Genomic DNA, 57603 nt, shown 5'->3' with positions numbered 1-57603 from the left:
TGATTCACTTTGTTGTCCTTTGAGTAGCCAAATTTCTTCAAATCATCTGCTTTGACCGACTCAAAATAATAAGTCGTGACGTCATAGAAGGCAACCGAAAGGTTGCGGTCGAAAAACTGACTGATCTGCTTGTTCAAATGTTCCTCTAACTGGTTTTTCTGTGATGCCAAAAAAGGCAAGGCGCGATACATCTGTTCCAATTCACAAGGGAATTCGCTTGCGAAGCGATCTTTCCCCTCAAATGTGGAACGTTTTGAACCAGGGAACAATAATCGGGAGTAAACCATCAATGCGATTGGCGTTTTAGTAGGGAAATGAATGTTTGTTTCCTTTTTCTGGCGGTACTGCAGAAAAGAATCAAGCTTCAGTTGATCCCACAGCCATTGATAGACTTCATAGCCATAATTTTGTACCGGAGCGCCTGCGTCACTCGGTTGAGCACTGGCGTGCTCGATAAACGCGCTCACGCGTTGGGTGGCCATCGAAACTTCCGTATGTTCTTTTTCCAAGTTCATCTGGTCCACTTTTTTCTGAAGTTCTTCGATAGCGTTGGGGTTCTCCGCTAGTAACTTTTCTTTGTTTCCAAAATTTTGTATCACGCGAATCTTTGGTTTCTTTGTTTCGGGATCCCTGTAAGATTCCGCGATGCGCACGTATTCCTGATCCCGATTTTTGAAAATTTGAAGATACATTTCCGACACCACCTTTACAGCTATTATAACATATATACATCCATATATACAATATAAAAACAAGTGAAAAGTGCTAGAAACATTATAAAATTAACGTTTCTAGTACTTTTTGATTGATTAAACTGTAAAAGTCGGGAAAAAAACTAAAAATAACCATAAAGCATTGATTTAATTGGTTTTCAAGCATTTCCAGGTTAAGGTAAACCTAGTTATGTGTTGCGATACACCTAACTAGGTATCGGGCCGAAAAATACCGTTGAACCCTTGATTTGACGGCATTCTTATTCAATACTAGTTAGGTGTTCCCGGGAATCCAGGATACAAAGTATTCGTCTTCGGTTTTTCAAGATCGCTGGGAAACTGATCCACAGCGGAAGACGCATGATGCTAAAACTCAGCACCCATCATGTCTACCAAGATGAATTTTTTCATATCCTACGGCAAATTCAATCCTTGTCTTGGTGAGGAGACCCCGCAAATTTAAAAAAACGTTCGAACAAAGGGATTAGTATGCCCAAAAACACAATAACAATCGCATTTCGTGCTTCTTTTCGTCTCTAAGAGACGTTTTGAAAGGGAAAAAAATAACAGCTCTGCCAAAAATCCAATATTGCAGATGAAATAGAGTTGTTCATATCAAGATTTGGGGTGGTATGAATAATTCAGGTTTTTCTATCTTTTCTAAATTTGGGATACATATTTTTCGACTCTATGTAAGACCTAACCTATTTGTAGTGAAGTTAAACTTTATTTTTTATTCTTAATGGTCATTTTTCTTGTAAGTACAAGCGTTGGTAATTCCCAATAAAATCCCACCTAAAGCTACTAAATATAAATCAAAGTTACTTGTCAATAAAATGGAAGAATTTGTTGAATAAAACAGATAGGAACTAATCAATAGGTAGAAGGACACAAAAAAAATTGAGCTTATTTTCAATATACGTTTAGTATTTTCCTTTACTTTCAGCGATAAAAATAAAGGAATTAAATAAGCTATGAAAAAGAACAATGCACCCTGATATAGTAGTGTGAAATAAATATGTTCAACGATCCGATTAGGGTTTCTATAAGGATAATTATCTTCATAGAATTTTGCTAAAAATAGGCAGGTAACTGAAATGATAGGAAAAAGCTGATAGAAAGAAAACTTTTTTAACGTAGCCATTGCAACATCCTCCTTTACTCTGTGCAACAAAAAATCCACTCCTTTCTACATGAACAGACAGTGATAACAGAAGCAAATCTTATTTACAGTATATCGTCAGAATGAGGAAGTCTAACCAAATAGGCATAAATAAACCCCCTCCTGATAGTGACATAATGAATCAAGCCAACAAAATAGAACTTTTTCTAAGACCCTCTTAGTATATCGCTACCATCTCCATATTAAAAATAATATGGGGAGAACATGGTAGTGTGACGTCCTCCATTCTTTTTTATGAATGCAGCATCTCAAACGCCACACCGCTCAAAATGTAAAAAGTTTTTGACATTATCCCTTGTACTATGTACACTTGAAATGTAAAAAACATTTGACACAAGGGAGCTTATCGTATGCGAAAAAAGGATGAAATGGAGCAGCGGATGGCGAATAAATCTGCTAAGATTACATTGTTTGTTACTGTCACGGCCTTATTTATTATAGGGGGCATTGAGGCTTTTAGGAATGATATGAAAACGAATATCCTTCTGGTGATTGCTCAGTTTTCGGTTTCCCTTGTTATTTTACTTGAACGGTATTATTTATCTAAAGCGAATGGAGATGACTCATTCAAAAAAACACTGATACTGACTCTGGTTTTTGTAATCATTCTGTTGGCTATTCTACTAGGAACAGCGTCTTTAGCCTGATGAAAAATAATATCAAAGAACTCCGTACAGCAAAAAAAATCTCGCAACAAGAACTGGCTGACCGCTGCCACGTTACCCGTCAAACCATCAATGCGATTGAGAATGAAAAATATGACCCGTCTCTGCAGTTAGCTTTTGCTTTAGCGAAAAACTTAAACACCACGGTAGATAAGTTATTTATTTCGGAGCAGTAAAAAATTGAGAACGGACCAAACTTATACACATCATAGGGATACTCTCTTCTTCGGTGTCGCTGTTTTTACTCAATGGGGAAGGTATACTTTGATTATTGCCTTTTTAAACCATGTGTATATCCTATCTGTTAGTAAATCTGCATAAAAATCGTTCTCACTTATTCCTTCAGATGTTCTCTTTTATACTTGCCCTCTCTTTTAATAATCTGAGTAACTGCAAACCATCTGACTGAAAGGAACCTATTTTTTTAGGAAGTTTAAAAGGAATAAGGTTAATCACAAGCATGACTAGATTCAGATCGGCAACACCCGCTAGAAGAGTGCGAGTCCAACCCTCAGATTCTAAACGAAGCAGCAATACAGTTATCCCCATGAGGAATAGGTTCATCAATGGACCACTTAATAGACACAAAAATCGTTGCAATTTGTCCATTCCGCCATCCCATTTGCAACACCCGAAGTACGCCCATTGAAGATGAAAATGGAATCTTCCGACCTGAAAATCCTCCCGGTTATCTTCCCCGCTGCTTCCTAAGTAGATATGGGGGTTCGACTTGGATGTCAGCACCACTCCAATACCATGTCCAACTTCGTGTAGCAGCAGGGTAACTGGTATTACCAGAGTAAAGAAAACGAGTTGTATCATACTAAACTACCTTCTTCCATTCTAATTCTATATAACATGTTTGCCTCCCTGATCAATAGGTACTTTGGAATAAATGGAACTGGCCATATTGTCATTGTTTTTATCATCATACTTTTTCTGATTGTCTCGAGTACTCATTCTCACACCTTCTTTCTTTTCGAATTAGGTGGATCTATTCGATCGCAATATTCCATTGCTCTTTTGATAACTTAACTGGATTTCCCACTATTTTTATTTTTCCCGCTTTTCCACATCAAAAGAACAATCAGTGTGATATATCCGATTGAAATCCAATAAAATAGTGGCTCATTCAGTCTATCTCTTATACCAATCAGTACTAGCATGCTACCAGCCAACAAGGGAATGTATCTACAAAAGTCTCTTTTCATTTTTTTCTCCTATTCATAATAATCCTGAGAGGTGGTTGTTTAATGGGTAACGAGAGCCGTAAAATGATTGCTTCTCTCTGTTTACAATTGTAGGATCACTTGGATATTCGGCAACTCCTATCCGTGAAGTACAAGCTAATACGTATGTATTAAATTTATGCTTTTTCACAATCAGGGAAAGCCTCATTTGCTCACTCGTATAAATATGTTTTTTTCTAAACATTTTTTATGTTACTATTGTATCAAATAATTTATTTTTTCTATAGTTAGAACTTCAGAAAAGAGGAAATGTCATGGAGTTTTTCAGAAAAATGTGGCGATTTCTAGATCGTTGGAATACCATAACCGGTTATTTAATAGGAGGAATCTGGCTTTTATTTAATGGAAATTTCTACAACAATGGCATTACAGACATTAGATATGTTTACTTCTTTAATATCAGCGGCATACTAATGCTTGTTATCGTGGCCCTAAAGATTTTAGAAAAGGTTATGAAAAAAAAAAAAGAAAATACGTAATAATGTGGGACTACTAAGCTACCCCATTGGAAATTACCATCCTAGCCAACCCAAACAATTCGACAAAAAGTACACGTCAGCATCATAAAATTTTCAGTTACTTGCATAATAACTATAGAGATAAGGGGCCAAAGCAATATGGACGATAATATACCACCCTACTACGTTGATTTTCCTGAGTATAACGAATTCTCCCAAAGTTACTTGTGGCCTGTTACCGTAAAATACAAAGGACAGTCGGAGATTCATTTTTCTGTTTCAAAGTCGGACACGATCAATGCTTTTCACTCAATCGAAAACGGTTCAGAAGAACCTATCCTGATCGGATCCCGTTCTTTTGAAAGAAAAAATTTAGACTTTATGGCGTTTGAAGGCCGCACATATGCCTTTTCCAACTGATGGACCTTTATCCAAAGTCTTGTGAATTTAATAACAAAAAAAACGAACAGAAAGAAGAGAGGGAATGACTCATAGTCAGCGTTTCTCAATATTCAGTGTGCAAAGCTCATTTGCAATATTGCTTCTTCCTCTAATCAGCGGGGTCTTTTCTTATTCGTACTTGCCTGACCGAGTCGCCATCCACATTAACGAACTGGGACAAGCGGACAACTATCTCCCGAAGTTGGCATTTTTAATCGGGCTACCTGTTGCAGGCTTGCTTTTTCAACTTTACAGAGTGATGCGCTGCAAGAAAAAAGATCCAACAATGAATGTTTTCGGCTGGAATAAAACCAGCTCTAGTATCCTGTTATTCCCGATTTTCTTTAACATCGCCTATTTTTCTGCAGTTTTTTATAATTTGAGTGTTTGATTGGTTAGGTGACGATTTTGGGTACACTCTAAACAAACAAAAAAAGTCATATCCCAATTGAAACAGAAATATGACTAACAGAATAGTATATTTTATTTTCTTGTAGTCTTTGCTTTTGATTTATAACAGCATGACTGCTGTCTAACTTAGGCACCCAGACAAAATAAAAAACTGATTATGAGTCCCGTAGTCAGTTTTTTATTTGTATTGAATGTAATACCACCCTCATTTTTTAAGACTTATGCGATAAAATTCCACACTCACTTTAGCATACTATAAATACACTCCAGCAATGAAGCTGCCAGAATAATATTGATGAGCCTAAAATGTTTTTGATACATCCTTTGTATCATCATACCCATTCCAATCCAAGTGATTGTGGCAATGGTTCCGATTGTGGCAACAATCAGTTCAAACAATATTAGATCAAAAAAAGAAGTGTAGTAATCCGTTATATATCCGGTCAGAGCGGTTATACCAAACAAATAGATTTTCACATTCACAAATTGGAGCAAGAATCCTTTAAAAAAGGAGGCCGATTTTTCAGTACTTTCTGACTCAGGTTTGCTTACCGCGATATGAATGGCGAGCCATAGAATATACGCAGCACCAATATATTTCATTATGCCAAGGATATTCGGCATAAAAGCACTCACACCATAGACAAACAGTGCACAGATAATTTGAACTACATAATACCCTGCGAAGATGCCAAAAAATAAAGAGCGACCTTTTTTGTATCCATAATTTGTGACTGTATTCAATGCTAAAATATTCCCCGGCCCCGGAGTAAACGCGTTAATTATCGCATAAATAAAGAAATTCCCTAATACATATCCAGGCATTATTTTCTTCCTTTCTGTTTTTTTAGACTATAACATAAACCCTGTTTGTATAGGTTATTCTGATATTTTATGTTTTTCCATAGTTTAAAACTATGATAAAAATATAAAAATTATACTCTGTATTGTCGCAAAGCCTCAGTATATGTTACCCCCAATTCTGATAGTGCTTGCCCTTTGTTTAAAATGTACCCAATACGCATTTGTTCATTCTCTGCAAGTGGAAGTGCCACGATAGAATCGCCATGCAGATATTTCGGGAAAATTCCGCTGGAAATCGTATAACCATCCAAACCAATCATGAGGTTCACGATTGCCGCACGATCACTGACTTTGATACTCTTTTCTGCAGGTTCCATACTGAAAAGTTCTTCTGCAAAATAAGTGGAATTGTAATTGCCTTGAAGAAAACTTAAGCGAGGGTAAGGCTCTAAATCTTTAAGGGTGACAACACCCCTTTTTGCCAAGGGATGATCCGTTCTCAAAAATACATGGGGGCTGACGCTAAGTAACTCATAAAAGTCCAAATTATTTTTCTCTAACACTTTTCGCATGATGGTTTCATTGCTGTTGCTTATGAAGAGTATGCCTACATCGCTAAAACGATTCTTCACATCATCAATGATTTGAAATGTCTGTGTTTCATTTAAGATAAATTCAAAACGTTCCTGTCCGAACTGTTGCACCATTTCCACAAACGCATTAGCCGTGAACGTGTAGTGCTGTGTTGAAACACAAAACCGCTGTTTTACGGGTACATTAAAAACATATTTTGATTCCAGCAAATCCATCTGTTGCACTACTTGTCTTGCATAGCCTAAAAATTCCATGCCTTCTTTTGTCAAGGCAATTCCCGTCCGACTTCGCGTAAAAATACTGAACCCGATTTCTTTCTCCACCTCTTTAATCGCATTTGAAAGGCTCGGTTGTGAAATGAATAATCCCTTTGCCGCTTCTGTAATTGACCCTTTCTCTGCAACTGTGAGTAAATATTTCAAATGTTGAAATGTCATACTGTTCCCAACTTCTTTCATTAGCTTTTCTGACCTTATAATATTCTATTCTAGCACATACGACTGCGCTTACTGATCAAACGATGAGAACTGACATAGAGTCGTTATTTTTCGGCTGTAGCCGATGAAATTCAACATTGGCTATCATAAGAAAAGCTGAACGGGTTCGTTCAGCCCTGAAAGAAATTTAGGAAATCCGGCCCTGAATGAGCATCGTAGAGCGCAATGGGTCAGATTTATCTAATTTCCGAAGGACTTACCCGTGAAGCTGGACATCATTTTAGATGCATGAAACATTTTGCAAACTTGTGAAACTCCTACGGTGATGCACTTTTGAGTTGAAAAAATTTTACAAATTCCTATCACTAAAAACGAAATTTTTGAACCGGTGCTGACAATTGACTGCGGCATTCTTTTTTAAAGAGTAAAAATGATATAACCGAGTCTCTAATAGTCTTCTTTTATAACGAAGGGTAAGCGAATATGAACTACCACTGGCGTTGCATGAAAATTTTGACCATTCCATAGCATAAAAAAATCCTTTATAATGAGGGTGAATGACCTATCTAAGACCCTTACAAAATGGCTAACGACATGACTGTGTATTAAACAAAAAATAATCCTATGATTTATGGGAAAGAACGTGTCCATTCTGAACAATTCTAGATACCAATGCTTACCATCACGATTACGGTTCCCTTGATGTTGTTTTTGAATAAGCCCTTAGTCACTTCATTGAGCTATTTATTCTCTCTGTTTTAACTTCACATTATAAAGGACTGATACGATTGATAATGGATAAACTAAATGATGTGACAAATTCCTATAAAAAAAATTCAACTTTCTATATATTGAGTTTATTTTTTCAAGAACATATTCATGAGATTCCTTATATCACAATGGATGAGGTTGCTATTAGAACCTTTGTATCAAAAAGTCAAATTTCTAAATATGTCAGATATTTAGACTATAAAACGTACATTGACTTTAAAGATGCTTGCTTAGAATACCTTGAATCCTTAGAGAGACGCCGTCACGATTTTGATGTATATGATAATATGAAAGATAATATTTTAAATTTTACAAATACTATGATTTATTTTCTTAACTCTCTAACAAATTCTTTAGATTATAATCGCCTGGAGTTATTAATTAAACAGCTTACCTCAGCAAATACTATATATGTGTTTGCTCAAGGCGATGCTCGTTACCTCTGCCATCAGATCCAAACAGAACTACAAGTGATCAACAAGAATGTTATTATTTGCGATGTTGATTTTAATCATTCCTACGATATTAACGACAATGATTTATTATTAGTACTCAGTATAGACGGCAATACTTTCAAGTACAACAAACGCGTAGTGAAGAGACTTGAGGAAACAAATGGAACAAAATGGCTCATAAGTTGTCAGAGTAATATAAGATTCAAAGGGAAACAGTTACATGTTCCCATACAATATGAAAAATTCAATGCCTACTTTTTTAAGTATGTTATTGACTTATTAATCCTCAATTTAAAGCAAACCTATTAAGCTTGTTCGTCAAGGAAGTTTCTTTTAAAGAAACTTCCTTTTTGATTGCCGACATACCCCTTATACTTTGTGATAAGAACAAGGAGGAATATATATGTCATTTCCAAACAATTTTTTATGGGGCGGAGCAACTGCTGCGAATCAAACAGAAGGAGCTTACACTATTGATGGACGGGGCCTTTCAAATTTAGATTATATGCCTTACGGGGAATCACGTTTCCAAGTAGGTACAGGAAATTTGGATCCTAAATCTTTACCCGAGGATACTTTCTTTCCATCAAGAGTCGCCATTGACCATTATCACCATTACAAAGAGGATATTGCACTGATGGCCCAAATGGGATTCAAAGTCTACCGATTATCCCTCTCTTGGTCAAGAATTTATCCTAAGGGAAATGAATCCAAACCTAACCAGTTAGGCCTGGATTACTATCTGAATGTCTTTAAAGAGTGTCGAAAATATAATATTGAACCCTTAGTAACCATCAATCATTTTGATATCCCTATGTATTTAGTTGACGAATATGATGGATGGAAGAATCGTCAAACTATTGATTTTTATTTAAAATTCACTGAAACAGTGTTTACCCATTATAAAGATTATGTCAAATATTGGCTTACTTTTAATGAAATCAATATGGTCTTACATTTCCCTTTTGTAGCAACAGGCTTAACTTTTAAACCAGAGGATAATAGAAAGCAGATTACAACTGATGTGATCCATCATCAATTAGTCGCCAGCTCTAAAGCAACTCAGCTTGCTAAAAAAATAAACCCTGATTTTCAAATTGGATGTATGTTGGCTGCTGGAAGTTATTATGCTCAGACGCCGCGTCCAGAAGATGTATGGAAATCCATCCAAGATTCACGTGAAAGCTATATGTTTTCAGATGTCCAAGTAAGAGGAAGCTACCCTAATTATTATTTAAAACAAATCGAACAACAAAATCTCACTCTTCCTATTAAAGATGGTGATATCGAAGTTTTAAGAGACCACACTGTAGATTTTATTAGCTTTTCTTATTATTCTTCAAGAGTAAGCAGCGCCCAACCTGATGCTGCGAATCAAACCGAAAGCAATATTTTTGCTTCAGAAATCAATCCTTATTTAGAAACTAGCGAATGGGGTTGGCAAATTGATCCATTAGGATTTCGAATTACAATCAATGAAATTTATGATCGTTACAACAAACCTATGTTTGTTGTAGAGAATGGTTTAGGGGCTGTCGATAATTTAACAGAAACTGATGAGATTCATGATGATTATAGAATTGAATACCATAAAGAACATATCAAAGCCATGTCTGACGCAATCACTCTGGATGGTGTCGAATTAATCGGCTATACCTCATGGGCATGTATTGATTCTATTTCTAATGGAACTGGTGAAATGGCTAAGCGCTATGGTTTTATTTATGTTGACCGAGATAATTTCGGTAAGGGAACATTCAGACGTATTCCGAAAAAATCTTTTTATTGGTATCAAGAAGTAATTAAAAATAACGGTGAAAATTTAAATGAAAAATAAATGAAAAATAAATTTAATCTAACCTCATTATTTCATTTCTTTCTTCTTTTATTCGGATCTTTAGTCATGGGTTTCGGAGTTTCATTATCCATATCAACAGGTTATGGGAGCGATTCTCTTTCTTGGGTCTGGCAAGGGATTTCACTTCATACTAATTTAACTTTAAATCAATCCAATATGATCATCACTTTACTAATGCTGATTCCACCTTTACTTTATGACCGCGCTCAATTAGGTATTGGGAGTATTCTCCAACCTTATATTGTTGGAGCAACTGCCGAATATACATTAAACCAAGGACTCAGTAATCCGGGCAACTTTCTTTTCTTGATTATGGGTATTTTATTACTTGGGATTGGAGCCGGTATATATACTAGTGCAAATCTAGGTAAAGTACCTTATGATGCATGTGTTTTTTGGATTAGTAAGGTCACTAAGAACTCAATTGGGTTGATTAGAAGTTTAGGAGATCTGTGTCTCTTTATTATTGCTTGGTTGCTTAACCAGCATCTTATTATTGGTCCTTTAATCTCCGTATTTCTGATTGGTTACATTCTAAACACTACGTATAATTTAATTAATAAGTTTTTACAAAAGAGTAAATAAACGGCATTTGAACCCTAGTGTTGCATTAAATCGATAGATTGATTGACATTCCGTTAGGTCTGAAAACAGCAAGAAAATAGTGACTCTTTTATAATTTTATCAACAAAAGATACCCTTTTTATTCACCATACCCCTGCGTAGGAAGATAAAAAATAGACGTAACCTTACCTAACTTAGGTAAGCTCGCGTCTATTTTTCTATTTAGTTGGGATTTTATCGCAGCCTCATTGGTCGTGATTGTATGTGATAAAAAGTAGTTCAGTTAGAAGTTCATCCTTACTGTTCACTTTTTTTAATTTGGGATAGTTTCTTGTTGAGGGTGTACAGCATTTTTTCGCTAAATTGATCGGATGCAATTTGAGACATGGCATCGATTGTAAAACCTTGCATCATATCGAACATCGGATGTTCTTCCACATTACCTAAGTATGTCGTTACGATCGCTTTTGTTTCTTCATTTTTAAAAAGTTCTCCCACTGTGCAACGGGTAGAGTAGACATCATCCGTTATAACAAGTTCTTCCATTTCCACATCGCCTAATTCCGGCATATCGAACCAGTTTGCAACGAATCCCCCTTCTTCTTCAGGGGTAAAATAACTTTCGTTCGGGTTGTCCACTTTATTGAACATCGCTACATCTTGCAGGCTAGTGTTCCCATCCTTGGCGAATACCTTGACTTCATTTATGCCCTCTTTCAGGGAAATGTTTTCAAAGACAAAGATTTTATCCTCACTTGTAAGGGTAGTCGTTTCCCCTCCATTTACAGATAGGTTCACTTCATTACAGTTAGAATAGACTTTGATATCGATCGTATCATCCGTCCGATCGACAAAACGTTTGCCTGTAATATGCACAAATTTTTCATCACTCCAATGTGCCTTATACAGATAAAAAGCATCCTTCTTAATCTTTCTATCATAGGTGATGAGCCCTTTGTTGTTTCTTCCCTGTACACCGCCCTCATCTCTGATGTTCGCACCGAAGTCAAACATGTTCCATGCATACGTTGCCCAAAGGAAGGGACGTTTTTCAAAAATCTTCCACACGGTTTCATGATAAAGCGCATGGTATTCCTCAGAATAGTCTTTTATTTTTGGTTCACTGCTATGGTATTGTAAAATTCCTTCTGCACCATATTCTGAAATCGCCAGTTTTACAGTCGGATTTTTCTTATGGAAACCATCTAACCAGCCCGCAAAGTCCCCTGCTTCACCGTTATACCAACCAAAATATTTATTGTATCCAATCGTATCCGTCACATAATTATAGTCATCTTCATCTTCAACGAACATGACGTTTGCCATTGTAGTCAATCGGGTAGGGTCTTCCTTTTTCGTTAACTCATTCAATTCATTCACGAGTTTCCTTAGCTCAGGTCTTTCCCCACTAATTTGAATTTCATTCTGGATTCCCCAGAACAGGATAGACGGATGATTAAAGTTTTGTCTAATCAGTTCAACCATCTGTTGTTTGGCATTAATGCCTTCTAACTCTGTTTTAGACATCAAAGAGATATTGGATTAATCAGCGATATTGTTGCGAAAAACAACGCACCCATAAGCGAACGAAAATCACTCGAAGAATTTTATCACTCTTTATCCATTGTCAGCAGAAAAAACGCCCAAAGCATCGGTGAATTACTCGTAAATTTATTTGCACATGCTTATATTGAAACGCAATCGCTAGGGGCAGAACGGGTTGTCTCCACTCTCAATAGAGAAGAATTAAAACTAGCAATAGCTGAGAGTAACGATCAGATAGAGGAGCGTTTTCGATTAGAAAAAGAGATTGTCGATGCTATCGCCCAAGGAAATAAAGATAAAATTACCCGTATTTTAAACGACTCCAACAAAGATATATTATTGATTTTTTTAAATCGAATACCTGAAAGCCCTATTCGATCTGCAAAAAATATCGTATTGGTTATGAACACAATTTCCAGAACCGCAGCTGAAAGAGGCGGTGTTCATCCTCTTTACATTCATCATATTTCCGAAAAATTTGCGATTTTGATTGAAAGAGCCTCCAGCCTTTCCGTCTTAAAACAGTTGGGGGAAGCGATGGTTTATGAATACTGTGCAGCTGTAAGAGATTTTTCTACCCGTCATTATAGTCTTCTTGTTAAAAAGGCCGTGAATTACATCCATATGCATCTAGAAGAGGATTTATCATTATCTATCATTGCTGATGAACTTTACGTGAATGCCTCACATCTTTCACGTAAATTCAAAGCAGAAACGAGCAAGAGCATCGTTGACTATATTAATCAAAAGAGAATAGAAGAGGCGAAACGCTACTTGGAACGGGGAAATGTATCGATTACAGAGGTTGCGCTCATGGTAGGATTCAATGATCTAAATTATTTTAGTAGGGTATTTAAAAAAACGACTTCGCTTTCTCCTTCGCAATATAGTAAGCACTGTTTTACGGAGACTTAACAAGGCATAAGCGATTTAACCTGGAGACTTTATTTTATATTTGAGTTAATATTTGAACATTTATTGTCGTGTGGGTTATACTTGGATTATCTGAACAACAAGGAGGAATTTGTTTGAAAAAGTTAATCTTATGCTTTCTCACTACGGCTCTGCTGAGTGGCTGTGGTGCTGCGAGTTCACAGGCGAGCATAAATAGTGAGGTTGCGGAAAATGAAGAAGCAACTGTCCTGTATACAGGAACGGTTATCGACAGCAGCGAAACGCATGAAGGCGGTTTGTTCGTGTCTGACTTAGTTCCGGTAGAATCTTCGGAAGCTGCTTCTTTCGATGAAGTCATCCTGTTGATGGAAGATGTTTCCTTGACCGACTTATCCTCCGGTGAAACTATACCTCTGTCAGCATTGGAAAACGGAGACAGCGTGACAGTCACCTTAGTCGAGCATGCCCCCACCACGATGTCCATCCCTCCGCAGATTCCCGGCATGGGGATCGTAAAAGTAGAAAAATGAAATAATCAATCCAAACACCCGATACGAGCCCAACCAAAATTCGGTTAGGCTCATATCGGGTGTTTTTCCAAGAAGTTTATAAAGAGTCAATAAACGATGCGCTACAATTTATTCAGCAATATTTTCAACAGCATGGAGAGGAATTTATTAAACAGCAGCTGTCTCAATTTTTTATTTGGGACGGCTCTTTATAATTAAGATACGCATCTACGCAGTGGATAAGTACCTTTGATAGTTCATGCATTTGCAAATAAATACCCGTTACGCTACTGGTGGTGTTCCTTCGGCGTTTGATACAACTGCATCGATCTGGACTAAAGCATCCATAGGCAGCGCTGTCTTTAAGGAATATGGTGACTGCAACAACATCATCCATATCATGGGCAACACTTTCGACGATTGCTTTCATATTTTTCAGGCATTGTTCCGCCTGCTCTTTCACGCCACCGGCTACCATTTTGCCTGTTGCTGGATCCAGCGGTAACTGAGCGGATAGATGATTGTAATGGGAAAAAGCTACCGATTGTGTAGATAGAGAACTTTTTGGTGCGTTTTCTGTATTTCTTGCTAATACTGTGTTGTAGCCACTCATTATATTTGTATTCCCTTTTAGATAATTTTTTAGCTTACGGCAGCAACCCATTAAAGCGGTTACTATCGCATTTACTATAGCAAGCGGACTGTTTTTTGAGTATGTGTACCTTGCACGTTTTTACACCGACTCTGTGCAATGGGCACAAAAACAGATAATGCTAGCCAACCACAAGTTCGGCTGACCAGCATTATCTGTTTTTGAATTCATTCTGACATCGCACGTCTGGTTGATGTGCAGAACAAACTTACTTTTTCATCGTTTTAAGGATAAGGGAAAGAACGAATATCAAGATGATGGCTCCTATTAGTGCAGGTGCGATATAAAATCCTCCGATTGCAGGTCCCCAAGCTCCGAACAATGTTACACCTAACCAGGAACCAACAAAACCTGCAATGATATTTCCGATAATGCCACCGGGAACATCTTTACCCAGAAAAGCTCCAGCGAGTGCGCCTAAAATACCACCGACAATTAATGACCAAAGAAAGTCCATTTTTTACTCCTCCTTCTTATATAGAAGCCTACAGTAACCATGTGTCCAAACCTTGCTCGTTACACTGCCATTATATAAGGAATAACCTATATTATAAAGTATTTACACTCGAAGCGAGTCGGCTCCCGAAAAGAGAAACTTGGATGTATCAAATAACTTTCTCACAATGATATAAATTTAGTTGGACACAACTGAACCCATAAGAGGAAAATCACTTTCTACAGCAGGCATTATTTACCTGTTCGGCTGTTTTGTTCTTGATTATAACGATCTCCTACAATTTCTAATTGATCCACTGCATGATTGATGTCGTTCAGTTCTTGTTTGCTGAAATGAATAGCCGTTGCACCCGTATTTTCGTCTATTCTACTCAATTTTGTTGTTCCTGGGATGGGTACAATCCAATCTTTTTGTGCCAATAACCAAGCCAGCGATACTTGCGCAATCGTCGCTTCTTTTTCATTGGCAATCTTTTGCAACAGGTCCAGAACTACTTGATTAGCTTTGAAAGCTTCTTCAGTAAAACGTGGAAGTTCTGCACGATTATCGTTTTCGCTAGCTATAGCATCTCTTGTCAATTTTCCGGTAAGAAATCCTCTACCCAAAGGACTGTAGGCAACTAAACCAATTTTCAACTCTTCCAAAGTCGGGATCACTTCTTTTTCCAATTCTCTCCACCAAATAGAATATTCGCTTTGGACAGCTGCTAAAGGTTCGACGTGATGTGCACGACGAATTGTTTCTGCACTCGCCTCAGATAATCCCCACTGCAGTATTTTCCCTTCCTTCTTAAATTCCTGCATAGTCTGGGCCACTTCTTCAATCGGAATATTAGGATCCACCCGATGAATATAGTACAAATCAATATAATCCGTTCCCAGACGTTTTAAAGAGCCTTCTAGAGAATTTCTCAACGTTTCTTTCTTGCTCTCTGGGTAGTAGGAATTTCCATTAATGTTAAAGCCGCCTTTTGTCGCTAATTGAATCTCTTTACGAAATGTTTGAATAGCTTCACCGACTAATTCTTCATTGGTATAGGGACCGTATACTTCTGCGGTGTCAAACATTGTCACTCCGGCATCAAATGCATGCTGCACAACTTTCATCATTTCATTTCGATCTTTCACTGGCCCTCTGTGATGATTCAAACCCATACAACCAAAACCTAATTCCGATGTCACTAATCCTTGACTGCCTAAAGTACGTTTATTCATATCGTTACTCCCCTTCTATTTTATGTAAGAAAAGCTGAACGGGTTCGTTCAGCCCTGAAAGAAATTTAGGAAATCTGGCCCTGAATGAGCATCGTAGAGCGCAATGGGTCAGATTTATCTAATTTCCGAAGGGCTTACCCGTGAAGCTGGACATCATTTTAGGTGCATGAAACATTTTGCAAACTTGTGAAACACCCACGGTGATGCACTTTCACTCTGGAAAATTGTATAAATTCCTATATTTGAACAAAAGAATGAAGCTGAATACCATTGTCCTGTTGTTCATTATTAGTTTACTTGTTAAAGTCCACTTCAAGGCAAGCGTTTTCTTTATTTCTTCACCTTTTACTTGTCTTTCTTTCTGCAGCTGTATCTCTTATCATCCCTCCCCTCTGTACTAAGTCTGTATAAATGTTAAAATAATGAAGTGATTGAAATCAATTGAAGAGGTGGGAAATGTGGAAACATTGATTTATAATCTTTTAGCTTACATAAACAATTCTCTTGATAAAGATATTAACTACCACATAGCGAAAACATTGCTCGAAAATTCTCATAAAATCGAGGGATTTTCATTAGAAACAGTCGCAGAGGTATGTAATGTAGCGCCTTCTACAATTAATCGTTTCTGCAAAAGAATTGGTTTCAGAAATTTTTCAAGCTTAAGAAATTCTGTAATGAAGTATGGGGCATCTCTTGAAAAAAACGATACTGCCCTAAGTGGCGATAGCTTTATAGCGCAATTAAAAGAAAACGTGGAAATAATTGAAAATATCCCAAAAGAACAGATCGAGCGGATTGTAAAACAGATCAGCAAATCCCGCAGAGTTGTCATACTAGGTTTTGAAAAGAATCAAATCCAAGCTTTGGAGTTGCAAAAAAAAATACTTCTGGCAGGGAAATTTTGTGAATGCAATACAAACATTTTTAAACAAATGGATGCTCTGGATATATTGACAGAGGAAGATATGATCATCACTATTTCTATCCAGGGATACTTACTCTCAGAGGAATTCCTCTTATTTGAAAAACTTAAAAAGACAAAGGGAAAGAAATTACTCATTACCTTCTCGGAGCCACGTCAACATCTGGAATTGTTTGATGAAATTTTACAATGCGGAAAAATTGAAAATAGTGCTGTCAGTAGCCAAACCTTATTAAGATTGTTTGATGTATTGTTCCATTGATTCTAATAGCACCATCCTTCTCAGCCATAAACTGGTCTCCTTTTGACCAGTTTTTTTTGCATCACTAAATTATAATGAAATCAGAAACAAAAAAAGTCGAGAGAAGGAATAGCATATGACATTTCCAAAAGGTTTTTTATGGGGCGGAGCCCTAGCTGCAAACCAAGCAGAAGGTGCTTACAATATAGATGGGCGTGGACTTGTGCAAACAGACGTCACAACTGGTGGCTCGGTTGATTCACCCCGTTTTGTCACTTATATCGATAAAGATGGGAATCCAGGGAAAGCAAAATCAATGGGACATAATGGCCAGATTCCGGAAGGTGCAAAATTCGCTGTCCTAGAGACTGAATATTATCCCAACCACCAAGCAGTGGACTTTTATCATCGTTACAAAGAAGATATCAAGTTGTTTGCTGAAATGGGCTACTCAATTTTGCGTTTATCCATCTCATGGGCTCGGATTTTTCCCAATGGTGATGACAAAGAGCCAAACCAAGCGGGTCTTGATTTCTATCGTTCAGTTTTTGAAGAATGCCGCAAATACAATATCGAACCCTTGGTTTCCATTTGGCATTTTGACACACCCCTTGCTTTAGAAGAAAACTACGGTGGTTGGACCAACCGGAAACTCATTGATTTCTATGTAAAGTATGCGGAGACAATCTTTCATGAGTACACAGATTTGGTCAAATATTGGCTAACCTTCAACGAAATCAATAATACCACTATGTTCCTTGATATGTTTGGTAGCACAGCGTCTGATGAGGCGTATCAAGAAGGCTACCAAATCCTGCATAATCAATTCGTGGCCTCGGCTAAAACTGTGCAATTAGGGCATAAAATCAACCCAGACTTTTTAATTGGCAACATGATTTGTGGGATTACATTCTATCCTGGAACCTGTGATCCGGCTGATATTTTGGCCAACCAACACAAGTGGGAATCCGGTATCTATTACTGTGGTGATGTCCAAGCCAAAGGTAAATACGGTACTTATGCCAAACGTCTCTGGAAAGAGCACAATGTTGTGCTCGATATCACGGAGGAAGATCTTCAAGACCTTAAAAATGGGACTGTTGACATCTATACTTTCTCATACTACATGTCTAACAATATTACCACACACACCGATCAAGAAATGGTTTCCGGTAACTTCTCAACCGGGGCCAAAAATCCTTATTTGACCTATTCAGATTGGGGATGGGCGCATGATCCCATTGGTCTTCAATACTATCTTGAAAAAATCTATGATCGTTATGAATTACCACTGATGGTGGTAGAGAATGGTCTAGGTGCCTTTGACAAGGTGGAAGAAGATGGCTCAATCCATGATAATTACCGTATTGACTACCATCGTGCTCACATTCGTGCAATGGCAGATGCTATTGATAACGGGGTTAACTTAATTGCTTATACCACTTGGGGCTGTATTGATATTGTCTCAGCGGGAACTGGTGAAATGCGTAAACGATATGGTTTCATCTATGTGGATATGGACGATGAAGGTCATGGGAGTCTTGACCGGACACCAAAAGATAGCTTTTACTGGTATCAGAAAGTAATTGAAACTAATGGAGCAGTTTTGTAAAACTAATTTATACTAAAATCAGAAATAAAAAAATCGAAAGAAGGAATAGCATATGACATTTCCAAAAGGTTTTTTATGGGGTGGAGCTACGGCTGCAAACCAATTAGAAGGAGCTTACAACGAGGGTGGTAAAGGACTTTCCATTTTTGATATGGTTCAATTTGTACCAAAAGAAGAGCGTGGAAATGAAATTGAAATGGATGTCAGAAGCAAAAAAGAATTAGAAGATCTTTTAGCAGGAAAAGGTGGCGACAATTTCCCGAAACGCCGTGGTATCGACTTCTATCACCGTTATGAAGAAGATATTGCACTGTTTGCAGAAATGGGTTTTAAAACATTCCGTATGTCCATCTCTTGGCCGCGTATTTTTCCAAATGGTGACGAGACAGAGCCAAATGAAGAAGGACTAGCTTTCTATGACAAAGTCTTCGATGAATTATTGAAATATGGTATTGAGCCACTTGTGACGTTATCACACTATGAAATTCCACTTACATTAGTTCAAAAATACAATGGCTGGGCAGATCGACGCGTAGTTGAATTCTTTGTTCATTATGCAGAAACGGTATTTGATCGTTATAAAGGAAAAGTGAAATACTGGTTAACGTTCAATGAAATCAATGTTTCAACGATGTCTCCATATATTGGTAGTGGTATTCTGATAGATGAGGTAGAACACAAGGAGCAAGCGGTTTATCAAGCCTTACATCATCAGTTTGTAGCCAGCGCCAGAGCGGTCAAGGCCTGTCATGAAATGATCCCTGATGCCATGATTGGTTGTATGCTAGCTCGTATGGAAGTCTATCCGGAAACTTGCAGTCCGGATGATGTATTAGAAGCACTGAAAGAGGATCAAATGAATCTGTTCTTCACTGACGTTCAGGTTCGTGGGTATTATCCAAGCTTCATGTTGAGTTATTTTGAAGAAAATGAAATTAAGATTGACATGCTTCCTGGCGATGAAGAAATATTACTGCAACATACAGTGGATTACTTATCCTTTAGTTACTACATGTCAATGGTTGCCAGCGGAGCACCTGATAAGAAGAAGGAAAAAGGGAACTTCTTCAGTGGTGTGAAAAACCCTTATTTAGAGTCATCTGATTGGGGATGGCAAATCGATCCTAAAGGATTGCGTATTACCTTAAAGAAAATGTATGATCGCTACCAAGTACCGTTGTTTATCGTAGAAAATGGACTTGGAGCCTATGATAAAGTAGAGGCAGACGGCTCAATCAACGACGATTATCGTATCGATTACATGCGTGCACATATTGAGCAAATGAATGAAGCGATCAAAGAGGGTGTAGATCTTATGGGGTACACAAGCTGGGGTTGTATCGATTTAATCAGCGCAAGTACCTCTGAAATGTCCAAACGTTACGGCTTCATCTACGTTGACCAAGACGATTATGGCAATGGCACTTTAGAGAGAAGCAAGAAAAAATCATTTGATTGGTATAAGCAGGTAATTACTACAAATGGAGAAAAACTATAGATAGAACTTAAGAAAATACCTCCACTATAATGTTTTGTGCACAATCGTGTGCCTCTTCATTATAGTGGAGGTATTGTTGATTTAACGATTTCGCGAAGAAGAAACCATAGAACAGATCCTTGGTCGGCATTTATTGATTATTTTTTACAGGACCTCATTGTGTAGGATCAAGAAAACGATACCAATCATACCCTGTCGTTACAGTTGGCTTTAAAGCTATATGCAAAATAGACATAGTCCGCTGCACCAACTATGCAATCTATTCATATAAAAAATGTTATAATGAAGCAGATACTGTCAATATAACTAAACCCAAAGGAGACTATTGAGGAGGTGGCAGAATGGTACCTGACCCCGCTAGGTGGATGAGGCGATTCAACTTAACAAAACGGGAAGGCTCGCTGCCTTCTCAAGAGGAGGATTATAATGAAAAAAAATGTATTCAAACACGAGTCCTATTACAATAACATTTTCGCGGTTCTAAAAGAGAATGACCGCGAGCAATTCCGCACCCTTTTGCTGACGCTTCACGAGCGAGACCAGGCGGAGGTGCTGCGCCGCTTATATCCTGAAAATAAGAAGAAAATCGAAATTTTTTTAACAGCAAAAGAATTCGCTGATGTACTGGGCTGGATGGATGTGGATGAGCAAGCAAACTTGCTGAAGGATTTTAAACCCGAATATGTGCGGGAAATTCTCCAGAGGATGTCACGCGACGATGCAGCGAGTATGTTGGCTAAAACAGGATCTGAAGGCAAAGCCATTCTGAATCAACTGAGCGACCAGGATCGAGCCGACTTAGAAGAGTTGCTGGCTTACCCGTCACAAAGCGCTGGCTCGATTATGACAAAAGAATTTGTGAGCGTTTCTCCCAATTCCACTGTCCATCAAGCCTTTAATCAAGTGCGTGCACAAGCTCCAACTGCAGAAATCATCCAATATCTGTATGTCTTGGATGCGCACGGTATCTTACTCGGGATTTTGTCCATACGTGATTTATTCCTTCTCCCTGCAGAAGTGATGATCGGAGATAGGATGTCCTCACACTTCATCCACGCGCGACTCGAGGATGATCAAGAAAAAGTAGCCCGGCTGATCCAAGATTACGACTTAGTGGCGCTGCCTATCCTGGACGACAAAAATATCCTCAGAGGGATTGTAACGGTGGATGATATCATGGACATCATGGAAGACGAAGTAACTGAAGACTTTAACGAGTTCTCAGCCATTACGACCACTTTTGACCGGCCAGAAACCGTCTGGGAAATTGCTCGTACACGCTCACCATGGATCATCATCTTACTCTTTATGGGAATGCTTAGCGCAAGTCTAATCAGCTCATTTGAAGAAACGCTCAATCAAGTAGTCGTTTTAGCCGCCTTTATTCCTATCATCATGGACTCCGCGGGTAACGTAGGAACCCAGTCGCTAGCAGTGGCCGTTCGAGGCTTGATTTTGAAAGAACAGGATGAGCGCATCGGACGTACCATTTGGAAAGAATTTATGGTGGGGATGTGTATCGGTCTTTTGGCAGGAATTGTTTTATCGCTTGTCATTCTCATCTTTTACAGAAATGCTGTCCTCGCGCTCATACTGGGGATAACCATTTTCATCACACTGAGTCTTTCTACCATCAGCGGGACAGTTGTTCCTATTCTTATCAATACGTTAAAATTCGATCCAGCCATCGCATCCGGACCATTCATTACCACCATCAATGATATTTTAGGACTCTATATTTACTTTTCTATCGCTTCATTCCTGCTCCATCTTATTTAACGTTAGAAATAGTATTGTTCTTCATGGAGTAATTGATAAAAAAGCAAAAAACACCTCGACTATAATGAACAAGCCCGCTCGTGGGCTTATTCACTATAGTCGAGGTGTTGTTGATGGAATCGTCTGTTTTACCGAGTGAGAATTTTGGTTAGTGCATCAATTGGTTTTCAAACTTAATTTTTCCAACGCTTCTTTGCTGACAATGAAATATTGTCGGCCTCTTTTTTCCAATAATCCTTCTTCACGGAATTTGTTGAGCGTGTATAACAAATGTCGGTAGCTTACTCCCACATACTCCGCTGTCTCTGTCAGTTTTTCTTGAAAATAGCCATTATTCTCAATTTGAAGAATATACTTTGCTAATCTATTTTTGAGTTCATAATCTTGCATAGCTGTGTAATGCTCTGTTCTTTTAAGCAATTTATCACCTAAATATTTTGATAAATGAAGAAGAAAAGCATTATCCTCCAGCAGCTGTTTTTTCGCTGATGCTAACGGAATCGCCAGACACGTACAGTCATTTATAGCTACAACATCTTTTGAATGTTCTTCTGCCTAGATTAAAGATAATTCACCAATAAAATCATTTTTCTCTAGAAACTGAATGAGTGCGCGCTTTCCGTTTTCATGCACTAAATAGATCTTTGCCCTCCCATCCAACAATAAGAATAAGCAGCGAATATCTTCGTCAAAACGCACAATATATTCATTGCAGGAAAATTTGCCCTACAATAAACAGACTATTGCGTGTTATAAAGGCATTAACGATGGCTTGTGGTCTCAATTGGAAGAGGGCTTGATTTCTCGCGAGAAAGTTTTAAAAACACGCTTCTCCTTATTTTTGAAAGAATTTCAGATAGATGAGAGTGGATCAAAAGTAGAGGCGATGTACCGTGAGCATTTAAACCAAGGCCATTCGACCATTACCCACGCAACTGAATTATTGGACACATTAAGTGGGCAAGGATACAAATTATATATTGGCACAAACGGCGTAGGCAATACGCAAAGAAAAAGATTAGCAGATTCCAAGCTGCAAGGCTATTTTGAAGATATTTTCATATCCGAAGAAATCGGGCATGAGAAACCGAATGCCCTCTTCTTTCAACATATTTTGGATACTTTGAACGCAAGCCATAAAGAAGAATTTTTAATGATCGGGGATCGCTTATCCTCAGATATCAAAGGCGCTCTCAACATAGGAATGGACTGCGTCTGGTTTGACCGTAAGAAAAGTCAACCTGATCCATTCGCCCCGCAAAGCACATACACTGTATCAAACTTAATGGAAATAGCCGCATTATTGGAAGGTTAGTTGACAGAAATGAGCAGGCAAACACCCGATACCAATCCGACCAGATGTTGGTCAGGCTAGTATCGGGTGCATTTTGTTATAGGATCCAACTTTGTGCGGTTGCTTGTTACGGAAATTGCCTGGTGGTCAAACAATGCCTTTTATGTCAGATCTTGTCTTCATCTCCCGGAACATATGTTGTTTCTTGTTCCAAAACATCTTCCATTGCCTCGACATCGGGATGAGAATCCTTTTCCGGCGCATCTTCAAGGATATCTTTGGCTACGCCTGGATCTGGGTTCATCGGTTCCAAGTTCAACGCACTTTCCTTATTCAACAAGTCATCCACAATCACAATGATTTCGCCATCATCCAATTGTTTTTGGTACCCATCCAACAAAGTGTCCTCTTCCGCTTCAGAGTCGGGGTTTTCGGTGTTGGTCACGTAATCATCACTCGTGAAAATGGGGAACATATTCAGGATTTTTTCCCAAAGCGAAAAATGTTCGGCATGATGCTCCTCCAATTTGATCTGTGCATCTGTGGAATCATCCAATTCCTTGTATGTGTTATCTTTATTTGTGACAAGCGTAATGTCTGATTCCGCGTACCCTTCCTTACGCAAATCCTCTAGAACAGCATGAACTTCTGAAATGGTGCGGTAGGAGCCTTTTACAAACTTAGCCATAATCATTACCTCCACATTCTTATTCGATACTCTGTTACAACTCTATTTTATAGAAACTTGGCTGCACTATCAAAGATTAACCCTTCAACAACAAAGATGAAGGTAAAAACACCGCCAAAGTCAGCTGATACCTGGCTGACTTTGGCGGTGTTTAGTGTTTATTCCCAAACGGGTATGGACGATTTGTTGGTGACCTCATCTATGATTTTTTCAACTTCAGGAGTTTGATAGTAATCGACGATGATTTGGAAATCAGGGTCTTCGCTTTCATCTTCTCGAGCAGCAATCACGTTGTAATAAGGTTTGGATGAGTCGGCCACGGGTTCAAGGAAAATGGCGTCCTCAGTAGGCACCAAGCCTGCATCAGCAGCCATGTCATTATTGACTACGGAGGCATCGACGTCCGTCATGGCGCGAGCCGTCTGATTGGCAGCCAAGACCGTGAATTTGAGGTTTTTCGGATTTGATGTGATGTCATTTACAGTAGGCAACAAGCTCTTTTCTGCATCCAATTCAATCAATCCGGCAGCCTGCAACAACAGCAAGGCTCTGGATTCGTTCGAAACATCATCCGGTATTGCGATTTCCCCACCATCCGGTATTTCATCTACAGATGTGTGTTTTTCAGAAAAAAGCCCCATCGGATTCAGTGTCGTATACGCGATTGTTGTGTTGCTGTATCCAGCATCTTCATTCACTTGTTCCATGTAAATTTCAGTCAAAGCCGCGTGCAGATCAATTTCGCCCTCTTCCAAAGCTTGGATCGGTTTCACATATTCCGTGAATTTTACCAGCTCGATTCTTACGGGCTCGTTGTTTTCTTCAAGTTGTTCTTGAACATGTTCCCACACCTCATTCCGTTCACCGACAACGCCAATTTTCACAGTCCGGATATCTTCTTGAGCCGCTTCCTGGCCACACGCAGCGAGAAACAATGCCGCTGCCCCAACCGTTACTAAACTTTTAAATATTTTTTTCATGTTTGTCCGCCTCTCCCCATACTTCGTTTAATCGATTTTCCCTGTCTTCTTCCAAAGGGATCATTCGCTCATGGTTTCCCTCTTTTTTATAAAAATCCTGATGGTACTCTTCCGCAGGATAAAAGATGCTTGCAGGTGAAATTTGCGTGACGATCGTTGCAGCGATTGCCAGCTTATCTTTCAGCTCCTCTTTTGAGCGTTCCGCAATTTCTTTCTGTGTTTCCGAGTGATAAAAGATTTCCGGACGGTACGACGAGCCGCGGTCCATGAACTGTCCCATGGCATCTGTCGGATCCGTTTGTTGCCAATAAATATCCAGCAACTCCCCATAGGAAATCACACTATTATCAAAAGTGATCTGGATCGCCTCTGTGTGCCCGGTTCCTCCTGCCTTCACTTCCTCATACGTCGGATTTTCTTTGAAACCGCCGGTATAGCCTGAAACAACGGACTCGATTCCAGGTCTTTCATCAAACGGTTCAAGCATGCACCAGAAACATCCTCCGGCAAGCGTTGCAATTTCTTTGGACATAGTCTTATTCTCCCCCCAAAAATGGCGTTCCGCCAATTCATAACATTTTTTCATTATATAGCAGGAAGTTACTTTTAGATAGTGAAACAAAATCGATCACTGATGATCGTTTTTTCCGAACACCACAGAATGTCCCTTCTGAAAATCATTGACTTTTCCTGTAATTAAATTATCCTATAAACATACCAGAAATGAGTGTTATGAAAATCGATGCGTTTTCATCGGAAGCGTATTGATGATTCAGGATAGCGAGGGAAACATGCAAAAGACAAAAAATCAGACACAAATCTATGCCTTTGTTACAGTGCTGCTGTGGGCATCGGCATTTGTTTTCACAAAAATCGCGCTGACTTACTACACGGCAGAAGCGATAGGCGTTCTCCGTTATGTGATCGCTTCGCTATTATTCATTGTAATCGGGGTTTTCCAAAAAATTGGATTGCCGGAGAAAAAAGATATCCCTAAATTCCTGCTGGCCGGTGCTTTAGGGTTTTCGCTCTATATGATCACCTTCAACCAGGCTTCAAAATCGCTGACGGCCGCAACAGGCAGTGTTGTCATCGCCTCCGCACCTATCTTGACGGCCCTGTTTGCTTGGATGATATTCAAGGAACGAATCCGCTCGCTGGGATGGGTCGCAATCATCATTGAATTCATCGGAATACTGATTTTGACATTATGGAATGGCATCCTTTCGGTGAACGCAGGTATTTTCTGGATGTTTGGCGCAGCCGTCTGCATCAGTGGCTATAATCTGCTGCAACGTTCCTTGTTGAAAAAATACTCTGCCTTACAATCAACAGCTTACAGCGTTTTGGCTGGAACCCTGTTTCTGCTGTGGTATTTACCGGATGCGGCGGTCCAATTCGGCAATGCCCCACTTCAGCAGTTGCTGGTGATGATTTTTCTGGGCGTATTCCCCAGTGCACTTGCGTATATGTTGTGGGCAAAAGCGCTGATGCTCGCACAAAAAACAAGCGAGGTAACGAATTACATGTTTGTTACGCCATTGCTGGCCGCTTTGATGGGCTTCCTCATAATGGGAGAGACCCCTGCATTGTCGACATGGTTGGGCGGCCTGATGATCTTTGCCGGCTTGTTGCTGTTCAAAAAAGCCAATGCATAATTACTTGCATCTGTACGCAAACGACAGTGTATCAAGCACTGGAAACTCCAAAAGAAAGCAGTCCGCCTTGAAGATGCGGACTGCTTTCTTTTGGAGTTTTTAGTTCAATTTCCGTGAAGCGGGTTCAAATTGTCCGTGATGTTGATATTTCCCTACCGAAATACCAACTATTCTTTAACATAGCCAGTAGCTAAATTACCTTCTTATTTCGTTTTCCAAAGAAATCTTAGCAATAAAATAGAAACGTATGAAATCTTTTCAAAATATTAATCAAGATAAGGTTGAATATGAATGAGGCGTCAAATTATCTTTGCTTTAATAAAATAGAGAAAGGGCTATCCAAAACCAGAATAGTATATTCTAGTTTGAGACAGCCTTTTCTTAACTGTAGTTCGTTATAATTTTAAAAGTAGTGCTACTTTTAAACAGTTCAGTTGGTTTTAATATGGTTGAACCAAAACCATCTTGATTCACCGCGTCGGGTAGAATTTGTGTTTCTAATGTCACCCCACCATGTTTGACTTGAAAGCTATCACGCATTTCTATTGGATACGTCACCATGTTACTCGTGTAAATCACTACTGCCGGTGCGTCTGTACTCATTTCTATTTTTATATTCCGTTGACTATTTTCCAGAACAACTTGGGGACTGTTCTGGATATTCTCGCTCAAAATAAAAGGATGATCATAGCCGTTTACCAAAGCGTTTTGTTCATAATTTGAGTTCAACCCTTGATTGATTGGTATACCTGCAGGATTTCGAAAATCAAAAGGTGTACCTGTTACATCTCGTAACTCCCCAGTTGGTATTAAAGTATCAGTTAAAACGCCAAATTTATCAGCTGCGATTGATAGGAAGTGGTTACCAATTTCGTCAGTCGTTTGCTGATTCAAATTAAAATAAACATGATTGGTAGGATTAAATAAAGTTGTTTTATCTGTTGTAGCTTGATACTCGATAATCCACTGATCATCATTGGTCAATGTATGACTTACTGTCATTTCTAAATTCCCAGGAAAACCATTATCCCAAGCCGGCGAGATAATACTAAAACGAAGTGTTACCCTCTTTTCTTGCTCCTCAATCACGGTTTGCCAAATCTGACTGTCAATACTATTTTCGCCACCATGCAAGCAATTTGTGTCATCGTTTTTACTGAGAGAATATATTTTTCCATCCATATGAAATGAGGCGTCAGAAACTCGACCTGCGACACGACCGATTGTGGCGCCTATATAACTGTCTTTTAAAGCGTATTCTTCCGCTGAATCGAAACCTAGTACGATATTTCGATGTTTTCCGTTCATATTTACAAATACATTGACAATTCGGGCCCCATAATCCGAAAATTCGAGTACTGTTCCTTGATCATTTTCAATTGAATACAAATAAGCACCATGTTGACCAAAGGGGGATTTTTTGACTCTCATTTTCAACCTCCAATCGCTAAACGTTCAGGAAAATACTGCAAATTAATCTTTTTAATTTTTTCTAACTCACATTTTGGTGTTCGATCATAGGATAAAAGACCATTTATTTCTTGTTCCACATCTGTCAACTGTGTATAACAAAATCCATAAAGGGCTTTTGATCCATAAATCGCCGACATAATTCTGCCGTATTCACTGACGAATTCATCAGCATTTCCCACCGTTGTATATCCCCAACCATTCTGTCCATCTACTTGATACCCAATTCCGCCAAATTCAGTCAATAAAATGGGCTCGCCTTGATACTGGAAACCATTGGCGTAAATATCCCATTTACCTGGTGGTTGATTAATCAAGTTGCTAACAGATTCCAGCGTCTCTGTAAATTGAGCGTACTTTTTTGTTTCCTCAACAGATCCATGATTATAGTTATGAATTGCGCAAATATCTGTCACTGTCATCTCCCAACCGTCATTGGAGATCACTAAACGAGATTTATCTAAAGAATGAATAAGATGATAGATTCCTTCTGAAAAGTGTTGTTGTTCTTTATTATTGTGAATAGCAGGGACCCCCCAGCTCTCATTTATTGGTACCCATGTCACTATTGAAGGATGATTGCGATCTCGTTCTATAATTTCAAACCATTCCATTGTTACCCGCTCAACAGTTTTCTCCGTGTAGAGTGGTGCAGAGGCACATTCACCCCATACTAAGAAACCTAATCGATCCGCCCAATATAAGAAACGAGGATCTTCGACTTTTTGATGTTTACGGCAACCATTAAAGCCCATTTCCTTCGCTAATTCAATATCCTTTTTAAAATCCTCATCACTTGGTGCTGTCAACAACCCTTCAGGCCAGTACCCTTGATCTAACACTAATCGTTGATAATAAGGATAATTATTGAGGAATGTCATACCCTTTTCTGTATGTATTTTTCTAAAACCAAAATAGCTCTCGACCTCATCCAAAACCGTACTATCAGAATTGGTTAATTTAAAGGTAACGTCAAATAAATTCGGGCATTCTGGGCTCCAAGTCCATCCCTCATCATGAAAGTTACTTCTGAAAATTTTGTTTTGGTACAGTTCTACGGAACGATTGACCTGAGTGCTCGTCACTTGCATCCAATCGGAAACAATGCACTGCCCCTGATAACTGATTTGATAACTAACCTGCTTTCCTACTGATTCTAGTGGGAGAGTTATACCAATATCCACTTGACCTCGGTCAACATCGGTATGAAAGTTCACACTAGTAATATGGCTCTCAGCAATTTCTTCTAGCCAGACCGTTTGCCAAATCCCTGTGGAATTCGTGTACCAAATCCCGCGAGATTCTTTCTCCCAAAACTGTTTCCCCCGAGGGATTGTTTCATCGGAATGAGGATCATAGGCTTTCACTACCAAAACTTGCTGTCCATCTGTTTTAAGATAGCGACTTATGTCGAAGGAAAATGAAGTATGCCCACCAACGTGTCCACCGACATAATGCCCGTTGAGATAGATATCGGATTGATAGTCCACCGCACCAAAATGAATAAGCACTTTTTTTTCACCTTGATAATGAAACTCTTTGCGATACCAGACAGTATCATGAACTTCTCGTTGATTTATTCGGCTAAGCTCTGATTGATAAACAAACGGAACAGTTATCTTTAGAGGTAGCTTAACATCTCCCTTGTCCCAACCTTCATTTAATCCATTATTTGAATCATCGAAGGCAAATTCCCATTCTCCATTTAAATTCACCCATTGCTTTCGCCGAAACTGAGGCCGTGGGTATTCATTTCGTTTTCCCATAATACTCTCCTACCTCGCTGCACTCTATAGAGCGCGACTATACTCATTTACTTTAATTTTTTTTATTGCGCTTCTTTTAGCAAGCAATGAAACAACACTACTGCTGGCCAAGACTAAACTAACGATATCCATCACGAATAATGAAAATACCGCAACAGTTAATAACCACATAATCCATTTTAAGGAGACTGTTTGATTTTTCAGATATCTCTTCGCAACAACAAGATTAAACAAACCCAAGCCGATTAGTATGGTTCCAAAAATACTAATAATGATGAAGGTACTGCTGAATAATGAATCCAGTTCTTTCGCATTCTGATAAGTTAAGTCTGATATTTGGCTAAACTGATGACGTTTAAACAATCCATAAAAAATAATTGTTATAATACCATCTAAGATTTGCCAAATCCCTAGTGCCATAACTAGTTTTCGTTCTATCGTCGGCCTCATTCGTTTACCCCTTTACTCCACTAGATAGTGACATAGACTCAAGGAAATATTTTTGTGCAAACAGATATAATAAAAATGTTGGTACGATTGCAACCAATGCCCCTGCCATCAGCAAGGTTGGTTGTGCTTGATACATTCCTTGCAGTAATTGTAAGCCTGGCGTAATTGGCATTTTGTCCATGTCGTTAAATACGATTGAAGGCCACAAGAAATCGTTCCATGAACCGGTGAAAGAAAATAGGGAAACCACCAGTAAGATCGGTTTGATGATAGGTAATATTACCTTAAAAAAAATTGTTAATTCACTTGCTCCATCTATTCGAGCTGCTTCGTCAAATTCTTTGGGGATCTTATCCATAAACTGCTTCACTAAAAATATGTTCATGACACCCGATGCACCAGGTACAATCATAGCTAACGGGGAATTTACCCAACCAAAAGTATCGACTATTTTGTACAATGGAATCAAATTTACAACACCTGGAAACATCATTGTCGCCATCAAGAATGCAAACAATTGATTTTTCCCTTTGAATTGTAAACGACTATACGCAAAAGCTGAAAATGAGACAACTACTAAAACCAATAAAGTATGACTAACCGAAATCACCATGGAATTTGTAAACCATTTGATCAGAGGTGTGCTGGCATTGTTAAATAGTAAGGTGGTGTAGTTTGTCATCACCCATTCAATCGGCAAAAAACGAAAACCGCCTGTCATAAATTCTATTTCTGACTTGAATGAAGTCACTGCGCCCCATAACAACGGTACAATCCATATAATTGCCATCAATAATAGAAATAGAAATGCAACCATTTGTGAATGGCTTATTCTTCGCTTACTTTTCATTATATTATGCCTCCTAATCTTTATTTCTTAGTAGCTTAAACTGCAAACCAGCGACAATCATTATACAAAATCCCAATAAGACAGCCATTGCTGAAGCGATTCCTGCAATTGATTGCCCTGATCCAAAAGCATTTTGTTGAATGTTCATTAGCAAAACTCGCGTCGAACTAGCTGGACCACCACCAGTTAACATCAAAGGTTGTCCATAAACGTTAAACTGCGCAATAGTTGTAATCACAATAGTGTACAAAAGCTGCCCTTTAATGCTCGGTAATGTAATTTTAAAAAACTTTTGAAAAGCTGAAGCCCCATCTATATCTGCCGCTTCATAGAAATCTTTTGAAATTCCGTTTAAAGCTGCTTGGTAAATAATCATATTCCCACCAATCGTCCACCAAACTGTGACTACAACGAGCGAAATCCAAGCATATGGTTGGGTTCCTGTCCAAACAACAGCAAGGTTAAGCAAGTTGTTAATCGGTCCGTATGTGACATTAAACATCAATGTCCAAATAATCACTACCGCGGAAATTGAAAATAACGACGGTAAATAAAACAACGATTGGAAAAGCTTCCCTAATTTTGGTTTCGCATTAAGCGCTGCAGCTAAAAGTAATGGTACGACAATGCAAAATGGCACTGAAAAAATAACGAATAAGAAAGTATTTTTTAAACCGTTATGAAATTGTTTATAAAAAGTAGAATCTTTTTGAAAGAGAATTTCTTGAAAGTTTTGTAGTCCGACAAAGGTTGGTGAGTTTACCAAATCCCAATCTGTCATCGAAATATAAATCCCAAAGATTACAGGGATTAAGAAAAAGATAACAAATATTAATAAATGTGGGGCCACAAATAACCAAGGTAATAATCGTTTGTTCAGTTTACTATGATTGGTAGAATCTGTTGTTTCCATACTTGCTTCCCCTTTTCTATTCCTTAACAAACAATTTCTTGGCACAAGTTAACTTGTGCCAAGAAATAACTTGCTTATTTTTCAGAAGAATCTTTCGCCACTTTATCCGCCACTTCTTTTTGCATATTTGTAACGGTATCTTTGACGGATACTTTATCAAAAACAACATCGAGAGCATTAGCATCAAGGAATTCTGAAACATAGCCGTTATACTTGTAATCAAATATTTTTAAAGTTGCCTGTTGTTCGGGTGTCGAAAGGTAGAATGACTGTGGCATTTTTAAATATTCTTCATCATCTAACAAACTTAGGGTTGCTGGATTTTGTCCTGCTTTTGCCCACTCAAGCGAATTATCACGTAACCAATCTATAAAAGCTAACACCCCTTTTGTTTTTTCCTCTGAGCGTTCTTCATTTTTAAACATAACAAATTGATGCGACGACGACCAGTTGACCACTTTTGTCAGATCATCAGATAATTGAGGTGAATTCGTAAATCCCCAATTGATTTTAGCGTCTTTAATGTTGTTTTGAATCCAGATTCCTTCTGGGAAGAACAACAATTTATTGCTAACAAATAGTTGTGTTGGATCTTCTCCATCTTTAGTCGTTAAGCCTTCTTTAGATAGTGAGCGCCATTTTTCAAACGTATCAATTGTAGCTTGATTATCAAGTGTTGGTTGGGTACCATCTGCACTGAGTTCCCCACCATTTTGTGCATAAAGTGAAAGGAAATTCGGTTTCATCCAGGTAATTGCAATTCCTCTAATATCATCTTTCTTGGCCGCTTTACTAGCTTCCTCAATTTCATCAAAGGTTAAAATGTTATCATCTAACGCGCTAGGTAAGTATTTTTCTAGTAAATCTTTATTGTAATATGTTCCCCAGCTGTGAATATCCAATGGCAAACTGTAGCGACTACCATCTTTTTCACCCAAATTCCAAGCTTCTGGCACATAATTTTCTGCTTTGATTTCCGGGAAATCTTTTAATAAGTCATCATAAGTGATTAACATATCATTGTCCTTATATTGGGTAATACGCTCAGCATGAACAATATTTAAATCTGGAATATTCTTACCAGAATTCACAACAGTTGGAATTTTTGTGTACATATCTCCTTCTTTTAAGGAAATATTTTTCACCTTAAATTCGGGATTTGTTTTATTATATTCATCAATCATTTTCTGCATATTAGAGCCATCTGCCCCAGTGAATGGATTCCAAAAAGTAATTACATTGGCATCGCTTGTACTTCCAGTATCAGCATTGCTATCCCCACAACCAGCTAATAACAATGACGTAAATGCAACTGACATTGCACCAATAAATAGTTTATTAATTTTCATAATACTTTCCTCCAAATTCTTTTTTAACGTAATAGTTACACAAAATTCTTTGAATTGGTTGTATTTCCTGGTAATATTTTCAATATATTTATTAACCAACCACTTACCTTAACCTCTTAGTTAATGTTATAATAACTACATCAATTGTTTCAATTTATGAAACTACTCTTAGGAGGCCATTATGGAATTAGATATCAGCAAAAACTCTTTAGCCGTTTACGAAGCATTATCAAGTGAAACCCGCCTCAATATTATTCAGTTTCTCGGTAAAGAAAAAAGAAATATCTCAGAAATTGCGACTGCGCTTGGCCTCAGTAATGCTATCATCACTCGTCACGTTCAAAAAATGGAAGCAGCAAACATTATAAAGTCTGAAAAAATTCCTGGAAAATCCGGCATTCAAAAATTAGTCTTTTTAGGTATTGACGACATTCATATTACCTTCCCAGAAAAAATCTATTATGCTTTCAACCTCCATGCTACCAACCTAAAATTGGGTCACTTCACCAATTTCGATGTTAGTCCTACATGCGGGCTAGCAACGACAACCTCGATTGTAGGTAAACCAGACGATCCTAAATATTTTATGGAAAGCGATCGTGTAAACGCCTCCCTTTTGTGGTTTTCTAAAGGTTTTGTTGAGTATAAAATTCCAAATCTATTACAGGAGAAACAACATGCAGAGATGCTAGAAATTAGCTTCGAAGTTTCTTCAGAGTTTCCGCTCTCCAACAATGTTTGGCCTAGCGATATCAGCATCTATGTTAACGATATTAAAATTGGGGTTTACACTGTTCCAGGAAATTTTTCAGATACTAGAGGGCGTTATACACCGACCTGGTGGAACAGCCACTTTAGCCAGTACGGCTTGTTGAAACACCTCCGAATCAATTCTTTAGATTCTGGAATGGATGGTGAACCTTTCTCAAAAATTACTATTAATGATCTAAAGTTAGATCGCAGTCCGTTTATTACCTTGAAGTTTGCTGTTGAACAACAATCTCAAAATGTGGGTGGATTGACCCTCTTTGGTAAAGGATTTGGAAATCATGACCAAGATATTAAAGTCAACCTTTATTATGTGGACAATTAAGCAAATTAATCCAACGCTTAATTGCAATATCAAATGCATAAAAAATTTTAAAAACCTTTATAGACAGCGAATTACTCAATAATCCAGTATTACCAATGGTTTGAAGCCTTTGTCGGCAGTGTGTATTTCGTCCCTCACCATTTTTCAGGTGAGTTGTTGGTGGTTCTGACCCAAGAGAATAGGTTGGCTGAGTCAAGAGAAGGAGCGAAGCGGCTCTTGACTCAGCTAAGCTGTTCTCTTATCCTATAAAACCAACAAAATACCTTAAGCTGCTTGTAACTTAGCTAACTCTTCCTGCAGGCGTTCTGCAGGTGTTGCATAGCCCATTATTTTTCTCGGTCTGTCGTTGATCGCATTAGTTACTGCGAGTAAATGTACATAAGACAATGGACGCAGAGTGACTCCCTTTGGGATAAATTCTCGGAGCATGCGGTTGTGCCTCTCGTTCGTTCCTTTCTCCCAAGAAGCATACGCATGAGTAAAGAAAACCTGAACATCTTCAGTAATGCCTTCGATAAGCGACAGACTTGAAAACTCAGATCCGTTATCAGTTGTTAGGGTCTTAAACTGTTCCAGTCCCTGTTTTCTCATCAAATCAAGAACACCTTTTTGAACCACTGTGGCACCTTTTCCCCAAACTTTCTTCGTTAGACAGTAGCGGGTTTTCCGTTCAACCATAGTGATGATGACAGGCTCATTTTTTATTTTCTTGCCTAATACTAAATCGACTTCCCAATGCCCAAAATCTTCTCTAGAGAGTATTTCTGGATCGCGTTCTTCGATACTGCGACCTAAGTGCTTAGCGTTATGACCTTTCGGTTCCGAAACGTTTTTCTTGCGTGGCCGCATCCGGGTCTTCATAGGTAAATCGATATTACGGATTGGGAGTACGGCAGCATTGATCAAGGCGTAAACTGTTTTCGTGCATGGTACGCGTTCGTCAGGGTGCGATTTTCTGTAAGAGTGTACAAAAGTATCCACACTATGAATCCGTAACCCCTTCATGGGTGCTAGATTTTCAGGTAAGGCAGCAAGGAAAGCTTCAGAATATTTATGATGATTCCGCGCATGCGAGTTCTCACGATTTTCTTTGTAAACCCGAGCGCCTGAGGCGGCAATATACTGCTCGTAATAATTGTGTTGATAGTCAAGTTGGCGCGTTCTGCCGCGTTTCAATTCACGAGAAACAGTCGATTGGCTGACTCCTAATTCACGCGCCATCTCCGCTTGTTTATAGGTGCCGATTTTAGCCATCTGTTCCAGCTTTCCCCGTTGAATATCAGTAAGGTGTGTGAAGGTGCGGTTTTCTATGATACAATTATTATTAGTCATGTAGATACCCCTTATACTTTTGGTTTGGTCGCTAACAAGTATATCGTATCTACATGATTTTTTCGTTTATTTCCTTATGCATTTCATTTTACAATTTACCAAATTAATCCAACAAGCACCGCTCATCCTTGCTCAATGCAAGGATGAGTTTTTTTAATACAATCTTCTTAGATTAATTCTTGCAACTTCTGCTAATTCAACTTTGGCACTTCGGTCGGGTGTCAACAAACCATTCACTTCCTGTTCAACATCAGTCAGTTGGGTATAACAATAACCTGAAACATAATCAAGATTCTGAATTTCTTGATGAATCGCATCAAAACGTCGCATAAATTCCTCTTTGCTAGTTACTTTATTACCATATCCCCAACCTTCTTTACTATTAAAAGCAATACCTCCGAATTCTGATATGATGATAGGTTGCCCTTTATAATGATAATTTTTGGCAAAAGTATAAAATTCTTTGTTAAACATCAGTTGATTAGCCATAATCTTTTCTTTATCTTGATAACGCTGTTTAAACAATTCCAAAACTTCTTCGTAATCATGGAGCGTAATAATATCTGAAATCGTATGAACCCACCCATCGTTCGTAATAACTGGTCGTGTTGAATCAATGGCTTTTGTTAAATAATAAATGCTTTCAGTAAATTTTTGTTGTTTCTCATCATTGTAGATGTCCGTGATTCCCCAAGACTCATTAAAGGGTACCCACGTAATAATTGAAGGATGATTATAGTTTTGTTTAACAATCTTTAACCATTCTTCCGTAAACATCTCAATGGCCATATCATTGAATTCATATGTCGCAGCCATTTCGGACCATACTAACAATCCATGTTTATCACACAAATACAAAAAGCGTTCATCTTCTGTCTTTTGATGTTTTCTGACACCGTTATAGCCCATTTCTTTAATTCGTTTAACATCAATTTCTAAAGCTTCAAATGATGGTGGAGTTAATCCTGATTCTGCCCAGTACCCTTGATCTAAGATTAATCGTTGGTATAAACCATGACCGTTTAACAATACGTTTGATCCTTCAATTGTGATTGAACGCATTCCAAAATAACTATCCACACGATCAACAAGTTCTTCGTTAATCGACAGTTCTAAAGAGAGATCATAAAGATTTGGGGTTGTTGGTGACCATAATTGTAAGCCCCATCCTGAGTTTTCTGGATCCATCACCGAGAGGTTTAACAAACTCAGCTCTTGTCCTAGATAGTGCGTTGATTGACTGATTTTTTTACCTTCAAATGAAATCATTGCTGTTAATTGGTAGCTTTTATGTCGATCATATTTATTCAATTGAACCTCACAAGCTAATCGTTGTTGACCAACTTCTGGAGTTAATTTAATATGGGTGATGTGATTATTTGAAACTTCTTCTAGCCAAACAGATTTCCAAATACCAGTTGTTTGAACATACCAACACCCAAAATTATCCTTCAACCACCTTTGTTTCCCTCGCGGTTGTGAACATAACATTGAGTCTTCTATTCGAACAACCAATGTGTTCTTTTGTTGATGCCCCTGTAAATGAAAACTAAAGCGTGTGTAGCCACCGCTGTGTTCACCAACTTTTTCACCATTAAGCCATACTTGAGTGTAATAGTCAGCTCCTTCAAAATGAAGTAAATAGTTAGTTCCTTCGCTTAAATCAATTTCTTTTTGATACCAAACAACCGATTCAAAAACTTCTTGGTTAACACCACTTAACTTAGTTTCATAGGTAAAAGGTACTCTAATTGTTGCCGTATCTTTCAAATCCTTATACCACTTTTCACTCAGACCTACATCTTCACTATCAAACCTAAACTTCCAGTTACCATCTAAAAGCATCCAATCTTTCCGAGTCATTTGCGGACGCGGATGTAAACTGCCTTCCATTTCCATCTAGCCCCTCCTTGTTTAACTTATTGGTAAACCAAATCGCGATTCAACTTTCAAAGAAATGTTATTACATCTCTTTACAAGAAAGATACACCAACAAAAACGATATGTCAAGCGCTTTCAAGGTATTAACCGTGTGGTTAACCCCCTGGTAAAACAAGATGTTTCACACCTTGTTTGTTTAACCGATAAGTAAAGCAAACAAGCTGTGTTTTAAATAAAAGTCGCTTTTACCAGTCTTCAATATTCTCTATCACCCTTTTTTGCATTATGCATGTCGTGCCAAAAAGCACAGAAATTAATCTGTGCTTTTTCTGATGCAAGTATTTGTCATTGTCCCGCGAACGCGCCTATTGGAGTTTCAAAGCTCTTAAAGCGTCGTAACGATCGGCCCTTCTTTTGTGACAATAATCGTATGTTCGTATTGGGCGACCATGCTTTCTTCTGTAAAGAAGGTCCAGTCGTCATCTTCAACTTGGAAAACTTCCTCTTCGAATGTTGAAATGAAGGGCTCGAAGGCGATGACCATGCCCTCTTTCAGAATTTCGTCATCCCAGCGCGAGTAGTAATTGAAGATATGATCCGGTGCTTCGTGGATTGCGCGTCCGACACCGTGTCCGGTCAGGTTTTTGATGACCGTCAAGCCATGGCGTTTCGCCACGTTATGCACCGTTTTTCCGAGATTGCTTGTTTTTGCGCCCGGCTTTACTTTCACAAGTCCCGCGTCGAATGCTTCTTTGGCAACATCACATATTTTCTGCAGAACGACATCGCCCTGCCCAACTACAAAGGAAATGCCGGTGTCCGCAAAATACCCGTTTTTGGAGCCCGAAACATCGATATTCACAAGGTCCCCTTCCTCAATGATCCGATCGCTCGGAATCCCGTGCGCCACTTCTTCATTCACGCTGATGCACGTATATCCAGGGAAATCGTATTCCCCTTTTGGTGCCGATTGCGCTCCTGCTTTTTCAAAAAGCTCCTTCGCGATATCATCAAGCTCTTTAGTGGTGATGCCGGGTTTTGTGGCTTTCACCATTTCATCCCGGATTGCTCCGCAAATGCCGCCAATTTCTTTTAATCCGTTAAAATCCTCTTCCGTCTTTGCAATCATTTTGTATCCTCACTTCTTACAGCATTTTTGATTATCATTCCAGTTAGATTCTATCACAAACGGAAGGGATATTTCTTCAGCGATACCAAATAAAGCTATCTCTTTTTGGATGGCAAAAATTTTTTAACAATCCATTTTGCACTGAAAAATCCGATCGCCAACGAGCCGAGTAATAGCAGCAGCGAAGGGAGTAACTTATTGAGTCCCTCGCCATAGAAGTAATCGTGAAAAATCTGCATGCCTGCGAATATTATCGCGGCGGAAATGACACTGCCAACCACGTAATAGATAACCGTAGTCAAGGAGCTGTTCCTAGGGTGCACCTGCTCATCGGGATTGTTCATGCTCCCTCCCGAATGCGTGAGGTTCGGGCCATCAAACTTATTGTTTGCACCCTGACCGATATTGACTCTGGAATAGATGGAACTGTCCACGTTGCTTTTGTCGTCGTACTTTTTCTGATTATCTCGCGTACTCATTCCTGCACCTGCTTTCTCTTAAATACAACGGTCCCGTTTTAGAGATCCGTTTGCTTCAAATTCATAAGGCTATTGCGTACTCTGGCAATAAGGGCAGTGGTTACAAAAAGAATAACACCAACCTTGTTGAACAGCAGAAACACATGGAAAATAGCTCCAAAAGAGCCGGTCTTATGATAGCCACTCAGTAACAGCAATGGAAAAACCGTAACCAGCATCGTCAAGTAATGAACCATAATCTGCTTGCGGAAGCTCCACTGTTTTAACTCGTATATGATGCTTGCCAGTCCCAAGAACAAGGCCATGAATCCATAAAAAAGAAAAACCTTTGCATCGGCTGCTCTTCCCTGAAAATTATTCCATGCATACATTGACAGCATAACAGCAAAGGGAAGAGTTCCCCTGACCAATCCTTTCAAGAAAAGCTTCATTTTTATCCCCTTTCGCAAGTACCCCTTGAATCAATTCACTACTATGAAAAATATCGGGATCCAGAATAGTGTCGTTATGATGATGGCTCCGATCAAAGCTACCAAAACCAGCCGTGCTTGCTGCACATTTTGTGTTGCTTTGACTTTTTTATAAAGAAAAAAGAGCAGACCGACTATGACCAGCAAAAAAATACCATAAATCAAAAAGCCTGCGGGTTGATTAGTGGCTGACATAATAGTTCATCTCCTCTTGTATCATCCTTGATTTTGAGTATTCCGTGTTTCTATGCTGCTCTCAATCTTACTTTTGGCAAAAAGCAGCAAAAACAGGACCAGCAGAACTATTGCATTCAGGAGCAAGCCTATATGAGAAGGCAGGATATTAACGAGTATGGCCAGCACGACCAAGTTGAAAACATCTATAATCAGAGAAACCAATTTTTTCTCAGTCGCTTTTCTGCTGTAGACAAACAATAAAGCACTGCCAAGCCCGATCACGAACCACCAGAACAAAGGGACGTTTGGGTATTGGACTGCTCCAATTAGCGCTGTGCACGCGAATACGTAAGCGAAAAGATTGGATTTATTAGTAATCATGATATACCTTCTTTCTCGCTATGTATAAATACGTTTTTTTATTAACATTTTTTATGATACTATTGTAACAAATATTTTATTTTTTATATAGAAGGAAAATATTTCTCCAATGTAAAGCAGAAGTTGCTAGCAATTTAAGTGGTTTCTTTATTACTATGGACATAGGCAAAGAACCAATAAAAAGAAACGAGAGAGGATTACAATGAGTACAGGGAGTATTTTAAAAATCCAGCGGCAAGAACGCGGTATTTCGCAATTGCAACTTGCCGAGCAATTGCATGTTAGCCGACAATCCATATCAAGCTGGGAAAATGATCGGGCTTATCCCTCTTTAGACAATTTAATTGCTTTATCTGAACTTTATCGTATTTCGATTGATGACTTGCTCAAGGATAATGAGGAACTGCGACAAAAAATCGAGAGAAATCAAAATCGAATTCAGCAATATGATGAGCATCTTATGGAAATAGATACCTCCATTTCAGATATCCAGAAGGGGGCTTTTGACTATGAAAAGAAAGACGAATTCCTTTTTTGTTTAACTCTCATCTGCTTGGGAATTTTGCTGCTACCTTTGGGTCCGGTAATCCCGATAAGCTACTTTATAGTTAAGAGAAATAGCAAAAAAGGAGGGAATGAAGAACTCGATGAAAAATAGAATTGATAGCGGATGGGTCTACGCGGTTATTGCTCTGAATATTTTACTATTCTATTATCTTTTTGCTAAGACCGGAAACGCCATTTTCCTGATTTTATTTTTTGTAGAATGGATTGGGTTTACGGTATATGGATTCATTTTAATTCTTAAACCTTTACTTACCTCCCACAAAAAAAATCGACACGGAAAATAAAAACTTCTACAAATTCGGAGGCGTATCTGAATTTGTAGAAGTTTTTATGGTAAATCTCTTTACCGGATAATTAGAATACCAAAGTCATAATAGCTGCAGTTACAATATTAGCCACACTGTGGCTCATCCCCACATCTCTGCATGCTTGATATACTGCATCTTGAATGGTTCCAGTGGCGTTCTCTATAAAATTTAATAACGTTTCTAACCCCATGTATGCAGCAATGAACTTCTTCACTGACAGTGGTAGCTTGTCATAGCCCGCCCGAATGATTTTAACAGCCCAAGTGAATTTCCCACGTTGCACTTGCTGTATTATACTGTTTTGGTAAGCAATTTATGCTTTACATTACCTCTCAATAACTTTACATAGATCCCTTTACATGAATCTCTCCTGCCAGAGCAGTCATGCTCTGACCTTCTTTCGGGACAAACAGTATGTTCCTATTGGATGAAAGAACCCGCTTATGATACTCTATTTCTTTTTTAAGAAATAGCGGATGATCCAACCTAGAATTGCGATAAGAGCTAGTGCGCTTACTAACGTCCACCCAGCATCGAAAACTTCAATCATGGCCCTTACTCCTCTCTGAAAATAATTTTATCAGTCGAATAAATCGTCCCTTCAGAAACGTATCCCATTATCCAATCATCAACTTTAAAAGAATAGTCATAACAATAATCTAAGGGGCTCTCCTTAACAGTAAAGTAAATTACATAGCCGCTTCGGGCACTCTTGTAATCTTTCCGAATTTTCTGTATCTGAATATCTTCTTCCGCAATCCCTTCTTTTCCCTCCAGCAACTCATAGAGATTTTGTTGCGCGATATAGCTTTTCAAAGGAAATTCATAAACATAGACTCCCGTTATCAATAAACTCAGGACTCCGAGTGCAACCCATCCAGTTTTTAGCTTTTTGATGTCAATCCTCTCCTTTGCATAGGTGTTGCTGCTCTGATGCATTCAGTATTCATTCAGCATCCATTCGCATCAACCAAAAAACATCATACATATTGGAGCAATAGCGTTGCGAATAGGACGACCGCTGTAAAAACATAGAGATTCCAGCGCCGGTCCTTGTCCCTTTTCGATTCCTCAACGCCGAGTACGCTCATGAGCAGTCCCAAAAAGAATAAAGCGATGTTCTGGTAAGTAAAATCTTTTGTCCACAAGCTATACACACTCAGGATAAGCACCACTGCGCCAAAAGTGATCTTCAAAATTTTTGTGTTTTGCATACAGTTCTCCTCTGTGAGTCCTGTACCCTTCCAGCGCACAGGACTCCATAAAATATTTTATTGCTGCTCTGCCTTCTTCTCGATATAAACGTTCCGGACAACAACCAAAAGAAATAGAAAGGTCAAAAAAAGGATTACTTCAACTATGGAAGTCGGCCAAATTCCAGGAATCCATCTGACTATCAACATGAGAATCATATAGAAGAGTACTGATTTATTATTTTTTGATTTATACTCCGGAATTTTACGTTTGACTGCATACGCCACTAAGTAGGAAATTATTACTCCTGATACAATCAAAATCAAAAACAGGATAGAGCGTTCTCTTTCCCGTTATCAAAGTTCAAAAAAGTGTTGCATACCAAACTTATAAGAATCAGCCCGATATAGCTGATGAAATCATTAATCAACGCAATCCGATCCATTTTAGCCACCATTCCTCTCCTTTGGTGAAAATTGCAGAACTTAATTTTTACCGAGAACTACTTCTACTTGCTCCCTGACTTCGAGAGAATCTTTTTCGTATACAAATTCAACGTAACTTGTTTTTCCCACCTCAATCTGCTCACTTTTCAGCACAGGACCAATTAATTCCCCCTCAAGCGGCGATGTCCTAGTGTCGAGGACGCCATACTGATTTTCTCCAACATTAAGGGAGTAAATCAGATTCTTCTTGCTATCATAGATTCTTATGCCTGCACCACTGACCACTTCCGCTTCGTTTTCCAATGTTTCAATTCCCTGACTGCTCCCCATGGATAAATCCAGGGGGTTCCAAGGGCTGTTGGGACGTCACGGACCGTACTGGCGATATTTCCAAAAAAGTGGAGATGTCGTTTTTCTATTTCCGTTCTATTCCCAAAAGCCCTTAGACTTTCTCAACAAGGCGCCCGATGGTACCATTCGCGTTGAAGGCTCACAGCTGAACCTTTTGGTTGCTATTTACATTTGTTAAGCTAATTGAAAATCTCGCAGTCCGAAATTGCAGGACTGGTGTCCGGTTGATTGGCAGAGCGTCTGGATGCAGGTGTCGTGGTGCGCCATGAAGGTATCAAACGTCGCGCTACATTTTGTGCGGTCAGTCTCGTTGCGTGTCGGTTGGCTGTTTTTCAGGAGGAATGCACTGTACAGATCCCGTTGGACAAGCTGTCCGCCAACAAAGGTCGTACGTTCATCACGTGTCTTTTTGATATACGTATCGTTTACGTGGTTATACTGGCTGGCACGAAATTTAAAAGTATCCACCTCGTACAGCGCACCCCCTTCTTGGGGTGCTTTTTGCTTCACGATGGCGATCAACATGGCCGGCGCATGATAGCCGATGGACTTGCCATAGCGTTTCTTGCGGTTGAACCGCCCGTTCTTGTTGACGGTCGTTTCTTTAGCCCGCTTCATCAATGCACGGAAATCCATGTCCTCCACATAAACCTGATTACCCAGTGCCAGGATGGCATTGGCGGTTTTGTTGTGGGCTTCTTTTAATGCCACCGCCCGACGGCGGTAGAGGTCCTTCAAGCGAAACATTATTTTCATGTAGTTCTTGCTCCGTACCCAAGTCAACTTGACACCCTGCTTGACGGTGCCGTCGACATTAAAGTTGGCGGGGTTGGTTGCGCGGCGACTCCGGTCCAGTTTTCGTTGCAAAAGATGAATTGAATGGTCATAGGACGCTCCTTCTGGAAACAATTCCTTCAAGATGACGCCGTCATCACCTGCCACCGCCACCGTAGAGGTGCCGATGTCAATGCCCACTTCCGCATTCGGAGCGGGTTGCCGGCGGGGCATACCTGTATTATTATTGCGTTTCACTGGCGGGAGGCCTTCCAACACAAGTTGCAGGAAGTACTGATTGCCGCCCTTGAACACTTTGCGTATGATGCGGCAGTATTTCACCCGGTGCAAGGAAAGGGATTCCTGAACAAATAAATCGTTGGCACGGATAGTGACGGGCAGAACCAGCCCGTTCCACTCCAAACGGTCGCCTTTGAAGCGCATGCCCGTAGCGTTCGACTTGCCCTCCAACGATTCCAGCTGGCCGAACTTTTTGAAACGTACCTTTTTGCCTTTGCCATGTAGAAGGGAGGACACACTTGTCCAGACCGTAGAAGCGATTTTTTGTGCGGTGAAGCTGTCGATATGCTTCTTGTACGCCTCGCGCATCCGTCCGATGTAGGCATGCAAAGCGTATTCCGTCATACCGAAGGTCTTTTGGATCGTTTGCAATTCCTTGTTGCACGCCGTCACACGATTCTTGTCGTTTGCTTTGATGGACAAGCGGCGTTCTGCCAGCACGTCTCGGTATCTACGGTTCTTATACAACTCTGTTAGCTGCGTCCGCGCATGGTACAAGACCTTGTTATAAATTTTTTCAGCAATTTTGAAACGCTTATCCAGCACTGCTTGTTCATTTTGATGTGTAACAAGTCCCAGCTCTACGACGAATGAAGCTGTTTTGCTTTTAGCCATACGTGTTCCTCCTTTCTTGATGATTGCTTTGCATTTACTGGCGTTGTGAGGTCTTTTGGCTTTGGATGTATTGCTGAATCATTTCAAGCGGTGCCCCACCCACTGTGGAAACGAAATAGCTATTCGACCAAAGAGTGGGTAGCTTCGTCGTCAGTTCCTTAAACTCCTGTCTCAGCACGCGGGAAGAAACTCCCTTGATGCGTTTGACTGCTTTGTGAACCCCGAATTGCGGGTCTATTTCCAATAGGAGGTGAAGGTGGTCTGGCATGATCTCCATTTCCTGAATTTCGACGGATAGACCGGTGCACGTTTCTACAATGAGCTCCTTTAAGCGTGCCGCTACTGGTCCGACAAGGACCTTTCGCCGATATTTTGGACACCAGACAACATGGTAGGTACAAGAATAAGTGATGTTATGATTTGATTTATATTTTTTATTTTCCATATATTGATTATACAGCGAATTCCCACATAATACACCTAAGTGCACGTCTTATATCCCCATAGCTAAAGCAAGGGGCTTTACGACGCTCTTTCGGTCATCTTGACGATCACAGGCTGGACTCCAGCAAGACACTTTCAGCAAAGATAATTGATACTGTTTTTATGTCGCTGTTCAGTCTTGCTTATGTTTCGTATGTGTTGAATTTGTTTATGCTGTATATCCAAACGCTCTGATCCTCTTATCAAACAACTACGCTATCGCCTAGAGAGGCGGTAGTATTCTGACGGAAAATGATGAAATAAAAAAACTCCTTAAGCAATACTAAAAAAGATAGAAACTTATTTTTTATAAGTAAGTTTCTATCTTTCGTAGTGCGTCCAAGCAGACCATATGATGACTTCTTTTGCGTCATTATCAACCGAGTACACTACCCGATGCTGGATATTTAAACGTCGTGAATATTTATCTTTCAAATTTCCGATTAACTTCTCATACGGAGGAGGATTTTGAAACGGGTCCTCTTTTAAGACTTCCATTATATCTTTAAATTTTTGATCTAAATGAGCAGACTTTAAATTTTTAAGGTCTTTCATAGTTGATTTTGCTAATTTTATAGAGTATCCCAATCGATACCCTCCAGTGCGACAAATTCATTTTCTTGTTCACGCTGGTGAATGATATCCGTTACGCCATAAGATTGAAGATACAAGGTTTCTTGAATAGCGTCCCAGTCTTTTTTACTGACTATAACCGCTTCACTGTCATCATTTTTACCCGAAATGTAAACGGGTTCGTTAGTTTTATTAACGTCCTTCAATAATTGATAAAAGATTTTTCTGGCTTGACTAGGGTTTACGATCGGCATCAGCTATTCCCCCTTTTCGTTTCTTTTATTATAACGTACTTATTCGAGTACGTCAAAACGATGTACGTGTATGAAATTGAATGTAATCACGCATTTAATCAATTGAAGAAGCACAAAACTCTTTAAGCTACTCCAGCTCTTATTGCGTTTTGGCAGGAAATAAGAAACCAGGTAAACTTCCTTTATTGGGAAATTCCCCTGGTTTTTCATAGTCCATTTTTTGTTATTCCCTAAAATTTCTTTTCTTGTTCGCTTTACAAAAACAAACACACGTTCGTATAATAGGGACATAGAGATTGGAGACGATTTTTATGTATGAAACGGAATTGATTTTTGATTATGCGAAGGAACCCAGTCGCGATATCCTTTGCATCGACTGCAAATCCTTCTATGCGAGCGTGGAATGCGTGCGGCGCGGGCTGCATCCGCTCGAAACAAAGTTGGTTGTCATGAGCTATCCCTCAGCCGACCCGAAAGAGCGCGGCAGCGGATTGATCTTGGCTTCCTCCCCGGCCGCCAAGAAGGCTTACGGGATCTCGAACATCAGCCGGGCCAGGGACTTGCCCTTCCCCTATCCGCCGGGACTGGTGATTGCGGCGCCGCAGATGCGGTTGTATATGCAGAAAAATACCGAAATCAACAACATTTACAAGAAGTACGCGGATGAAGCCAACCACCATGTCTATTCGGTTGACGAAAGTTTCGTCGACATCACCGGCGCCCAGAAACTTTTCGGCAAAAGCTCGGCTTACGAAATGGCCAAACTCATCCAGGCGGACGTATTGCAGACGACCGGCATCTACACAACGATCGGCATCGGCGATAACCCGCTCTTGGCCAAACTGGCGCTCGATAATGCCGCCAAGCATCAGCCGGATATGATTGCGGAATGGCGTTATCCGGATATCCCCGAAACCGTTTGGAAAATCCCGGATATGACCGATTTTTGGGGCATCGGCAAACGTACCAAGCTGCGACTCAATCGGTTGGGCATCTTTTCGATCTACGACTTGGCGCACACCAATTACTATTACTTGAAGAGCCAGCTCGGCGTCATGGGCGCGCAGCTTTACGCCCACAGTTGGGGCATCGACCGCAGCTTTCTGGGCGAAAAAGTCAAAGTCAGCTCGAAATCCATCGGCAATTCACAGGTGCTCAACAAGGATTACGTGGTCCGATCGGAAATCGAAATCGTCTTGATCGAAATGGCCGACCAGGTGGCGACACGTCTGCGTAAATCCGGCGCCAAGACCCAGCTTGTGAGTCTAAGCATCGGCTACAGCATCAACTACATCGATCAGCTGGGCCGGACCGGCTTCCACCAGCAGCTGAAAATCCCGCCCACCAACGCATCCAGTGAGTTGGTTACACATATCCTGATGATTTTTGACCAGCATTACAAAGACCAGTCGATCCGGAACGTCGGCGTGGGTGCCGGAAATCTGATCTACACGGATTTTCTGCAGCTGGACCTGTTTCAGGAGCCTGATGAACAAGTAAACGAGCAAAAGAAGGATCTGATTGTCGATTCGATCCGCAAAAAATACGGATTCCGCTCACTCGTGCGGGCAGTCAGCCTATTGGAAGGCGGCCGTGCAATTGCGCGTAGCTCATTGGTAGGAGGACACGCGGGCGGCATGGCCGGATTGGAGGAAGGTGAGGAAAATGCTGAAAGAACCAAGAAAACGGACGGATAAGGTGTTTGAGGACTACAACGACTACCATGACCGCGGCATGATCAAATGGGTAACGGCCTACGCGATGGATGAACTTGTGAAGTCCATCTCTGCAGGAAAAGCGGAAGCCGTGAAGGACATCCCGATCCTCCCGCAGATGAGCCCTGCCGAAATCGATGAAACCTTGGCGGAGGCCTTGAAAAAAAATCACCGTCTCTCGGTCCAACTGAACCAAAAGGATCGCTTCGGGCGCCAAACTGAGTCCATTGAAGGCTTTTTTAAAGGCTATTGCGGCGAGGATGAGATCCTGATCGGCGAAGCATGGGTTCCGCTCGAACTCATCCGCAATGTGCACATTTTGCACAAAGAAAAATGGTCCCGAGTGGCGGTATTCAGACAAAATCAGGACTGATTATACAGAACCTTGCTCACAGGACGATTGTTGTCTTTTTTGAAAGGAAGGCTTATACTCAAGAAGAAAGAGAACGCTTTCTTTTCTCTTGAGAAGGGGGATATCGTCATGACTTACATCATCCAGACCAGCGTCCATTCCATTGAGGAATGCAAACGTGCTGTAGAGGAACTGCATAAAAAAGGCTATACGAAAGAGCAGATCACATTGGTGACGAACAATGCCTACCAGGAAGCCATCTTGGAGAATTGGGACCTTCGCGGCGCGGACGGCGCGATTTTTTCCAGCCATTCGTTGCTGGAAAAGGTCAACAATCTGTTCAACCTGAAGCAATACGAACATTTCCAGGAAAAGACCGGGACTTTCCCCGGAGGTACGGACTTTCTTGCCGACCGCATCGCCGCCATCGAGAGCGGCAGCATCGCCATCATCACAAAAGAAGCGGACGAGTAACGTTTTCCTGATCGACTCATCAAACAGCTCTGTAACCCATAGAAAATGAAAGGACTGATGTGATATGCCAAAATTTGTGGCAGGTTCTTACCCGACCGTTGAAGCTGTGGAGGCAACCATTAAAACACTCCTCGAAAAAGGGCACAAACAAACCGATCTCCTGTTGGTCACCAACGCTTCGGACAAAAAAGAGCGGCTGACAAAAGAAACCGGCATTGAAGTCATCACCGAAACCGGACAGGATGAGAACTTCGATTGGAAGGAACTCGCCCCGCGCTACCCGTCTTTCGATGAGGAAGCCATTTTCGAGCCATCCCCTCAGCATCCTTATCCGCAGCTGACACCGGAACAGGAAGAAGAGCAAGAACGCAAGATGCAAGGATACTTCTCCGAATTGGAGGAAGGGAATATATTGATCATCGTCAGCGAGGGCTGAAAATTACCAGATAATGAAAAGGTTCAGGATACTTAAAACACGTATCCTGGACCTTTTCGCAGCTTCTTTAATCATGCTGGCCTTTACCTTGCTGACGGATGACCTCGCGATTTCTATGGTCATTGCCGCTATAGCCTTTCCGGCAATACGCGCTCTGATCAAAAATTATCGCAAAAGGAAATGACAACTTACATATGCTCCTCAGCATCCAATAGCCACATCGTCACCACTACCGCGTCCCCGCCACCCTTACCGATTGATTTACGGATTTTGGCATTGACGGACATGATCGCATTTTTATCCCGCAGCGGCATCAGGTTCATCACTCCAAAGTCATAGCCGTCGATGGTGCCTCTGACTTTGATGCTTCCCCAAGGTCCACTGATTTGTTTTGTGTCCGGGACTTCAATATGATAGGTCCACGCACCTTTGCCGGATACATATTTGAGTTCCAGTTCTTTGTTGTCCACTATTTTCTCTTCCAAAGTCTTTTTTCCCCTTCCATTATGAGCGGTGAAGATTGAACGGAATTTCGAAATGATTCGATTCAAAAAAGAAGCAGGAGAACCGAAAAAACGGTTTTTCCTGCTTCTTTATATAAGTTATATTAACTTACAGCACATGGCGATACCTACTTATAGCTGCTTCCTTCCGGATCTGACTCAATTCATAAGATCGCCATTGCCATAAGGCCTTTTGGCATTTCTTATCATACCATAGCCAAAAATAAAAAGCTAGCCTTTATTTTCTTCCTGCATGTGTTCGCGGAGATGCTTGCGGCTGTTTTCCTTACGTTCTTTGCGCAGCGCCCGGAAAAAATCCTGCAGCAGCATCCGGCATTCTTCCTCCAGCACACCTCGTTCGACCTCGCTCTGATGGTTAAAACGTTCATCCTGGAGCAGGTTCATCAGCGTACCAGCCGTCCCGCCTTTCAGGTCGGATGCACCATAATAGACTTTCTTGATCCGCGACAACAGGATCGCGCCGCAGCACATCGGGCAAGGCTCCAAGGTCACATAGAGCTCCGCTTCCTCGAGCCGCCAATTCTTCTTGAATGCATTGGCCTCTCTGATTGCCGTCATTTCCGCATGAGTCGTCGCATCATTCGTCACTTCGCGTTCATTGTGCCCGCGCCCGATGATTTCACCTTTCCAGACGATCACCGCTCCGATCGGCACTTCCCCGATGGCCGCAGCCTTTTCCGCCTCCTTGATGGCTTCCCGCATATACTGTTCCTTCAACTCATCCATCTTCCACTACCTCGTCCCTTATGCTTCTTCAATCTCAGTAAGTGACATTTCACTTGCTTGTTTTTTCTTCAATAAGGCCTCATGCATCATAATCATAACAAATAAGATGACGCCCAGATAGAGGGAGAACAAAGAAACAGTGATATGGTCGGCGATCAGGCCGAATACGGGCGGCATCACCAAAATCCCCACATAAGCAGCTGCCATCTGCACACCGATGATTGCCTGTGAGCGATCGGCACCGAACAATTCAGGGGTGGAATGGATGATGCACGGATAAATAGGCGCACAACCCAGTCCGACTAGCACAAGACCCAGCAACGCAGTCGTTTCGCCGAATGGCAGCATCAAGGCAGACACACCTGCCGCTATCAACACTTGCCCCAGACGAATCATATCGGCGTCATTGAACTTCATGGTCAAAAACCCGCTGATTGCCCGCCCGACGGTAATTCCGATAAAGAACAAACTCGCAAAACCAGCAGCCGTTTCTACGGATAACCCTCTATGTAGGACAAGATAGCTGCTTGCCCAAAGCGCTGCCGTCTGCTCCAAGGCACAATAGCAGAAGAAAGTGATCATGATCTCTTTCGCTCCAGGGATCCTGATGATCTGCTGCAAAGAGAGGGCCTTCCCATACGTTCCTTGTTCCTTGTCTTCCTTTTCAGAAAAATCCGCACGCTTCTTTCCCCAAAGCGGCAAGCTGAACAAGAGCACGGCTGTCAAGGCGACTTGAACAAGAGCGATATAATTGTAGCCCATGTTCCAACGATTTCCACCGTTCAAAGCGTACGCCAACACATACGGTCCCAGCGACGCACCGACTCCCCACATACAGTGAAGCCAGCTCATGTGCCGGCTGGAATAATGCAAAGCGACATAATTATTCAGTGACGCATCCACTCCGCCTGCACCAAGCCCATACGGAATGGCCCATAAACAAAGCGACCAAAAGGACTGACTCATCGAGAATCCAAACAAAGCAGTCGCGGTCAAAGCGACACTCACAGCAGTTACTTTGCCTGTCCCGAACCTGCGCGTAAGGCGGTCACTTTGCAAGCTGGACACAATGGTTCCCACCGCGATGATCATTGAAATACCACCTGCATAAGAAACCGGCACACCGAATTCCCTGTACATCGTCGGCCAAGCGGAACCCAACAATGCATCAGGCAAGCCTAAACTGATAAAAGCAAGATAAATGATTGCCAAAAGTAAACTGAACATCTTTTTGTGTAGCCTCCTTGTCTCTTTGATTCCAATCTCCATTTTACCTTAAAAGAAAATAATTAGACATTATCTTTACATTGAAAATCCCTCATTGTCTGACGATGGCCAGTTTCCTATTTTTTTCGCGCAAATAAGCGATAATAGTGCTAAAATAGATAAAAAGGCCTTGCAAACGACAGGCTATCCCGAAAAATGAGGTGACGGTTTGAATCAAAACGAACTCCAACAATTATTCCCGGAAGCAAAAATCACAACTGCGCCTAGTCTCGGGCCAGCTTACTTCACCCTGCCTTTCCAGAGCCGTTGGGTACATATCCCAGAACACACGCTGAATGGCCGCGAAAAAGCACTTTTGAAGCAATTGCTGCTCAACGAGGACCAGACATCCGAAATTCCGCAAAATCCTTGGGCACAGTTTTTGTTGGGCCATAAAACCGACATACCCTCTGGACTAGCGCAGACCCAAGTGCTCCAGTTCAGCCTTTCCTATCGGGAAGAGGATGCGGGTTCTTTCGATCAAGCACTGTGGCTCGATGCTTTCAGCCAGACATTGCCACTTGTCCGCGATTGCTTCTTTTTGAATAGCAAAAGCGGCGTATTCATCCTCGACAGCCCGGAGCCTTACTGCATCGATGGCGAACTGGCGGCGGTGCTCGATATTCTGGATGACGACTTCAGCCTGCGCACAACCCTTTACCTCGGCCAAAGGTGGTCTGTCGATGCCCGCTTGCCGCTCCTTTTCGAAGAGGAGAGGAAAATCTTTGCGGCCAGCCGAACAATCGCTAAAGGCAACAAGATCACAACGCTTGCCGCAATCGCGCTCCCTTACTTCATCTCGGAATCAGGAAGCCAAAACCCAGTACTGCAAGCCTTGCAGACCACGATCGGATCCAGCGACAGCACTGACGAACTGATCACAGCCATGTGGCGGAACCAAGGAAACCTGTCGAAAGCGGCTGCTGACCTTTACCTACACCGCAATACGCTTCAGTATCGGATTGATCGCTTTTTCGATGCGACCGGCTTGTCCTTGAAGAACATGGATGACCTGGCCTTGGCATATCTCGCCATTACTGCGGTCGCGGGGATACCCAACAACTAAAAAACGGCTATCCCACATCGGGACAGCCGTTTTTCCTTTTTAAAGCACGTTACTTGCCGGAAAAATGTCGATTAGATCTCCATGGAGAAGCGACTAGGATACCGTGGCTCCGGTCGTCCGATTCTTCCTATTTATCGGACATCTGTCAGAATACCGCACAAAAAAAAGGATTGTCTGCAGATGAGACAATCCTTGCTTCAACATTCTTATCTATGCAACTTATCGCCTACGCTGTCTTTTACATCGCCGGCCTTGTCCTTAAAATCAGAGAATAGGTCCATTGCTGACTCTTTCCAATCGCCTGCTCTGTCGACAACGCGCAAGAATCCATCGATTTCATCATCCGTCAAATCCTCGATTGCCTTCAAAAACTTTTGGCTGCCCTTGAGATGGTCCTTCACAAAATTTTTCATGCGCTGACGGTTCAAGTAGGAGCCGATTTTGTCCACTGCTTCTTCCTCATATGCCAAAGCTGCTGCAATTGCCGCAATCGCTGCTGTAGCACCCAAACCGATCAACAATGCTTTTTTAGAATTCTTCATCTTGTTTGTTCCCTCCTCTAACTTCTGTACCTGTATTTTAGCACAAACGGTAGCGATAGCCGAACAATAACCCTGCCTGCCAAATGTGGACACGCCACTTTTAGGAATTTACGGGAATTTTTTTGTCTTTGTTTTCCTGCTTAGCAGGCTTCACGGCAATCCGGATCGTGCCTTTTTGGGCGCCGATCGTAACGGTGTCGCCGAATTTGATCAAGCCGCTCAGCATTTCTTCACTCAACTTATCTTCGATCTCTTTTTGGATCGCGCGTCTGATCGGACGTGCACCATATTCCGGATCGAATCCAGCTTTTGCGATGACATCGATGGCTGCAGGCGTGATGCGCACATGGATATCGAGATCCTTCAGACGTTTCACGATGCTGTTCGCCATCAATTTAACGATTTCATGCAATTCGTCCTTCTCCAATGAGTGGAAGACGATCGTTTCGTCGATACGGTTCAGGAACTCCGGACGGAAACTGTTCTTCAATTCTTCACGGATACGTTTCTCCATCGCCTTATAGTCATGCTTGAGGTTCTTCGCCGCGAATCCGACTGACTTCTCATCACGTAAAGCTGTTGCCCCTAAATTGGAGGTCATAATCAAGATCGTATTGCGGAAATCAACTTTCCGACCTTTTGAATCAGTCAGATGACCGTCATCGAGCACTTGCAGGAGGATGTTGAAGACGTCCGGGTGGGCTTTTTCCACCTCATCGAGAAGAATGACCGAGTACGGTTTTTGACGGATTTTCTCTGTCAATTGACCGCCTTCATCATAGCCGACATAGCCGGGTGGGGAGCCGATCAGACGACTTGTGCTGTATTTTTCCATGTATTCGGACATATCCAAACGAACCAAGGAGTCTTCTGTCCCGAACATTGCTTCCGCCAACGTTTTCGCAAGCTCTGTTTTGCCGACTCCAGTAGGGCCCAGGAACAGGAAGGAACCGATTGGACGGTTTGGATCCTTCAAACCGGAACGTGCGCGTCTGATGGCGCGAGCCACCGCACTGACCGCCTCGGATTGCCCAATGACGCGTTCATGCAACACTTTTTCCAGCCTCATCAAACGATCGCTTTCCTTCTGCTCCATCTGGTTGACAGGAATCCCGGTCCACAAAGCCACGACTTCAGCTACATCATTTTCGGTTACTTTCAGGTCGTAGTGCGTGATTGTTTGGGCTTGTTGTTCCACCATTTTTTGGAATTTCTGCTTCTTCGTCATTTCACGTTTGCGGATGCGGGCAGCTTTATCAAAATCCTGGTTCAGGATCGCTTCTTCTTTGTCTTTCGACAACTTCGCAATTTCCATCTCCAGTTTTCCGATCGGTGTATCCCCGTGTGTGACATCCAAACGGACTTTCGCGGCCGATTCATCAATCAGATCAATCGCTTTATCCGGCAATCGTCTGGAAGTGATGTAGCGCACCGATAGCTGGACCGCTGCTTTCAAGGCCTCATCCGTGATTTCCACGCCATGGTGCTCCTCATAACGGGAACGCAAGCCACGCATGATTTCAACCGATTCCTCAGGTGTAGGCTCATCGATATGGATAGGTGCGAAACGTCTTTCCAGCGCCGCATCCTTTTCGATATATTTTTGGTACTCATCTAGGGTGGTGGCACCGATCGTCTGCAATTCGCCCCTTGCCAATGCCGGTTTCAGGATGTTGGAAGCATCGATCGCCCCTTCCGCTCCGCCTGCACCGATCAAGGTGTGCAACTCATCGATGAAGAGGATGACATTGCCATCATTATAGATTTCATCAATAATTTTTTTCATTCTTTCCTCGAATTCACCGCGGTATTTCGTACCCGCTACCAGCGAACCCATATCCAACATCATGATGCGCTTGTTTGCCAATGTGTCCGGAACATCGCCGGCTACGATTTTCTGTGCCAAACCTTCCACGATGGCGGTCTTGCCGACTCCTGGTTCCCCTACCAAAACAGGATTATTCTTCGTTCTGCGGGAAACGATTTGCATGATACGACGGACTTCCTTGTCACGTCCAACGATCGGATCCATCCGGTTTTCACGCGCCAATTCAGTCAGATTGCGGGCCAAGGAATCCAACGTCGGCGTTCCTTCTTCCACTTTATCCGTCTTTTTGGCTGAACGCATATCCGGTTTGGTTGGTTGTTTGATGCCCAGTTTCTCATAGAGAGACTTACGCAACAAATTCGGATCGATCTGCAGATTTTTGATGATTTTGACTGCAAGAATTTCTTCTTTCAATAAGCCCAACAAAAGGTGTTCGGTTCCTACCAAGGGAACTCCTAATTTGTGTGCTTCGTTTGTCGCATACATAATGACTTTTTTGGCCCGAGGAGAAAATGGCAACGGTGCATTGAAGTCTTCCGCATTCATTTGACCGAAACCGGTCAGATGAACAATCTCTTCGCGGACTCCTTCCTCATCAATATCGTAGCCACGCAACACTTTTCCGGCAATGCCTTCTTGTTCCCGGACTAATCCGAGAAGCATATGTTCCGTTCCGATGGATTGATGCTTAAATTTGTGCGCTTCTTCTGTTGCCAACAACAGTACTTGGCTGGCTTTTTCTGTAAATAATTCATCCATTTTTAACGCCTCCTCTACGGGCTATCTATTCAAAGCGCAGACTGTTCAAGAAATTCCTCAACAGCAAGGCTCGTATTCTTTCTTCATGTTCGCCTGTGTATGGGGCAAGTGACTTATCCAATACCGACAACATCAGGTTTCCTTCACGTTTCGTGATGATCCCGCGACTGTATAGATTTTGGGTTACCGCAAACGCATCTTTCTGGGTGATGCTTTCGCCTACTATAGCGATAAGTTTATCCAACAATTCTACTTGATCGAGGATCTTCACTTTCATGATGCGTATATAACCGCCCCCGCCGCGTTTGCTTTCGACCGCGTAGCCTTGCTGTTCCGTAAAACGGGTATTGATGACATAGTTGATTTGTGAAGGTACGCAATTGAAACGATCCGCCATTTCATTCCTTCTGATTTCAATCTGCTCTTCTGCATTCAGAATTTTTTTGATGTATGCTTCGATGATATCTGACATATTCTGACCATGCATGGAATGGACGCCTCCCTTCCCCTGACTAATTTTGACTATTATATATTTATATTATGCTATTCCTACATAACTGTCAAATGGAAAGAGCTATCCGAGGGCTTTTACAGCAAATTATTCAAGAGAGCTTTGAAGCTCATCCGTACTGCTCTGCAGACCCCTTATAACAGCATATTTCACTAACATCTTCGACAAGATTACCGAAGAATGTTACTCATTATATACTGAAAGGTGAAAAACGGCAATATTTCTATCTGAAAAGCTGACAGGGGTTGGTTAATACAAAAATAGACGCAGAAATCATCGGAATGATTTCTGCGTCTATTTTTATTTATCGGGAAGACAGGATTCGAACCTGCGACCCCTTGGTCCCAAACCAAGTGCTCTACCAAGCTGAGCTACTTCCCGGTGATCATTTTGTAAAAAATGCACCCAACAGGAGTCGAACCTGTAACCGCTTGATTCGTAGTCAAGTACTCTATCCAATTGAGCTATGGGTGCTTCATGAATGATGATAAACTTCATTAAAATAAAAAAAAGCGGAAGACGGGGTTCGAACCCGCGACCCCCACCTTGGCAAGGTGATGTTCTACCACTGAACTACTTCCGCGTTTTTGAATGCCGGCTAAAGGACTTGAACCCTCGACCCTCTGATTACAAATCAGATGCTCTACCAACTGAGCTAAGCCGGCGTTTCAATATATTTAATTATTCTATCATTGTCGCAAGAATGATGAATGAGTTATGCAGGGCTCGAACCTGCGACCCTCTGATTAAAAGTCAGATGCTCTACCAACTGAGCTAATAACTCATGGATGGAGGTTGACGGGATCGAACCGCCGACATCCTGCTTGTAAGGCAGACGCTCTCCCAGCTGAGCTAAACCTCCAAAATATAAATGCGCGGCAACGTCCTAGTCTCACAAAGGGAAACCCTTCACTACAATCGGCGCTAAGAAGCTTAACTTCTGTGTTCGAGATGGGAACAGGTGTGACCTTCTTGCCATCGTCACCGCACATTTTTAATTAGAGAACGTTGTTCTCTCAAAACTGAATCTACAAAAGTAAAGGGATTCCGAAAACACCGCTTGAGTTTTCTTCTTTTTAAAAATTGGTTAAGTCCTCGACCGATTAGTATTGGTCCGCTCCATACATCGCTGTACTTCCACTCCCAACCTATCTACCTGATCATCTCTCAGGGGTCTTACTCACTTAAAGTGATGGGAAATCTCATCTTGAGGGGGGCTTCACGCTTAGATGCTTTCAGCGTTTATCCC

At 40.9% G+C, this 57603-nt stretch carries 63 protein-coding genes, 6 tRNA genes, 2 rRNA genes, 1 other RNA gene and 1 pseudogene; 24 read left to right on the top strand and 49 right to left on the bottom strand.

Annotation, left to right across the window (positions count from 1 at the left end; genetic code table 11):
- Positions 1–692, bottom strand: a pseudogene (locus TES5_RS12145) (hypothetical protein); the annotation flags it as partial.
- Between the two features lie 288 nt (positions 693–980).
- Between TES5_RS12145 and TES5_RS15625 the strand changes: the two are divergent.
- A complete protein-coding gene (locus TES5_RS15625; RefSeq protein ID WP_083546543.1) occupies positions 981–1157 on the top strand; it encodes a transposase in 177 nt (58 codons plus the stop codon).
- Between the two features lie 295 nt (positions 1158–1452).
- Here the strand turns inward: TES5_RS15625 and TES5_RS12140 are convergent, their stop codons facing one another.
- Complete coding sequence (locus TES5_RS12140; protein ID WP_068562253.1) at positions 1453–1857, bottom strand: hypothetical protein; 405 nt, start codon at positions 1855–1857, stop codon at positions 1453–1455.
- Positions 1858–2246: 389 nt separating this feature from the next.
- On the opposite strand from TES5_RS12140, the gene TES5_RS12135 reads away from it, so the two are divergent.
- Complete coding sequence (locus TES5_RS12135; RefSeq protein ID WP_068562252.1) at positions 2247–2543, top strand: hypothetical protein; 297 nt, start codon at positions 2247–2249, stop codon at positions 2541–2543.
- Positions 2543–2737, top strand: a complete 195-nt coding sequence (locus TES5_RS12130; protein ID WP_068562251.1) for a helix-turn-helix transcriptional regulator — start codon at positions 2543–2545, stop codon at positions 2735–2737. The genes TES5_RS12135 and TES5_RS12130 overlap by 1 nt, the downstream gene beginning before the upstream one ends.
- Positions 2738–2903: 166 nt before the next feature.
- On the opposite strand, the gene TES5_RS12125 is transcribed toward TES5_RS12130, so the two are convergent.
- Positions 2904–3383, bottom strand: coding sequence for a zinc metalloprotease (locus tag TES5_RS12125; protein ID WP_068562250.1), 480 nt, complete (start codon positions 3381–3383; stop codon positions 2904–2906).
- 682 nt (positions 3384–4065) lie between these two features.
- Here TES5_RS12125 and TES5_RS12115 point away from each other — a divergent pair.
- The 3 genes from TES5_RS12115 to TES5_RS12105 all read left to right on the top strand — a co-directional run bounded on the left by TES5_RS12115 (position 4066) and on the right by TES5_RS12105 (position 5101).
- Positions 4066–4290, top strand: a complete 225-nt coding sequence (locus TES5_RS12115; RefSeq protein ID WP_068562248.1) for a hypothetical protein — start codon at positions 4066–4068, stop codon at positions 4288–4290.
- A gap of 138 nt (positions 4291–4428) precedes the next feature.
- The gene (locus TES5_RS12110) at positions 4429–4689 is read left to right on the top strand and encodes a hypothetical protein (protein ID WP_068562247.1); all 261 of its coding nucleotides are present in this window, start codon (positions 4429–4431) and stop codon (positions 4687–4689) included.
- A 64-nt stretch (positions 4690–4753) separates the two neighbouring features.
- On the top strand, positions 4754–5101 hold the full coding sequence (locus tag TES5_RS12105) for a DUF1648 domain-containing protein (protein ID WP_068562246.1): 348 nt from the start codon (positions 4754–4756) through the stop codon (positions 5099–5101).
- A 260-nt stretch (positions 5102–5361) separates the two neighbouring features.
- Here the strand turns inward: TES5_RS12105 and TES5_RS12100 are convergent, their stop codons facing one another.
- On the bottom strand, positions 5362–5946 hold the full coding sequence (locus TES5_RS12100; protein ID WP_068562245.1) for a LysE family transporter: 585 nt from the start codon (positions 5944–5946) through the stop codon (positions 5362–5364).
- Between the two features lie 110 nt (positions 5947–6056).
- Positions 6057–6956 carry a LysR family transcriptional regulator gene (locus tag TES5_RS12095; protein WP_068562259.1) on the bottom strand — a complete coding sequence of 300 codons (900 nt, stop codon included), beginning with the start codon at positions 6954–6956 and terminating at the stop codon, positions 6057–6059.
- Positions 6957–7750: 794 nt separating this feature from the next.
- Here TES5_RS12095 and TES5_RS12090 point away from each other — a divergent pair.
- The 3 genes from TES5_RS12090 to TES5_RS12080 all read left to right on the top strand — a co-directional run bounded on the left by TES5_RS12090 (position 7751) and on the right by TES5_RS12080 (position 10625).
- Complete coding sequence (locus TES5_RS12090; protein ID WP_232309380.1) at positions 7751–8491, top strand: MurR/RpiR family transcriptional regulator; 741 nt, start codon at positions 7751–7753, stop codon at positions 8489–8491.
- A gap of 94 nt (positions 8492–8585) precedes the next feature.
- Positions 8586–10019 (top strand): 6-phospho-beta-glucosidase, encoded by a 1434-nt coding sequence (locus TES5_RS12085; RefSeq protein WP_068562244.1) that lies wholly within the window; start codon positions 8586–8588, stop codon positions 10017–10019.
- Positions 10020–10625, top strand: coding sequence for a YczE/YyaS/YitT family protein (locus tag TES5_RS12080; RefSeq protein WP_232309378.1), 606 nt, complete (start codon positions 10020–10022; stop codon positions 10623–10625).
- A 276-nt stretch (positions 10626–10901) separates the two neighbouring features.
- On the opposite strand, the gene TES5_RS12075 is transcribed toward TES5_RS12080, so the two are convergent.
- Positions 10902–12131: a glycoside hydrolase family 2 TIM barrel-domain containing protein gene (locus TES5_RS12075; protein ID WP_083546542.1), complete on the bottom strand. Its 1230-nt coding sequence runs from the start codon at positions 12129–12131 to the stop codon at positions 10902–10904.
- Positions 12132–12488: 357 nt separating this feature from the next.
- On the opposite strand from TES5_RS12075, the gene TES5_RS15420 reads away from it, so the two are divergent.
- Together TES5_RS15420 and TES5_RS12065 are read left to right on the top strand one after the other, a co-directional pair.
- Positions 12489–13064, top strand: a complete 576-nt coding sequence (locus tag TES5_RS15420; protein ID WP_198143352.1) for a helix-turn-helix domain-containing protein — start codon at positions 12489–12491, stop codon at positions 13062–13064.
- A 113-nt stretch (positions 13065–13177) separates the two neighbouring features.
- Positions 13178–13573 (top strand): putative periplasmic lipoprotein, encoded by a 396-nt coding sequence (locus TES5_RS12065; protein WP_068562241.1) that lies wholly within the window; start codon positions 13178–13180, stop codon positions 13571–13573.
- A 163-nt stretch (positions 13574–13736) separates the two neighbouring features.
- Here the strand turns inward: TES5_RS12065 and TES5_RS15795 are convergent, their stop codons facing one another.
- From TES5_RS15795 to TES5_RS12050, 3 genes are all read right to left on the bottom strand, one after another.
- The gene (locus tag TES5_RS15795; protein WP_068562240.1) at positions 13737–14165 is read right to left on the bottom strand and encodes a Rid family hydrolase; all 429 of its coding nucleotides are present in this window, start codon (positions 14163–14165) and stop codon (positions 13737–13739) included.
- Between the two features lie 247 nt (positions 14166–14412).
- The gene (locus TES5_RS12055; protein WP_068562239.1) at positions 14413–14661 is read right to left on the bottom strand and encodes a GlsB/YeaQ/YmgE family stress response membrane protein; all 249 of its coding nucleotides are present in this window, start codon (positions 14659–14661) and stop codon (positions 14413–14415) included.
- Between the two features lie 230 nt (positions 14662–14891).
- The gene (locus TES5_RS12050) at positions 14892–15875 is read right to left on the bottom strand and encodes an aldo/keto reductase (protein WP_068562238.1); all 984 of its coding nucleotides are present in this window, start codon (positions 15873–15875) and stop codon (positions 14892–14894) included.
- A 458-nt stretch (positions 15876–16333) separates the two neighbouring features.
- Between TES5_RS12050 and TES5_RS12045 the strand changes: the two genes are divergently transcribed.
- From TES5_RS12045 to mgtE, 4 genes are all read left to right on the top strand, one after another.
- Positions 16334–17062: a MurR/RpiR family transcriptional regulator gene (locus TES5_RS12045; RefSeq protein ID WP_068562237.1), complete on the top strand. Its 729-nt coding sequence runs from the start codon at positions 16334–16336 to the stop codon at positions 17060–17062.
- Positions 17063–17177: 115 nt separating this feature from the next.
- Positions 17178–18653, top strand: coding sequence for a family 1 glycosylhydrolase (locus TES5_RS12040; protein WP_068562236.1), 1476 nt, complete (start codon positions 17178–17180; stop codon positions 18651–18653).
- 52 nt (positions 18654–18705) lie between these two features.
- Entirely contained in the window at positions 18706–20151 is a 1446-nt protein-coding gene (locus TES5_RS12035; protein WP_068562235.1) for a glycoside hydrolase family 1 protein, read from the top strand.
- A gap of 426 nt (positions 20152–20577) precedes the next feature.
- Positions 20578–21930: a magnesium transporter gene (gene mgtE / locus TES5_RS12030; RefSeq protein ID WP_068562234.1), complete on the top strand. Its 1353-nt coding sequence runs from the start codon at positions 20578–20580 to the stop codon at positions 21928–21930.
- Between the two features lie 156 nt (positions 21931–22086).
- Here mgtE and TES5_RS12025 read toward each other — a convergent pair whose 3' ends face one another.
- A complete protein-coding gene (locus tag TES5_RS12025) occupies positions 22087–22350 on the bottom strand; it encodes a helix-turn-helix domain-containing protein (RefSeq protein WP_143148241.1) in 264 nt (87 codons plus the stop codon).
- Positions 22351–22485: 135 nt separating this feature from the next.
- Positions 22486–22629 (bottom strand): cyclic nucleotide-binding domain-containing protein, encoded by a 144-nt coding sequence (locus tag TES5_RS15790; protein ID WP_178137848.1) that lies wholly within the window; start codon positions 22627–22629, stop codon positions 22486–22488.
- Between TES5_RS15790 and TES5_RS12020 the strand changes: the two genes are divergently transcribed.
- The gene (locus tag TES5_RS12020) at positions 22571–23245 is read left to right on the top strand and encodes a YjjG family noncanonical pyrimidine nucleotidase (RefSeq protein WP_083546538.1); all 675 of its coding nucleotides are present in this window, start codon (positions 22571–22573) and stop codon (positions 23243–23245) included. The genes TES5_RS15790 and TES5_RS12020 overlap by 59 nt on opposite strands.
- Positions 23246–23390: 145 nt before the next feature.
- Here TES5_RS12020 and TES5_RS12015 read toward each other — a convergent pair whose 3' ends face one another.
- The 3 genes from TES5_RS12015 to msrA all read right to left on the bottom strand — a co-directional run bounded on the left by TES5_RS12015 (position 23391) and on the right by msrA (position 25424).
- Entirely contained in the window at positions 23391–23912 is a 522-nt protein-coding gene (locus TES5_RS12015) for a general stress protein (protein WP_068562231.1), read from the bottom strand.
- Between the two features lie 158 nt (positions 23913–24070).
- Positions 24071–24892 carry a MetQ/NlpA family ABC transporter substrate-binding protein gene (locus TES5_RS12010; protein ID WP_068562230.1) on the bottom strand — a complete coding sequence of 274 codons (822 nt, stop codon included), beginning with the start codon at positions 24890–24892 and terminating at the stop codon, positions 24071–24073.
- The gene (msrA, locus tag TES5_RS12005) at positions 24876–25424 is read right to left on the bottom strand and encodes a peptide-methionine (S)-S-oxide reductase MsrA (protein WP_068562229.1); all 549 of its coding nucleotides are present in this window, start codon (positions 25422–25424) and stop codon (positions 24876–24878) included. The genes TES5_RS12010 and msrA overlap by 17 nt, the downstream gene beginning before the upstream one ends.
- A 259-nt stretch (positions 25425–25683) precedes the next feature.
- Between msrA and TES5_RS12000 the strand changes: the two genes are divergently transcribed.
- Positions 25684–26550, top strand: a complete 867-nt coding sequence (locus TES5_RS12000) for a DMT family transporter (RefSeq protein ID WP_068562257.1) — start codon at positions 25684–25686, stop codon at positions 26548–26550.
- A gap of 381 nt (positions 26551–26931) precedes the next feature.
- On the opposite strand, the gene TES5_RS11995 is transcribed toward TES5_RS12000, so the two are convergent.
- From TES5_RS11995 to TES5_RS11970, 6 genes are all read right to left on the bottom strand, one after another.
- A complete protein-coding gene (locus TES5_RS11995) occupies positions 26932–27981 on the bottom strand; it encodes an aldose epimerase family protein (RefSeq protein WP_068562228.1) in 1050 nt (349 codons plus the stop codon).
- 2 nt (positions 27982–27983) lie between these two features.
- The gene (locus TES5_RS11990) at positions 27984–29786 is read right to left on the bottom strand and encodes a glycoside hydrolase family 2 protein (protein ID WP_068562227.1); all 1803 of its coding nucleotides are present in this window, start codon (positions 29784–29786) and stop codon (positions 27984–27986) included.
- Between the two features lie 24 nt (positions 29787–29810).
- Positions 29811–30236: a hypothetical protein gene (locus tag TES5_RS11985; protein WP_068562226.1), complete on the bottom strand. Its 426-nt coding sequence runs from the start codon at positions 30234–30236 to the stop codon at positions 29811–29813.
- A gap of 4 nt (positions 30237–30240) precedes the next feature.
- Entirely contained in the window at positions 30241–31086 is an 846-nt protein-coding gene (locus tag TES5_RS11980) for a carbohydrate ABC transporter permease (protein ID WP_068562225.1), read from the bottom strand.
- A gap of 13 nt (positions 31087–31099) precedes the next feature.
- Positions 31100–31999, bottom strand: coding sequence for a carbohydrate ABC transporter permease (locus TES5_RS11975; protein ID WP_068562224.1), 900 nt, complete (start codon positions 31997–31999; stop codon positions 31100–31102).
- Between the two features lie 74 nt (positions 32000–32073).
- Complete coding sequence (locus TES5_RS11970; protein WP_068562256.1) at positions 32074–33348, bottom strand: extracellular solute-binding protein; 1275 nt, start codon at positions 33346–33348, stop codon at positions 32074–32076.
- 181 nt (positions 33349–33529) lie between these two features.
- On the opposite strand from TES5_RS11970, the gene TES5_RS11965 reads away from it, so the two are divergent.
- On the top strand, positions 33530–34441 hold the full coding sequence (locus TES5_RS11965) for an ArsR/SmtB family transcription factor (RefSeq protein WP_068562223.1): 912 nt from the start codon (positions 33530–33532) through the stop codon (positions 34439–34441).
- A 264-nt stretch (positions 34442–34705) separates the two neighbouring features.
- On the opposite strand, the gene TES5_RS11960 is transcribed toward TES5_RS11965, so the two are convergent.
- The 7 genes from TES5_RS11960 to TES5_RS11930 all read right to left on the bottom strand — a co-directional run bounded on the left by TES5_RS11960 (position 34706) and on the right by TES5_RS11930 (position 40290).
- Positions 34706–35773, bottom strand: a complete 1068-nt coding sequence (locus tag TES5_RS11960; protein WP_068562222.1) for an IS30 family transposase — start codon at positions 35771–35773, stop codon at positions 34706–34708.
- Between the two features lie 153 nt (positions 35774–35926).
- Complete coding sequence (locus TES5_RS11955) at positions 35927–37672, bottom strand: glycoside hydrolase family 2 protein (protein ID WP_068562221.1); 1746 nt, start codon at positions 37670–37672, stop codon at positions 35927–35929.
- Positions 37673–38039: 367 nt separating this feature from the next.
- A complete protein-coding gene (gene map / locus TES5_RS11950; protein WP_068562220.1) occupies positions 38040–38783 on the bottom strand; it encodes a type I methionyl aminopeptidase in 744 nt (247 codons plus the stop codon).
- Positions 38784–38878: 95 nt separating this feature from the next.
- Entirely contained in the window at positions 38879–39262 is a 384-nt protein-coding gene (locus TES5_RS11945; RefSeq protein WP_068562219.1) for a hypothetical protein, read from the bottom strand.
- A 38-nt stretch (positions 39263–39300) separates the two neighbouring features.
- Positions 39301–39693, bottom strand: a complete 393-nt coding sequence (locus TES5_RS11940) for a DUF3021 family protein (protein WP_072763795.1) — start codon at positions 39691–39693, stop codon at positions 39301–39303.
- Between the two features lie 30 nt (positions 39694–39723).
- A complete protein-coding gene (locus tag TES5_RS11935) occupies positions 39724–39927 on the bottom strand; it encodes a hypothetical protein (protein ID WP_068562218.1) in 204 nt (67 codons plus the stop codon).
- 21 nt (positions 39928–39948) lie between these two features.
- Complete coding sequence (locus TES5_RS11930) at positions 39949–40290, bottom strand: hypothetical protein (RefSeq protein WP_068562217.1); 342 nt, start codon at positions 40288–40290, stop codon at positions 39949–39951.
- 202 nt (positions 40291–40492) lie between these two features.
- Here TES5_RS11930 and TES5_RS11925 point away from each other — a divergent pair, with 202 nt between their 5' ends.
- Positions 40493–40948 (top strand): helix-turn-helix domain-containing protein, encoded by a 456-nt coding sequence (locus TES5_RS11925; protein ID WP_068562216.1) that lies wholly within the window; start codon positions 40493–40495, stop codon positions 40946–40948.
- A gap of 772 nt (positions 40949–41720) precedes the next feature.
- Here the strand turns inward: TES5_RS11925 and TES5_RS11915 are convergent.
- From TES5_RS11915 to TES5_RS11880, 7 genes are all read right to left on the bottom strand, one after another.
- Positions 41721–42104, bottom strand: coding sequence for a DUF3139 domain-containing protein (locus TES5_RS11915; RefSeq protein WP_068562214.1), 384 nt, complete (start codon positions 42102–42104; stop codon positions 41721–41723).
- Between the two features lie 41 nt (positions 42105–42145).
- The gene (locus TES5_RS11910; RefSeq protein ID WP_068562213.1) at positions 42146–42379 is read right to left on the bottom strand and encodes a hypothetical protein; all 234 of its coding nucleotides are present in this window, start codon (positions 42377–42379) and stop codon (positions 42146–42148) included.
- 465 nt (positions 42380–42844) lie between these two features.
- Complete coding sequence (locus TES5_RS11900; protein WP_157080411.1) at positions 42845–43108, bottom strand: hypothetical protein; 264 nt, start codon at positions 43106–43108, stop codon at positions 42845–42847.
- Positions 43109–43330: 222 nt separating this feature from the next.
- On the bottom strand, positions 43331–44845 hold the full coding sequence (locus tag TES5_RS11895) for a hypothetical protein (RefSeq protein WP_068562210.1): 1515 nt from the start codon (positions 44843–44845) through the stop codon (positions 43331–43333).
- Positions 44846–44879: 34 nt separating this feature from the next.
- Positions 44880–45290 carry an IS200/IS605 family transposase gene (gene tnpA / locus TES5_RS11890; protein WP_068562254.1) on the bottom strand — a complete coding sequence of 137 codons (411 nt, stop codon included), beginning with the start codon at positions 45288–45290 and terminating at the stop codon, positions 44880–44882.
- 359 nt (positions 45291–45649) lie between these two features.
- Positions 45650–45916 carry a Txe/YoeB family addiction module toxin gene (locus tag TES5_RS11885; protein WP_068562209.1) on the bottom strand — a complete coding sequence of 89 codons (267 nt, stop codon included), beginning with the start codon at positions 45914–45916 and terminating at the stop codon, positions 45650–45652.
- On the bottom strand, positions 45901–46155 hold the full coding sequence (locus TES5_RS11880) for a type II toxin-antitoxin system Phd/YefM family antitoxin (protein WP_068562208.1): 255 nt from the start codon (positions 46153–46155) through the stop codon (positions 45901–45903). Before TES5_RS11880 ends, TES5_RS11885 begins: the two co-directional genes overlap by 16 nt.
- A gap of 311 nt (positions 46156–46466) precedes the next feature.
- Here TES5_RS11880 and TES5_RS11875 point away from each other — a divergent pair, with 311 nt between their 5' ends.
- The 4 genes from TES5_RS11875 (at position 46467) to TES5_RS11860 (ending at position 49132) form a co-directional block, all read left to right on the top strand.
- Positions 46467–47852, top strand: a complete 1386-nt coding sequence (locus TES5_RS11875; RefSeq protein ID WP_068562207.1) for a Y-family DNA polymerase — start codon at positions 46467–46469, stop codon at positions 47850–47852.
- Complete coding sequence (locus TES5_RS11870) at positions 47821–48243, top strand: hypothetical protein (protein WP_068562206.1); 423 nt, start codon at positions 47821–47823, stop codon at positions 48241–48243. The genes TES5_RS11875 and TES5_RS11870 overlap by 32 nt, the downstream gene beginning before the upstream one ends.
- Before the next feature lie 108 nt (positions 48244–48351).
- Entirely contained in the window at positions 48352–48696 is a 345-nt protein-coding gene (locus TES5_RS11865; RefSeq protein ID WP_068562205.1) for a general stress protein, read from the top strand.
- 64 nt (positions 48697–48760) lie between these two features.
- Entirely contained in the window at positions 48761–49132 is a 372-nt protein-coding gene (locus tag TES5_RS11860) for a general stress protein (protein WP_068562204.1), read from the top strand.
- Positions 49133–49320: 188 nt separating this feature from the next.
- Here TES5_RS11860 and TES5_RS11855 read toward each other — a convergent pair whose 3' ends face one another.
- The 4 genes from TES5_RS11855 to TES5_RS11840 form a co-directional block, all read right to left on the bottom strand.
- Positions 49321–49617: a DUF1905 domain-containing protein gene (locus TES5_RS11855; protein ID WP_068562203.1), complete on the bottom strand. Its 297-nt coding sequence runs from the start codon at positions 49615–49617 to the stop codon at positions 49321–49323.
- A gap of 120 nt (positions 49618–49737) precedes the next feature.
- Positions 49738–49826: signal recognition particle sRNA small type (gene ffs / locus TES5_RS11850), an RNA gene on the bottom strand.
- A gap of 40 nt (positions 49827–49866) precedes the next feature.
- Positions 49867–50382, bottom strand: a complete 516-nt coding sequence (gene tadA / locus TES5_RS11845; RefSeq protein WP_068562202.1) for a tRNA adenosine(34) deaminase TadA — start codon at positions 50380–50382, stop codon at positions 49867–49869.
- Between the two features lie 18 nt (positions 50383–50400).
- A complete protein-coding gene (locus TES5_RS11840; RefSeq protein ID WP_068562201.1) occupies positions 50401–51609 on the bottom strand; it encodes an MFS transporter in 1209 nt (402 codons plus the stop codon).
- Between the two features lie 208 nt (positions 51610–51817).
- Here TES5_RS11840 and TES5_RS11835 point away from each other — a divergent pair, with 208 nt between their 5' ends.
- On the top strand, positions 51818–52714 hold the full coding sequence (locus TES5_RS11835) for a PucR family transcriptional regulator (protein WP_068562200.1): 897 nt from the start codon (positions 51818–51820) through the stop codon (positions 52712–52714).
- A gap of 206 nt (positions 52715–52920) precedes the next feature.
- Here the strand turns inward: TES5_RS11835 and TES5_RS11830 are convergent, their stop codons facing one another.
- The 11 genes from TES5_RS11830 to TES5_RS11780 form a co-directional block, all read right to left on the bottom strand.
- Entirely contained in the window at positions 52921–53256 is a 336-nt protein-coding gene (locus TES5_RS11830) for a hypothetical protein (protein ID WP_068562199.1), read from the bottom strand.
- A gap of 100 nt (positions 53257–53356) precedes the next feature.
- Positions 53357–55843: an ATP-dependent Clp protease ATP-binding subunit gene (locus TES5_RS11825; RefSeq protein ID WP_068562198.1), complete on the bottom strand. Its 2487-nt coding sequence runs from the start codon at positions 55841–55843 to the stop codon at positions 53357–53359.
- 25 nt (positions 55844–55868) lie between these two features.
- Positions 55869–56330, bottom strand: coding sequence for a CtsR family transcriptional regulator (locus TES5_RS11820; protein ID WP_068562197.1), 462 nt, complete (start codon positions 56328–56330; stop codon positions 55869–55871).
- A gap of 331 nt (positions 56331–56661) precedes the next feature.
- Positions 56662–56735, bottom strand: a tRNA-Pro gene (locus TES5_RS11815).
- Positions 56736–56754: 19 nt separating this feature from the next.
- Positions 56755–56828 (bottom strand) — tRNA-Arg (locus TES5_RS11810).
- A gap of 37 nt (positions 56829–56865) precedes the next feature.
- Positions 56866–56937: transfer RNA gene (locus TES5_RS11805), tRNA-Gly, on the bottom strand.
- Between the two features lie 9 nt (positions 56938–56946).
- Positions 56947–57019, bottom strand: a tRNA-Thr gene (locus tag TES5_RS11800).
- Positions 57020–57065: 46 nt separating this feature from the next.
- Positions 57066–57138 (bottom strand) — tRNA-Lys (locus tag TES5_RS11795).
- 5 nt (positions 57139–57143) lie between these two features.
- Positions 57144–57216: transfer RNA gene (locus tag TES5_RS11790), tRNA-Val, on the bottom strand.
- A gap of 11 nt (positions 57217–57227) precedes the next feature.
- A 5S ribosomal RNA gene (gene rrf / locus TES5_RS11785) occupies positions 57228–57343 on the bottom strand.
- A 94-nt stretch (positions 57344–57437) separates the two neighbouring features.
- A 23S ribosomal RNA gene (locus TES5_RS11780) occupies positions 57438–57603 on the bottom strand; the annotation flags it as partial.

It is taken from the genome of Trichococcus sp. ES5 (genome assembly GCF_900067165.1).
In the GTDB taxonomy this organism is placed as follows: domain Bacteria; phylum Bacillota; class Bacilli; order Lactobacillales; family Aerococcaceae; genus Trichococcus; species Trichococcus flocculiformis.
Note: the sequence above shows the minus strand (reverse complement) of the source record. Positions and strands in the feature narration are given on the sequence as shown.

Coding starts and splice junctions, on each gene's coding strand:
- TES5_RS12140 (WP_068562253.1), bottom strand. CDS start 1,857: ATGGCTACGTTAAAAAAGTTTTCTTTCTATCAGCTTTTTCCTATCATT.
- TES5_RS12135 (WP_068562252.1), top strand. CDS start 2,247: ATGCGAAAAAAGGATGAAATGGAGCAGCGGATGGCGAATAAATCTGCT.
- TES5_RS12130 (WP_068562251.1), top strand. CDS start 2,543: ATGAAAAATAATATCAAAGAACTCCGTACAGCAAAAAAAATCTCGCAA.
- TES5_RS12125 (WP_068562250.1), bottom strand. CDS start 3,383: ATGATACAACTCGTTTTCTTTACTCTGGTAATACCAGTTACCCTGCTG.
- TES5_RS12115 (WP_068562248.1), top strand. CDS start 4,066: ATGGAGTTTTTCAGAAAAATGTGGCGATTTCTAGATCGTTGGAATACC.
- TES5_RS12110 (WP_068562247.1), top strand. CDS start 4,429: ATGGACGATAATATACCACCCTACTACGTTGATTTTCCTGAGTATAAC.
- TES5_RS12105 (WP_068562246.1), top strand. CDS start 4,754: ATGACTCATAGTCAGCGTTTCTCAATATTCAGTGTGCAAAGCTCATTT.
- TES5_RS12100 (WP_068562245.1), bottom strand. CDS start 5,946: ATGCCTGGATATGTATTAGGGAATTTCTTTATTTATGCGATAATTAAC.
- TES5_RS12095 (WP_068562259.1), bottom strand. CDS start 6,956: ATGACATTTCAACATTTGAAATATTTACTCACAGTTGCAGAGAAAGGG.
- TES5_RS12090 (WP_232309380.1), top strand. CDS start 7,751: ATGGATAAACTAAATGATGTGACAAATTCCTATAAAAAAAATTCAACT.
- TES5_RS12085 (WP_068562244.1), top strand. CDS start 8,586: ATGTCATTTCCAAACAATTTTTTATGGGGCGGAGCAACTGCTGCGAAT.
- TES5_RS12080 (WP_232309378.1), top strand. CDS start 10,020: ATGAAAAATAAATTTAATCTAACCTCATTATTTCATTTCTTTCTTCTT.
- TES5_RS12075 (WP_083546542.1), bottom strand. CDS start 12,131: ATGTCTAAAACAGAGTTAGAAGGCATTAATGCCAAACAACAGATGGTT.
- TES5_RS15795 (WP_068562240.1), bottom strand. CDS start 14,165: ATGAGTGGCTACAACACAGTATTAGCAAGAAATACAGAAAACGCACCA.
- TES5_RS12055 (WP_068562239.1), bottom strand. CDS start 14,661: ATGGACTTTCTTTGGTCATTAATTGTCGGTGGTATTTTAGGCGCACTC.
- TES5_RS12050 (WP_068562238.1), bottom strand. CDS start 15,875: ATGAATAAACGTACTTTAGGCAGTCAAGGATTAGTGACATCGGAATTA.
- TES5_RS12040 (WP_068562236.1), top strand. CDS start 17,178: ATGACATTTCCAAAAGGTTTTTTATGGGGCGGAGCCCTAGCTGCAAAC.
- TES5_RS12035 (WP_068562235.1), top strand. CDS start 18,706: ATGACATTTCCAAAAGGTTTTTTATGGGGTGGAGCTACGGCTGCAAAC.
- mgtE (WP_068562234.1), top strand. CDS start 20,578: ATGAAAAAAAATGTATTCAAACACGAGTCCTATTACAATAACATTTTC.
- TES5_RS12015 (WP_068562231.1), bottom strand. CDS start 23,912: ATGGCTAAGTTTGTAAAAGGCTCCTACCGCACCATTTCAGAAGTTCAT.
- TES5_RS12010 (WP_068562230.1), bottom strand. CDS start 24,892: ATGAAAAAAATATTTAAAAGTTTAGTAACGGTTGGGGCAGCGGCATTG.
- msrA (WP_068562229.1), bottom strand. CDS start 25,424: ATGTCCAAAGAAATTGCAACGCTTGCCGGAGGATGTTTCTGGTGCATG.
- TES5_RS12000 (WP_068562257.1), top strand. CDS start 25,684: ATGCAAAAGACAAAAAATCAGACACAAATCTATGCCTTTGTTACAGTG.
- TES5_RS11995 (WP_068562228.1), bottom strand. CDS start 27,981: ATGAGAGTCAAAAAATCCCCCTTTGGTCAACATGGTGCTTATTTGTAT.
- TES5_RS11990 (WP_068562227.1), bottom strand. CDS start 29,786: ATGGGAAAACGAAATGAATACCCACGGCCTCAGTTTCGGCGAAAGCAA.
- TES5_RS11985 (WP_068562226.1), bottom strand. CDS start 30,236: ATGAGGCCGACGATAGAACGAAAACTAGTTATGGCACTAGGGATTTGG.
- TES5_RS11980 (WP_068562225.1), bottom strand. CDS start 31,086: ATGAAAAGTAAGCGAAGAATAAGCCATTCACAAATGGTTGCATTTCTA.
- TES5_RS11975 (WP_068562224.1), bottom strand. CDS start 31,999: ATGGAAACAACAGATTCTACCAATCATAGTAAACTGAACAAACGATTA.
- TES5_RS11970 (WP_068562256.1), bottom strand. CDS start 33,348: ATGAAAATTAATAAACTATTTATTGGTGCAATGTCAGTTGCATTTACG.
- TES5_RS11965 (WP_068562223.1), top strand. CDS start 33,530: ATGGAATTAGATATCAGCAAAAACTCTTTAGCCGTTTACGAAGCATTA.
- TES5_RS11960 (WP_068562222.1), bottom strand. CDS start 35,773: ATGACTAATAATAATTGTATCATAGAAAACCGCACCTTCACACACCTT.
- TES5_RS11955 (WP_068562221.1), bottom strand. CDS start 37,672: ATGGAAATGGAAGGCAGTTTACATCCGCGTCCGCAAATGACTCGGAAA.
- map (WP_068562220.1), bottom strand. CDS start 38,783: ATGATTGCAAAGACGGAAGAGGATTTTAACGGATTAAAAGAAATTGGC.
- TES5_RS11945 (WP_068562219.1), bottom strand. CDS start 39,262: ATGAGTACGCGAGATAATCAGAAAAAGTACGACGACAAAAGCAACGTG.
- TES5_RS11940 (WP_072763795.1), bottom strand. CDS start 39,693: ATGAAGCTTTTCTTGAAAGGATTGGTCAGGGGAACTCTTCCCTTTGCT.
- TES5_RS11935 (WP_068562218.1), bottom strand. CDS start 39,927: ATGTCAGCCACTAATCAACCCGCAGGCTTTTTGATTTATGGTATTTTT.
- TES5_RS11930 (WP_068562217.1), bottom strand. CDS start 40,290: ATGATTACTAATAAATCCAATCTTTTCGCTTACGTATTCGCGTGCACA.
- TES5_RS11925 (WP_068562216.1), top strand. CDS start 40,493: ATGAGTACAGGGAGTATTTTAAAAATCCAGCGGCAAGAACGCGGTATT.
- TES5_RS11915 (WP_068562214.1), bottom strand. CDS start 42,104: ATGCATCAGAGCAGCAACACCTATGCAAAGGAGAGGATTGACATCAAA.
- TES5_RS11910 (WP_068562213.1), bottom strand. CDS start 42,379: ATGCAAAACACAAAAATTTTGAAGATCACTTTTGGCGCAGTGGTGCTT.
- TES5_RS11895 (WP_068562210.1), bottom strand. CDS start 44,845: ATGGCTAAAAGCAAAACAGCTTCATTCGTCGTAGAGCTGGGACTTGTT.
- tnpA (WP_068562254.1), bottom strand. CDS start 45,290: ATGGAAAATAAAAAATATAAATCAAATCATAACATCACTTATTCTTGT.
- TES5_RS11880 (WP_068562208.1), bottom strand. CDS start 46,155: ATGCCGATCGTAAACCCTAGTCAAGCCAGAAAAATCTTTTATCAATTA.
- TES5_RS11875 (WP_068562207.1), top strand. CDS start 46,467: ATGTATGAAACGGAATTGATTTTTGATTATGCGAAGGAACCCAGTCGC.
- TES5_RS11870 (WP_068562206.1), top strand. CDS start 47,821: ATGCTGAAAGAACCAAGAAAACGGACGGATAAGGTGTTTGAGGACTAC.
- TES5_RS11865 (WP_068562205.1), top strand. CDS start 48,352: ATGACTTACATCATCCAGACCAGCGTCCATTCCATTGAGGAATGCAAA.
- TES5_RS11860 (WP_068562204.1), top strand. CDS start 48,761: ATGCCAAAATTTGTGGCAGGTTCTTACCCGACCGTTGAAGCTGTGGAG.
- tadA (WP_068562202.1), bottom strand. CDS start 50,382: ATGGATGAGTTGAAGGAACAGTATATGCGGGAAGCCATCAAGGAGGCG.
- TES5_RS11840 (WP_068562201.1), bottom strand. CDS start 51,609: ATGTTCAGTTTACTTTTGGCAATCATTTATCTTGCTTTTATCAGTTTA.
- TES5_RS11830 (WP_068562199.1), bottom strand. CDS start 53,256: ATGAAGAATTCTAAAAAAGCATTGTTGATCGGTTTGGGTGCTACAGCA.
- TES5_RS11825 (WP_068562198.1), bottom strand. CDS start 55,843: ATGGATGAATTATTTACAGAAAAAGCCAGCCAAGTACTGTTGTTGGCA.
- TES5_RS11820 (WP_068562197.1), bottom strand. CDS start 56,330: ATGCATGGTCAGAATATGTCAGATATCATCGAAGCATACATCAAAAAA.